This window comes from Xanthobacter sp. (assembly GCF_041911315.1).
Lineage (GTDB): Bacteria > Pseudomonadota > Alphaproteobacteria > Rhizobiales > Xanthobacteraceae > Xanthobacter > Xanthobacter aminoxidans.
Window position 1 is genome coordinate 56,322 of sequence record NZ_JAYRPE010000067.1, and the last position, 50,130, is coordinate 106,451.

At 67.9% G+C, this 50,130-nt stretch carries 43 protein-coding genes and 2 pseudogenes (1 of these 45 cut by a window edge); 26 read left to right on the forward strand and 19 right to left on the reverse strand.

Going from position 1 to position 50,130, the window contains the following annotated elements; genetic code table 11:
- The 4 genes in view from ACE3QW_RS19560 to ACE3QW_RS19575 are tightly spaced (at most 56 nt apart) and all read left to right on the forward strand, a layout consistent with a single transcriptional unit that may run on beyond the window.
- A protein-coding gene (locus ACE3QW_RS19560) for a sugar phosphate isomerase/epimerase family protein (protein ID WP_374253399.1) crosses the window boundary here: on the forward strand, positions 1-583 show its 3' portion. It extends 281 nt beyond the left edge of the window; the window shows 583 of its 864 coding nt (coding positions 282-864); the start codon falls outside the window, past its left edge; the stop codon is at positions 581-583.
- 55 nt (positions 584-638) lie between these two features.
- Entirely contained in the window at positions 639-1,385 is a 747-nt protein-coding gene (locus tag ACE3QW_RS19565) for a TetR/AcrR family transcriptional regulator (RefSeq protein WP_374253401.1), read from the forward strand.
- A gap of 56 nt (positions 1,386-1,441) precedes the next feature.
- Positions 1,442-2,527 carry a phosphotransferase gene (locus ACE3QW_RS19570; protein WP_374253402.1) on the forward strand — a complete coding sequence of 362 codons (1,086 nt, stop codon included), beginning with the start codon at positions 1,442-1,444 and terminating at the stop codon, positions 2,525-2,527.
- Between the two features lie 16 nt (positions 2,528-2,543).
- Positions 2,544-3,890 (forward strand): aspartate aminotransferase family protein, encoded by a 1,347-nt coding sequence (locus ACE3QW_RS19575; protein WP_374253404.1) that lies wholly within the window; start codon positions 2,544-2,546, stop codon positions 3,888-3,890.
- Positions 3,891-3,935: 45 nt separating this feature from the next.
- Here ACE3QW_RS19575 and ACE3QW_RS19580 read toward each other — a convergent pair whose 3' ends face one another.
- A complete protein-coding gene (locus tag ACE3QW_RS19580) occupies positions 3,936-5,270 on the reverse strand; it encodes an aspartate aminotransferase family protein (protein WP_374253406.1) in 1,335 nt (444 codons plus the stop codon).
- A 97-nt stretch (positions 5,271-5,367) separates the two neighbouring features.
- Between ACE3QW_RS19580 and ACE3QW_RS19585 the strand changes: the two genes are divergently transcribed.
- The gene (locus tag ACE3QW_RS19585) at positions 5,368-5,958 is read left to right on the forward strand and encodes a cupin domain-containing protein (RefSeq protein ID WP_374253408.1); all 591 of its coding nucleotides are present in this window, start codon (positions 5,368-5,370) and stop codon (positions 5,956-5,958) included.
- 8 nt (positions 5,959-5,966) lie between these two features.
- Here ACE3QW_RS19585 and ACE3QW_RS19590 read toward each other — a convergent pair whose 3' ends face one another.
- Complete coding sequence (locus tag ACE3QW_RS19590; protein WP_374253410.1) at positions 5,967-6,626, reverse strand: MarC family protein; 660 nt, start codon at positions 6,624-6,626, stop codon at positions 5,967-5,969.
- Between the two features lie 579 nt (positions 6,627-7,205).
- Between ACE3QW_RS19590 and ACE3QW_RS19595 the strand changes: the two genes are divergently transcribed.
- On the forward strand, positions 7,206-8,558 hold the full coding sequence (locus ACE3QW_RS19595) for an MFS transporter (RefSeq protein WP_374253412.1): 1,353 nt from the start codon (positions 7,206-7,208) through the stop codon (positions 8,556-8,558).
- A gap of 74 nt (positions 8,559-8,632) precedes the next feature.
- Positions 8,633-9,436: a 1,6-dihydroxycyclohexa-2,4-diene-1-carboxylate dehydrogenase gene (locus tag ACE3QW_RS19600; RefSeq protein WP_374253414.1), complete on the forward strand. Its 804-nt coding sequence runs from the start codon at positions 8,633-8,635 to the stop codon at positions 9,434-9,436.
- Positions 9,437-9,454: 18 nt separating this feature from the next.
- Here the strand turns inward: ACE3QW_RS19600 and ACE3QW_RS19605 are convergent, their stop codons facing one another.
- Positions 9,455-10,396 carry a LysR family transcriptional regulator gene (locus ACE3QW_RS19605; protein WP_374253416.1) on the reverse strand — a complete coding sequence of 314 codons (942 nt, stop codon included), beginning with the start codon at positions 10,394-10,396 and terminating at the stop codon, positions 9,455-9,457.
- Positions 10,397-10,559: 163 nt separating this feature from the next.
- Here ACE3QW_RS19605 and ACE3QW_RS19610 point away from each other — a divergent pair, with 163 nt between their 5' ends.
- The 10 genes from ACE3QW_RS19610 (at position 10,560) to ACE3QW_RS19655 (ending at position 23,336) form a co-directional block, all read left to right on the forward strand.
- Positions 10,560-11,744: a muconate/chloromuconate family cycloisomerase gene (locus ACE3QW_RS19610; RefSeq protein ID WP_374253418.1), complete on the forward strand. Its 1,185-nt coding sequence runs from the start codon at positions 10,560-10,562 to the stop codon at positions 11,742-11,744.
- A gap of 103 nt (positions 11,745-11,847) precedes the next feature.
- Positions 11,848-13,206 carry a Rieske 2Fe-2S domain-containing protein gene (locus ACE3QW_RS19615; RefSeq protein ID WP_029557564.1) on the forward strand — a complete coding sequence of 453 codons (1,359 nt, stop codon included), beginning with the start codon at positions 11,848-11,850 and terminating at the stop codon, positions 13,204-13,206.
- Positions 13,203-13,691, forward strand: coding sequence for a benzoate 1,2-dioxygenase small subunit (gene benB, locus ACE3QW_RS19620; RefSeq protein ID WP_374253420.1), 489 nt, complete (start codon positions 13,203-13,205; stop codon positions 13,689-13,691). Before ACE3QW_RS19615 ends, benB begins: the two co-directional genes overlap by 4 nt.
- A gap of 32 nt (positions 13,692-13,723) precedes the next feature.
- Complete coding sequence (benC, locus tag ACE3QW_RS19625; RefSeq protein ID WP_374253422.1) at positions 13,724-14,746, forward strand: benzoate 1,2-dioxygenase electron transfer component BenC; 1,023 nt, start codon at positions 13,724-13,726, stop codon at positions 14,744-14,746.
- Between the two features lie 55 nt (positions 14,747-14,801).
- On the forward strand, positions 14,802-16,136 hold the full coding sequence (locus ACE3QW_RS19630) for an MFS transporter (RefSeq protein WP_374253424.1): 1,335 nt from the start codon (positions 14,802-14,804) through the stop codon (positions 16,134-16,136).
- Between the two features lie 112 nt (positions 16,137-16,248).
- A complete protein-coding gene (gene catA, locus ACE3QW_RS19635; protein ID WP_374253426.1) occupies positions 16,249-17,178 on the forward strand; it encodes a catechol 1,2-dioxygenase in 930 nt (309 codons plus the stop codon).
- 57 nt (positions 17,179-17,235) lie between these two features.
- Positions 17,236-18,516, forward strand: a complete 1,281-nt coding sequence (locus ACE3QW_RS19640) for a GTPase (RefSeq protein WP_374253428.1) — start codon at positions 17,236-17,238, stop codon at positions 18,514-18,516.
- Between the two features lie 11 nt (positions 18,517-18,527).
- On the forward strand, positions 18,528-20,135 hold the full coding sequence (locus tag ACE3QW_RS19645) for a GTPase (protein WP_374253430.1): 1,608 nt from the start codon (positions 18,528-18,530) through the stop codon (positions 20,133-20,135).
- 254 nt (positions 20,136-20,389) lie between these two features.
- Positions 20,390-22,345 (forward strand): transketolase, encoded by a 1,956-nt coding sequence (gene tkt, locus ACE3QW_RS19650; RefSeq protein WP_374253467.1) that lies wholly within the window; start codon positions 20,390-20,392, stop codon positions 22,343-22,345.
- Positions 22,346-22,376: 31 nt separating this feature from the next.
- Positions 22,377-23,336 (forward strand): D-2-hydroxyacid dehydrogenase, encoded by a 960-nt coding sequence (locus ACE3QW_RS19655; RefSeq protein WP_250166818.1) that lies wholly within the window; start codon positions 22,377-22,379, stop codon positions 23,334-23,336.
- 203 nt (positions 23,337-23,539) lie between these two features.
- Here the strand turns inward: ACE3QW_RS19655 and ACE3QW_RS19660 are convergent, their stop codons facing one another.
- The 6 genes and pseudogenes from ACE3QW_RS19660 to ACE3QW_RS19685 all read right to left on the reverse strand — a co-directional run bounded on the left by ACE3QW_RS19660 (position 23,540) and on the right by ACE3QW_RS19685 (position 30,349).
- On the reverse strand, positions 23,540-25,480 hold the full coding sequence (locus tag ACE3QW_RS19660) for a TRAP transporter large permease subunit (protein WP_081837838.1): 1,941 nt from the start codon (positions 25,478-25,480) through the stop codon (positions 23,540-23,542).
- A 26-nt stretch (positions 25,481-25,506) separates the two neighbouring features.
- Positions 25,507-26,532, reverse strand: a complete 1,026-nt coding sequence (locus ACE3QW_RS19665) for a TRAP transporter substrate-binding protein (RefSeq protein ID WP_024280057.1) — start codon at positions 26,530-26,532, stop codon at positions 25,507-25,509.
- Positions 26,533-26,588: 56 nt separating this feature from the next.
- A pseudogene (locus ACE3QW_RS19670) lies at positions 26,589-27,482 on the reverse strand (NAD(P)-dependent oxidoreductase); the annotation flags it as partial.
- Positions 27,483-27,536: 54 nt separating this feature from the next.
- Positions 27,537-28,571: a transketolase family protein gene (locus ACE3QW_RS19675; protein ID WP_374253433.1), complete on the reverse strand. Its 1,035-nt coding sequence runs from the start codon at positions 28,569-28,571 to the stop codon at positions 27,537-27,539.
- Positions 28,568-29,407: a transketolase gene (locus ACE3QW_RS19680; RefSeq protein WP_024280060.1), complete on the reverse strand. Its 840-nt coding sequence runs from the start codon at positions 29,405-29,407 to the stop codon at positions 28,568-28,570. The genes ACE3QW_RS19675 and ACE3QW_RS19680 overlap by 4 nt, the downstream gene beginning before the upstream one ends.
- 192 nt (positions 29,408-29,599) lie before the next feature.
- Positions 29,600-30,349: an SDR family NAD(P)-dependent oxidoreductase gene (locus ACE3QW_RS19685; protein ID WP_029557552.1), complete on the reverse strand. Its 750-nt coding sequence runs from the start codon at positions 30,347-30,349 to the stop codon at positions 29,600-29,602.
- Positions 30,350-30,505: 156 nt separating this feature from the next.
- On the opposite strand from ACE3QW_RS19685, the gene ACE3QW_RS19690 reads away from it, so the two are divergent.
- On the forward strand, positions 30,506-31,393 hold the full coding sequence (locus tag ACE3QW_RS19690) for a LysR substrate-binding domain-containing protein (protein ID WP_374253436.1): 888 nt from the start codon (positions 30,506-30,508) through the stop codon (positions 31,391-31,393).
- 88 nt (positions 31,394-31,481) lie between these two features.
- On the opposite strand, the gene ACE3QW_RS19695 is transcribed toward ACE3QW_RS19690, so the two are convergent.
- Positions 31,482-32,273 carry an N-acyl homoserine lactonase family protein gene (locus ACE3QW_RS19695; protein ID WP_374253438.1) on the reverse strand — a complete coding sequence of 264 codons (792 nt, stop codon included), beginning with the start codon at positions 32,271-32,273 and terminating at the stop codon, positions 31,482-31,484.
- 122 nt (positions 32,274-32,395) lie between these two features.
- Between ACE3QW_RS19695 and ACE3QW_RS19700 the strand changes: the two genes are divergently transcribed.
- The 6 genes from ACE3QW_RS19700 (at position 32,396) to ACE3QW_RS19725 (ending at position 38,211) form a co-directional block, all read left to right on the forward strand.
- Complete coding sequence (locus ACE3QW_RS19700; protein WP_156026347.1) at positions 32,396-32,785, forward strand: hypothetical protein; 390 nt, start codon at positions 32,396-32,398, stop codon at positions 32,783-32,785.
- The gene (locus ACE3QW_RS19705) at positions 32,782-33,666 is read left to right on the forward strand and encodes an alpha/beta fold hydrolase (RefSeq protein WP_374253439.1); all 885 of its coding nucleotides are present in this window, start codon (positions 32,782-32,784) and stop codon (positions 33,664-33,666) included. Before ACE3QW_RS19700 ends, ACE3QW_RS19705 begins: the two co-directional genes overlap by 4 nt.
- A gap of 32 nt (positions 33,667-33,698) precedes the next feature.
- Positions 33,699-34,913: an ABC transporter substrate-binding protein gene (locus ACE3QW_RS19710; RefSeq protein ID WP_029557547.1), complete on the forward strand. Its 1,215-nt coding sequence runs from the start codon at positions 33,699-33,701 to the stop codon at positions 34,911-34,913.
- A 53-nt stretch (positions 34,914-34,966) separates the two neighbouring features.
- The gene (locus tag ACE3QW_RS19715; RefSeq protein WP_374253441.1) at positions 34,967-36,439 is read left to right on the forward strand and encodes an aldehyde dehydrogenase; all 1,473 of its coding nucleotides are present in this window, start codon (positions 34,967-34,969) and stop codon (positions 36,437-36,439) included.
- Positions 36,436-37,317: an NAD(P)-dependent oxidoreductase gene (locus ACE3QW_RS19720; protein ID WP_374253443.1), complete on the forward strand. Its 882-nt coding sequence runs from the start codon at positions 36,436-36,438 to the stop codon at positions 37,315-37,317. Before ACE3QW_RS19715 ends, ACE3QW_RS19720 begins: the two co-directional genes overlap by 4 nt.
- A 135-nt stretch (positions 37,318-37,452) precedes the next feature.
- Entirely contained in the window at positions 37,453-38,211 is a 759-nt protein-coding gene (locus tag ACE3QW_RS19725) for an IclR family transcriptional regulator (protein ID WP_374253445.1), read from the forward strand.
- Positions 38,212-38,279: 68 nt separating this feature from the next.
- Here ACE3QW_RS19725 and ACE3QW_RS19730 read toward each other — a convergent pair whose 3' ends face one another.
- Positions 38,280-39,257: a tripartite tricarboxylate transporter substrate binding protein gene (locus ACE3QW_RS19730; protein ID WP_374253446.1), complete on the reverse strand. Its 978-nt coding sequence runs from the start codon at positions 39,255-39,257 to the stop codon at positions 38,280-38,282.
- Positions 39,258-39,459: 202 nt separating this feature from the next.
- Between ACE3QW_RS19730 and tcuA the strand changes: the two genes are divergently transcribed.
- Complete coding sequence (gene tcuA / locus ACE3QW_RS19735) at positions 39,460-40,902, forward strand: FAD-dependent tricarballylate dehydrogenase TcuA (protein WP_051679093.1); 1,443 nt, start codon at positions 39,460-39,462, stop codon at positions 40,900-40,902.
- Between the two features lie 10 nt (positions 40,903-40,912).
- Here the strand turns inward: tcuA and ACE3QW_RS19740 are convergent, their stop codons facing one another.
- Positions 40,913-41,572, reverse strand: a complete 660-nt coding sequence (locus ACE3QW_RS19740) for a GntR family transcriptional regulator (protein WP_374253448.1) — start codon at positions 41,570-41,572, stop codon at positions 40,913-40,915.
- Positions 41,573-41,679: 107 nt separating this feature from the next.
- Between ACE3QW_RS19740 and tcuB the strand changes: the two genes are divergently transcribed.
- Positions 41,680-42,798, forward strand: a complete 1,119-nt coding sequence (gene tcuB, locus ACE3QW_RS19745) for a tricarballylate utilization 4Fe-4S protein TcuB (RefSeq protein WP_374253450.1) — start codon at positions 41,680-41,682, stop codon at positions 42,796-42,798.
- Between the two features lie 133 nt (positions 42,799-42,931).
- On the opposite strand, the gene ACE3QW_RS19750 is transcribed toward tcuB, so the two are convergent.
- The 7 genes and pseudogenes from ACE3QW_RS19750 to ACE3QW_RS19780 form a co-directional block, all read right to left on the reverse strand.
- Positions 42,932-43,705 (reverse strand): enoyl-CoA hydratase, encoded by a 774-nt coding sequence (locus ACE3QW_RS19750; RefSeq protein WP_374253470.1) that lies wholly within the window; start codon positions 43,703-43,705, stop codon positions 42,932-42,934.
- Between the two features lie 11 nt (positions 43,706-43,716).
- On the reverse strand, positions 43,717-44,715 hold the full coding sequence (locus ACE3QW_RS19755) for a TRAP transporter substrate-binding protein (RefSeq protein WP_374253452.1): 999 nt from the start codon (positions 44,713-44,715) through the stop codon (positions 43,717-43,719).
- A 60-nt stretch (positions 44,716-44,775) separates the two neighbouring features.
- A complete protein-coding gene (locus ACE3QW_RS19760) occupies positions 44,776-45,840 on the reverse strand; it encodes a branched-chain amino acid ABC transporter permease (RefSeq protein WP_374253454.1) in 1,065 nt (354 codons plus the stop codon).
- A gap of 3 nt (positions 45,841-45,843) precedes the next feature.
- On the reverse strand, positions 45,844-46,734 hold the full coding sequence (locus ACE3QW_RS19765; RefSeq protein ID WP_374253456.1) for a branched-chain amino acid ABC transporter permease: 891 nt from the start codon (positions 46,732-46,734) through the stop codon (positions 45,844-45,846).
- A gap of 11 nt (positions 46,735-46,745) precedes the next feature.
- On the reverse strand, positions 46,746-48,992 hold the full coding sequence (locus tag ACE3QW_RS19770; protein ID WP_374253458.1) for an ATP-binding cassette domain-containing protein: 2,247 nt from the start codon (positions 48,990-48,992) through the stop codon (positions 46,746-46,748).
- Positions 48,993-49,022: 30 nt separating this feature from the next.
- Entirely contained in the window at positions 49,023-49,826 is an 804-nt protein-coding gene (locus ACE3QW_RS19775; protein ID WP_374253459.1) for an ABC transporter ATP-binding protein, read from the reverse strand.
- Between the two features lie 96 nt (positions 49,827-49,922).
- Positions 49,923-50,130 (reverse strand): annotated as a pseudogene (locus tag ACE3QW_RS19780) (ABC transporter permease); the annotation flags it as partial.

Sequence of the window (50,130 nt, forward strand, 5' to 3'; positions counted from 1 at the left end):
GGCACACGATCTCGGCGCAACGTGCCTCGTCGTGGTGCCCGGCGGCCTCGCCACCGGCGAGAAGGACATCGGCGCGGCCCGCAGCCGGGTGGCGGATGCGCTGGCCGAGCTTCTGCCCCACGCCCGCGCCGCTGGCGTCGCCCTCGGCCTCGAACCCCTGCATCCCATGTTCGCGGCCGATCGCTCGTGCCTCAACACGTTCCGCCATTGCCTCGACCTGGTCGAGGTCATGGGCGCGGGTACCGGCATCGTGGCCGACGTGTACCATTGCTGGTGGGATCCGGACTTCGCGGCGGGCCTGAAGGCAGCCGGCGCCGCGCGCATCCTCACCTTCCACCTGTGCGACTGGCTGGTGCCGACGCGCGATGTCTATCAGGACCGCGGCATGGTGGGCGACGGCGTCATCGACATCGCCTTCTATCGCCGCCTCTTGGACGAACTCGCATACGATGGCCCGTTCGAGATCGAGATCTTCTCGAAGCTCGACTGGTGGACCCGTGATGCCGCCGAAACGACGCGCATCAGCCTGGAACGGTGCGAGCCGTTCGTCGCACCACGCGCCCGCGCGGCAGTTTGCGGTTGACGGAGCCGATGTCGCGCATCCTCATGACATCATGGTCGAAAAGGAAGGCTCGGTCGTGAGCGAGAAGCCCCGCAAGCGCGATTCCATCGGAACGCAGGACAAGATCCTCGCGGCTGCGCAGATGGAGTTTGCCCGGCGGGGTTACGATGGGGCGCGGGTGGACGCCATCATCGCCCGCGCCAAGATCAGCAAGAACCTGCTTTATCATCACTTCAGCTCCAAGGAGGAGCTGTATGTGAAGGTGCTGGAGCGCACCTACGAGGCCATGCGCCGCCGGCAGGAGGAAATCCCCCTCACTGGTCTTGAGCCCGTGGCGGCGATCCGCCGCCTGTGCGACGCGACGTTCCAGACCTTCATCGAGGAGCCCGAGGTCATCGTGATGATGAACTCGGAGAACATCCATCGCGGGCGCCATGTCGCCAAGTCGCCGATTATCCGCCAGCTTTACAGCCGCCTCGCCGGCGCCGTGGATGCCATCCTGCGGGAGGGTGAGCGCAAGGGGGTGTTCCGGCCGGGCGTGGACGCCATCGATCTCTACATCTCCATCTCGGCGATGGGTTATTTCTACATCTCGAACCGTTTCACTTTGTCCATGATCTTTGACCGCGACCTGATGCGCCCGGACTTTCTGGAGCAGCACAGGAAGACCATCATCGACATGACCCTCGCCTATCTCACCGAGGGTGCCCCCAACCCGCCGGCCGACGGCAGCGAGGCGCCGCAAGGGGCTTCGGGGAACGCGATGCCTCAACCCGAAATCGCGGCGCCCGGCCGCAGGAAGCGCGTGATCGCCAAGGTCTGATCGCCCGTCCGCCGACGCAACAGCGCGACACCGCCCCCGAGGAAGCACGACACGACATGCCGCCCCCGCCTTCCACCGCGCCCGATAGCCTTCTCATGGCCGGAGGGCTGGCTACCGCCTTCCGCTCCATTCCGCAGGACGAGGCGGTCGCCGTCCTCACCCGCCACTTCGGCGTGGCGGGGACTTTGACGCGGCTCGATACCGAGAAGGACGATACCTTCCTCGTGAACGGCGCGCGGGGCCGCCACATCGCCAAATTCTCCAATCCGGATGAGGACCCGCGCGAGATCTCGCTGCAAGCCGAACTGCTCGATCACGTGGCCAAGGCCGATCCTCTCCTGCCGGTGCCTCGGGTGGTGCGAACGCTGGGGGGCGACGCGTTCCTGTCGCACGAGGACGGACACGGGCAGGTTCGGCTGGTGCGGGTGCTGACCTATCTCGAGGGCACGCCGCTCGACCGGCTCGAGGCGACCGGAGAAGAGCGCGAGAAGCTGGGGGCCATCCTCGCCCGCCTGCGTCTGGCCATGGCCCGCTTCTCACACCCCCACGACACCCGCGAGATCGCCTGGGACGTGCAGCATCTGCCCAAGCTTGCCTTCCTGGTGGAACGGATGGAGGACAGGGACCGCCGTCGCCAGCTCGAACGCGGGCTCGATCGCTTCATCACGCTGCAAGGCCGGCTCGCGGCCTGCCGCACGCAGGTCCTGCACAATGATTTCAGCCGCTCCAACGTGGTGGTGGATCGCGGACGGCCGCAGTTCATCTCCGGCATCATCGATTTCGGCGACGTCGTGCGCACCGCCATCGTCATCGACCTCTCGACCGCGCTTCTCAATCAGCTCAGCCCGGTGGGATCGGATGGCATGTTCGACGCCGGCCGCGACCTGTTGCGCGGCTACCTCGGCGTGGCCGACTTGACGCCGGACGAACTGAGGCTTCTGCCGCACATGATCATGGCCCGCGTGGTGGCCCGCGCGCTCATCACAACATGGCGGGCGGAACAGTTCCCCGACAACGCGACCTACATCCTGCGCAACACGCACCAGAGCTGGTCGCAGCTGGACCATTTCCTCAGCCGCTCCATCGAGGAGGTCAGCGAGACCTTTCTCAGCGTTCGACCCCGCATTCAGTCCGCCACGTGAAGGAGGCGTTTCCGACATGACCCAGGTGAAGGAACGCAAGACCAACGTCGGGATGGTGAACGGCTTCGATCCGTCCAACATCTCCGCCCTCGATCCCGCGACACGGGACATGGTGGCGCGCCGTCAGGCGCTGCTCGGCCCGGCCTACCGCCTCATGTACGCCCATCCGGTGGAGATCAAGCGCGCGAAAGGCACCCTTCTCTGGGACAGCGCCGGCAACGAATATCTCGACGCCTACAACAACGTCGTGTCCGTCGGCCACTGCCATCCCCGGGTGGTTGAAGCGGTCTACGAGCAGATGCAGACCCTGTGCACGCATACGCGATATCTGCAGGACGGCATTCTGGACTTCGCGGACCAGATCGTGCCGACCTTCGGCGACCCCATCCGCCACATCATGTTCACCTGCACCGGGTCGGAGGCCAACGACCTCGCGCTGCGGATCGCCATGCACCACACCGGGCGCAAGGGCATCGTCATCACATCGGAGGCCTATACCGGCAATTCCTTCCTCACCGCCGGCCTGTCGCCGTCGCTCGGGAAGAAGTCGCCGCTCGGCGAATGGGTGCGGCGGATTCCGGGGCCGGATTCCTACCGCATGAACCGCGCGGAGATCGCGGCGACGCTCATCCGCCAGCTGAAATACGAGATCGAGGAACTGGAGCGGCGGGGCGAGGGGCTGGCCGCCTTCATCGCCGATTCCCTGTTTTCGTCGGACGGCATCTATGCCGATCCGACCGACATTCTCGGACCCATCGCGGAGGTGGTGCGCGCCGCCGGCGGCGTGGTGATCGCCGATGAGGTGCAGGCGGGCTTCGGCCGTTCCGGAGACACGTTCTGGGGCTTCCAGCGCCACGGCCTTCAGCCGGATATCGTCACCATGGGCAAGCCCATGGGCAACGGCTTCCCCGTCGCCGCGGTAGCCGTCGCGCCGCACGTCATCGAGCGTTTTGGCAACGAGATGCGCTATTTCAACACCTTCGGCGGCAATACCGTGGCCATCGCCGCCGCGCGGGCGACCTTCGATGTGCTGAAGTCGGAGGGGTTGCAGGAGAATGCATCCCGCATCGGACAGATGATCCGGGAGGGCATCCGGGAGATCGCCAGATCCGATGATCGGATCGGTGATATCAGGGGCGCCGGCCTCTATATCGGCGTGGAATTCGTGAAGGACCGGTCCACCAAGGAACCGGATTCCGCGACCGCCCTCGCGGTGGTGGACGGGCTGCGCCAGCGCCGGGTGCTGATCTCGGCGACCGGGTATCACGCGAACACGCTGAAGATCCGCCCGCCGCTCGTGTTCTCGGCGGCGGATGCCGATCGTCTCCTCACCACCCTGGCCGAGACCCTGAAGGCCGTTTGATCGGGCCAGCCGCCGCAAGGTCCTTGCGGCGGCTGGGCTTCACCGTCAGGCGGCGGCTTTCAGCGTGTCGGCGATGATCGAGACGATGGTGTCGATCTGCCCCTTCTCGATAATCAGGGGCGGCGACAAGGCGATGATGTCGCCGGTGACGCGGATGAGGAGCCCCTTACGGAAGCACTCGACGAAGACGTCATAGGCCCGCGCACCCGGTGCGCCGTCACGCGGGCGAAGCTCGATGGCGCCGACGAGGCCGAGGTTGCGGATATCCGCCACGTGCGGCAGGCCCTTCAGGGAATGCAGGGCCTCCTGCCAGTAGTCCGCAAGCGCCGCACCGCGGGTCAGGAGCCCTTCCTCGGCATAGATGCCCAGCGTCGCGAGCCCGGCCGCGCACGCCACCGGATGGCCGGAATAGGTGTAGCCGTGGAACAGCTCGATCTGGCTTTCCGGGCCGGTCATGAGGCCATCGTGGACCTTCCGCGAGGCGAAGACGGCGCCCATGGGAATGGCGCCGTTGGTCAGGCCCTTGGCGGTGGTCACGATATCCGGTGTCACGCCGAAATAGTCCGTCGCGAACGGCGTGCCGAGGCGGCCGAAGCCGGTGATGACCTCATCGAAAATCAGCAGGATGCCGTACTTGTCGGCGATGGCCCGCAGGCGCTCCAGATACCCCTTCGGCGGCAGGATGACGCCAGCCGACCCGGCCATGGGCTCGACGATGACCGCCGCGATGGTCTCGGCGCCGTGCAGGGCGACCAGCCGCTCCAGATCCTCGGCCAGTTCGATGCCATGGGCCGGCAGGCCCTTCGAGAAGGCGTTGCGCTCGGTGTCGAGCGTGTGGCGCATATGGTCGGCGGGAATCTGCGGGAAAACCCTGCGGTTGTTGACGAGGCCGCCCACCGAGATGCCGCCGAACCCGACGCCGTGATAGCCCTTCTCACGGCCGATCACGCGGGTGCGCGTGCCCTGACCGATGGCCCTCTGATAGGCGATGGCGATCTTGAGCGCCGTATCCACCGATTCCGAACCCGAGCCCGTAAAGAACACGCGGTCGAGACCGCCCTCCTGCCCGCCCGGCGCGATGGCGGCGAGCTTCTCGGCGAAAGCGAAGACGATGGGATGGCCCATCTGGAAAGTGGGGGCGAAATCGAGTTCGCCCAGCTGGCGCGCGACCGCCTCCGCAATCTCCTTGCGGCCATGGCCGGCATTGACGCACCAAAGCCCGGCGGTACCGTCCAGAACCGTGTTGCCGTCGATATCGGTGTAGTACATGCCCTGCGCGCCCGACAGCAGCCGGGGGGCGGCCTTGAACTGGCGGTTCGCCGTGAACGGCATCCAGAAATTCTCAAGATTGGGCTGGTTGGTCCGGACGTGAAGGGTCATGCCGCTCTCCTCATGGCTGCCTTCACATCGGCCAATCGGCGAGACTGAACAAGTCGTTTTCTGATGTCACCTATCTTATTGATAATATATGCCTCTGATGGCATTATTTTCGATATTCGCAACACCCGAAACGGGGACCTCCGCCATGGACATCGGGGACCGGCTGCGCCAGCTGCGGCTGCTGCACGGCATCTCCCAGCGCGAACTGGCCAAGCGGACGGGCGTGACGAACTCAACCATCTCGCTGATCGAGTCGAACACCTCGAACCCCTCGGTCGGCGCCTTGAAGCGGATTCTGGAGGGCATCCCCATCGGCCTCGCCGAGTTCTTCGCGTTCGAGCCGGAGGCGCCGAAGCAGACATTCTATGCCGCCGAGGAACTCACCGAGATCGGCAAGGGCGCGATTTCCTATCGCCAGGTGGGCGAGCGCCTGTTCGGCCGCAAGCTGCAGATTCTCAAGGAATGCTATCAGCCGGGAGCCGACACCGGCGTCGTCCCGCTGGTCCACGAGGGCGAGGAAGGCGGCATTGTCCTGTCCGGCCGGCTGGAGGTGACGGTCGACGAGGTGCGGCGCATCCTGGGTCCCGGCGACGCCTATTATTTCGAGAGCCGCCGCCCGCACCGCTTCCGTTGCATCGGCCCGCGCCCCTGCGAGGTCATCAGCGCCTGCACCCCGCCGAGCTTTTGACGGCCGCCCTATCCAGCGTGCGCGACCCAGGCCGGGAAGAGGTGGCCCAGCGCGGCGCTCAGCATCTCCATGGCGATGGCGGCCAGCACGATGCCCATCAGGCGCTTGGAAATGCTCAGCGCGGTCGGAGAGAGGACGGAAGAGAGGGCGGGTGCCGCGGCCATGGCGATGCCGAAGAACACCACGTAGCCGATGAGCCCGAGATAGAACCCCGCCGCGCCGCCCGCGGTGGTGCTGGAGCCGGAGAAGATGATGATTGTCGTCATCGTTCCCGGCCCGATGGAAAGGGGAATGCCCAGCGGGTAGACGCCGAGGCTGGAAGCGGAGCTGAAGGTCTTCTTTTCCGCCTCCGTGCCGGCGTGCGCGCTGTGTTCCTCGCCGCTGAGCATGGAGAGCGCGAGGAGCAGCACGATGAGCCCACCCGCCAGCTGGAAGTGGGTGACGTCGATGCCGAACATGCCCAGCACGAACCGTCCGCCCAATGCGCAGACAAGACAGCCGAGCGCCACCGTCGCGTTCAGCACCAGCATGGTGCTGCGCCGCTCGGCCGGCGAGCGGTCCGACGTCAGGCTGAGGAACACCGGGATGATCGTCAGCGGATTCATGATGGCGAAGAGCGCCGCGAACAGCTTGGCGGACAGCGTCAGATCAATACCGGCAAAGTTCACGTCGCAAGCCCCCTGCGGCGGACGAGTCAGGATGCCACCGTCCCTAGGTGTTTAATCCCGGCATGTGGTGGGTTAGCGCGAGCGTGAAACATTCTGGCTCTGAAGTCCATCGTTTGGAAACCGGAACGGAGGATCGTCCCCTCGGAAGGCCGGTTGAGGCGCTCGGCCGATGCCGCAGGAAAGAGACCACGCGGGACAGCTTCGGCGGGAAGCGCCGAACAACCCGCGTTCATGCCAGAAATGTTGCGGCGCAATATTGAATAAAACCCGCAAGACAACCATGCGGTGTCGCACCTGTTACATACTCAATAAGTATCGAAACATACCTAGTTGATCTTAGAGAATGCGCCTCCGCGCGTATATCTTCACACTGCGGCCATACCCGGGCTGGAAGCGCTCACCTCCCTCCCGGAACACTATGGCGGTGCCTCGTCTCCATCCGGGCCCGCACCATGCCACTTCCCGCGTCGGCGGGGCGACGGCATGCCGAGACCGGAAATCCTCCTGTCGCTGACGGCGCCTCGTTCGCGAACGACGCCACGGCGATGAGCAACAAGCAAAACCATTGAGGAAAGCCCGATGCCAAACCGCCTTCCGCTCACGCGGGATGTCAAGGAGATCATCGACGCTGGGTCAATGACCGGTGCCCGGTGGGCCGTGGTCGGACTGTGTTTCGTCATTGCCCTGCTCGACGGCTTCGACACCCAGTCGATTGCCTTCATCGGGCCGGCCATCGCGCAGGATTTCAAGATGAATCCTGCGGACATGACCTGGGTCATCACGGCGAGCATCATCGGCATGGCGATCGGCGCCATCGGGCTCGGCAGCTTCGGCGACCGCTTCGGGCGCCGCAAAGCGATCATGATCGCCATCGCCCTGTTCGGTGCCTTCTCGCTGGCGGGCGCCTATGCGACCTCTCCCACCCAGATCATCGTGCTGCGCTTCCTGATCGGCCTCGGCATGGGCGGGGCGACGCCCTCCGTGCTCGCCCTCACCGGCGAGTACAGCACCGCGCCGAAGCGCGGGCTCATGATTACCGCCGTGCTGCTCGGCCTGCCCGCCGGTGCGATGCTGGGCGGCCTCATCGCAGCGAGCTGGCTGCCCTTGCTCGGCTGGCGGGGCATCTTCCTGCTCGGCGGCGCGCTTCCGCTCGCCTTGCTGGTCGTCATCTACGCCCTCCTGCCGGAATCCCCTGCCTTCCTCGTGTCCCGCAACAAGGCCGGCGACCAGGATCAGGCGCGGCGCCTGCTGGCGCGGATGACCGGCCAGATCGTTCCCGCCGAAGTGCAGATCATCAGCCCGGTCAAGGTGGAGAACGGCGCATCCATCGCAGGCCTGTTCGAGGCGCGCTATCGCAGTGTCACGCTCGCGATTTCCGCGATCTACCTGTTCAACTGGATTGCGTGGTTCCTGCTGCTGCAGTGGCTGCCCACCGCACTGACCACGCTGGGCCTCGAGAAGGCGCAGGCGGCGTATGGCACGGTCACGGTCAACGCCGCGTTCATCGCCATGGCCCTGCCGCTGTCGGCGCTCCTGCCCAAGGTGGATCCGCGCAAGCTCCTGACTGTGATGTTCATGGTCGGCATCGCCGTGGCGATCGGCCTCGGCCTTGCGGGCGACCGGTGGCCGGTCGTCTTCACGTTGATCGCCCTTGCCGGCTTCGGCATCGGCGGCCAGCAGCTCGTGCTGAACTACCTGATCGCCAACGCCTATCCGACGCAGCTGCGGGCCACGGCCACCGGCTGGGGCATCGGCATCGGGCGCTCCGGCGCCATCGTCGGCTCGGCCGTCGGCGGGCAGCTCCTGTCCGGCGCCGGTCCATCGGGATACTTCATGGCGCTGGCGATCCCCCTCGCACTCGCCGCGTTCGCCACCCTCACGGTGCGCCGGACGTCCAGCGAGGGCGCCGCCGTACCTGCCGCCTCGCACTGAGTGCGCTCCCGCGGGGCCTCCAGCGGCCCCGCGGGTCTCCGCCCGAGATCCAGCCGCACAGAAGGGGAAAACCCGTGTCGGACCAGACCACCCGCCCTCAACGCTTCGCAGGCAAGAGCCTTGTCGTCACCGGCGCAGCCCAGGGTGTCGGCAAGCAGGTCGCGCTGGACGCCGCCGCCGAAGGAGGCCGCGTGCTGGTGGTGGACCGTTCGCCCATCGTCGCCGAGGTGGCCGCCGAGATCGAGGCAGCCCATGGCGCGGGCCGCGCCGTGGCGATGGTGGAGGATCTTGAGACCTACGCCGGCAACGACCGGGTGATGGCGCAGGCCGATGCCGCGTTCGGCAAGATCGACGTGCTGGTGACGAATGTGGGCGGCGCCATCTGGATGCGGCCGTTCCAGGAATTCGACGAACGCCAGATCACGGCGGAGATCAGCCGCTCCCTGTTTCCCACCCTGTGGGGCTGCCGCACCGCTTTGCCCTACATGCTGCGCGAGGGGCGCGGGGCGATCGTGAACGTGTCGTCCATCGCCACCAAGGGCATCAACCGCATTCCCTATTCGGCGGCCAAGGGCGGCGTGAATGCCCTCACCGCCTCCCTTTCGTTCGAACTCGCGGGCACGGGCATCCGTGTGAACGCGGTCGCGCCGGGCGGGGTTTCGGCACCGCCGCGCCGCGTGCCGCGCGGCACCGATCCCATCTCCGATCAGGACAAGGCGTGGATGCAGGAGGTGGTGGACCAGACCCTGCGCGCGACCCATCTCGGCCGCTATGGCGAGCTTCAGGAGATCGCCGCCGCGATCCTGTTCCTCGCCTCCGACGAGGCCTCCTACATTACCGGGACCGTGCTGCCCGCGGGCGGCGGCGACCAGGGCTGACAGGCAGCAGGCCCGAGCCTATTCGGCGAAGGACGGCCGCGTCGGCAGATTGTGCTCGGCGCTGAGCCAGGGCGGATTTTCCGCATACATCTCCTTGATGACCTCCTTCACCAGATCGATGTAGGGCGAGGTATCGCCCACCCGGTGATAAAGGATCACGGGAGACGTGGCGCGCTCCCCCTCGAGCAGACGGTAATGCACGTCGCTGCGCATCTGCCGCGCCGATGAGGGGATGACGCACAGACCGGTTTCGGCTGCGACGAGGCCGAGCGCAGTCTGGATTTCGCGCACCTCCTGCACCTCCGCCGGCCGGACATCGTGCCCGTGCAGCAAATTGAGCACCTGGTCGGCATAGCCCGGGCGCGGCTCTTTCGGATAGACGATGAGCTTCTGGCCGGTCAGCGCACTGATGGGCAGGGGCGCGCTGTCCTGGGCCAGCGGCGTATCCTTGGGGATGGCGACGGTCAGGCGCTCCTCGCGCAGAACGATCTCCACCACACCGGAATCGCTATGGTGCAGGCGCCCGAAGCCGATGTCGATGCGCCCTTCCTTCAGGGCCGGTATCTGCTGCACGGACATCATCTCCAGCACCTGGATTTCGATATCCGGCGTCCGGTGGCGCAGCTTGCGCACCAGCGAGGGCAGCCCGCCATAGAGGGTCGACGCCACGAAGCCGATGGACAGCACGCTGTTCTGGTTCAGCCCCACGCGCCGCGTCGCCGCACGCATCTGTTCGACCCGCCCCAGCACCTGCAAGGCCTGCTCGTAGAACAGCCGGCCCGCCTCCGTCAGCCGCACCGGACGGCTGTTGCGGATGAGGAGGGCGACGCCCAGTTCGTCCTCCAGCGCCTGGATCTGACGGCTCAAGGGCGGCTGGGCGATGTTGAGCTGCTCGGCGGCGCGGGTGAAATTGCGCTCCCGCGCAACCCCAACGAAATACCGAAGCTGGCGAAGATCCATCCCACGCCCCCTCCGCGGGCACAATTTTTATGGTCATTTGCGGTATGTTGCGGCGCGGCAAGCTGCCGTTCCATTACATTTTTTCCGACATAATACCCCCTGAGTATAATTGTAAACACAAAAGGTTTTGGACGGCGGCGCCCGTCGTCCGCAAGGTGTCGCCATGAACGCGACCTTTGCACATCCCATCCCGACCTCTGCTCCCGCCCGCGCCGTCATCGAGCGGGTGGAGACGGCGCTGATCGACCTTCCGACCATCCGGCCGCACAAGCTCTCGGTCGCGACCATGAACGGCCAGACGCTGATGCTGGTGCGCGTTCTGTGCAGCGACGGGGTGGTGGGCATCGGCGAGGGAACCACCATCGGCGGCCTCGCCTATGGCGGTGAGAGCCCGGAGAGCATGAAGCTCGCGGTCGATACCTATTTTGCGCCCCTGATGGTGGGCCAGGACCCCACCGCCGTGCGCGCGCTGATGTTGCGCATCGGCAAGATGGTGAAGGACAACCGCTTCGCGAAGAGCGCCGTGGAGACCGCCCTTCTCGACGCGCAGGGCAAGCGGCTGGGCCAGCCGGTGAGTGAACTCCTGGGCGGCCGCCTGCGCTCCCGCCTGCCGGTGGCCTGGACCCTCGCATCAGGCGATACCGCCAAGGACATCGCCGAGGCCGAGAAGATGCTGGAGCTGCGGCGCCACCGCATCTTCAAGCTGAAGATCGGCGCGCGGACGCCGGCGGCCGACGTCGCCCATGTCGCGACCATCAAGCGCGCACTCGGAGACCGCGGCGCGGTGCGGGTGGACGTCAACATGGCCTGGAGCGAGACCGAGGCGGCCTACGGCATGGCCGCCCTCGCCGATGCCGGCTGCGAGCTGGTCGAGCAGCCCGTCGCCACGGCCGCCGGACTGGCGCGGCTGGTGCGCCGCTTCCCGGTGGCGCTGATGGCGGACGAGTCGCTGCAGGGGCCGGAGAGCGCCTTCGAGATCGCGAAAAACGCCGGTGCCGACGTGTTCGCCATCAAGATCGAGCAGAGCGGCGGCCTGTTCCAGGCCCAGCGCGTGGCCGCCATCGCCGATGCGGCAGGCATCGGCCTTTATGGCGGCACCATGCTGGAAGGCGCGGTGGGCACCATCGCCTCGGCCCAGCTGTTCTCCACGTTCGTCAACCTCCAGTGGGGCACCGAGCTGTTCGGGCCGCTGCTGCTGACCGAGGAAATTCTCGCCCCCCCCCTCACCTATGCCGATTTCGAGCTGACCGTGCCTGCCGGGCCGGGCCTCGGGATCGCGCTCGATGAGGATCGCGTGGACTTCTTCACCCGGGGCAGGCCCCGCAAGACCACGAGCGTCGCCGTGTAGGGCGCGCCGCACCCAGTTCAACAATTTGCACGAACGCGCAGCCGACCCGGGGCGAATTCCGCCCCGCCGCCGACGAAGCGCAGCATCTCGAGGGAGGATAGCCATGCCAGCGACTGCCGAAAGGACCCCTGATCTCGATCTCCTGCTCGCGACCGCGGTGCAGGACGACAAGGAGGCCGGCGTCTTCCGCTGCCGCCGCGACATCTTCACCAACGAAGAGCTCTTCGAGCTGGAGATGAAGCATATCTTCGAGAGCAACTGGGTGTATCTGGCCCATGAGAGCCAGATCCCCGAGAACAATGATTACTACACCACCTCCATCGGCCGCCAGCCGGTGGTGGTGACGCGGGACAAGGCGGGCGAACTCCACGCCGTCATCAATGCCTGCGCCCATCGCGGTGCGCTCCTGTGCCGGCGCAAGCATGGCAACAAGGGCAGCTTCACCTGCCCCTTCCACGGCTGGACCTTCTCCAACACCGGCAAGCTGCTCAAGGTGAAGGACGAGAAGACCACCCAGTATCCGCCCCAGTTCGCCAAGAACGGCTCCCACGATCTGAAGCGCGTGCCGCGTTTCGAGAGCTACCGCGGCTTCCTGTTCGGCAGCCTGAAGGAAGATGTGGCCCCCCTTGCCGATTATCTCGGTGAGACCAAGGCCATCATCGACCTGATCGTGGACCAGGCGCCGAACGGCCTTGAAGTGCTGCGGGGAAACTCGTCCTACATCTATGACGGCAACTGGAAGCTCCAGATGGAGAACGGCTGCGACGGCTATCACGTCAGCTCCGTTCACTGGAACTATGCGGCGACCATGGGCCGGCGCAAGGTGGAAGGCACCAAGGCGGTCGACGCCAACGGCTGGAGCCGGTCCGTCGCCGGCGTCTACGGCTTCGACAATGGCCACATCCTGCTGTGGACCAACACGATGAACCCCGAGGTGCGCCCGGTCTATGGCCACCGGGAAGAGATCGCCGCCCGTGTCGGCCAGGAGCGGGCGGACCTCATCGTCAACCAGACGCGCAATCTCTGCCTCTATCCCAACGTGTTCCTGATGGACCAGTTCAGCACGCAGATCCGCGTCGCGCGGCCCATCAGCGTGGACAAGACGGAGATCAGCATCTTCTGCTTCGCCCCCAAGGGCGAAAGCGCCGAGGACCGGGCGCTGCGCATCCGCCAGTACGAGGACTTTTTCAACGTCTCCGGCATGGGCACGTCGGACGACCTTGAGGAGTTCCGCGCCTGCCAGGTCGGCTATGCCGGCATCTCCGCGCTGTGGAACGACCTGTCGCGCGGCGCGCCCCTGTGGATCGAAGGTCCCGACGAGAACGCACTGCGCCTGGGCATTCGCCCGCTCCTGTCCGGCGAACGCAGCGAGGACGAAGGGCTGTTCGTGCGCCAGCACGAATACTGGGCGAAGGTGATGCGCCAGGCCGTATCGCCCCGCGAGACGGGAGTTGCGGCATGACCATCTCCCTCGAAGCCGCCCGCGCCTTCCTCTATCGCGAGGCGCGCCTGCTGGATGACCGCGCCTGGGACGAATGGCTCACCTGTTACGCGCCCGATGTCACCTACTGGATGCCCGCCTGGGATGACGACGACCGGCTCACCGAAGACCCGCAGTCGCAGATCTCACTGATCTACTACCCCGACCGCGACGGGCTGGAAGACCGCATCTTCCGCATCAAGACCGAACGCTCCGGCGCCTCCACGCCGGAGCCGCGCACGAGCCATAACGTGACCAATGTCGAACTGCTGGCCACGCGGCCAGGCGAGGTCGACGTCAGGTACAATTTCCACACCCTCAGCCACCGCTACAAGGTCACGGACCAGTTCTTCGGAACCATGTTCGTCACCCTGCGCGGGGATGAGGGGCAGATCATTATCTCGGCCAAGAAGATCGTTCTGAAGAACGACTACATCCGCCAGGTCATCGACGTCTATCACGTCTGACGGGCATCGATATCCGGCCCAGGGAGGGTTCCATGTCCAGCCATACCATCGCGCTCAATTTCGAGGATGGCGTCACGCGCATCATCGATTGCAAGGCGGGCGAAAAGGTGCTCGACGCGGCGTTCCGCAACAAGATCAACCTGCCCATGGACTGCTCGGACGGGGTCTGCGGAACCTGCAAGTGTCGCGCCGAAAGCGGCGCGTATGATCTGGGCGAGGACTATATCGAGGACGCCCTGACCGCCGACGAGGCCGCGCAGGGGCTGGTGCTGACCTGCCAGATGGTGCCGTCCAGCGACTGCATCATCGCCGTGCCGGTCAGCTCGCTCTCCTGCAAGACGGGGCTTCAGAAATTCGCCGCGACGGTGGCGCAGGTGAGCCTGCACAACGACGCCGCGGTGGTCCTGGAACTGGACGTGGACGGCCCGGCGCCCGCCTTCCTGCCGGGGCAATACGTCAACATCGACGTGCCGGGCACGGGGCTCAGCCGCGCCTATTCCTTCTCCTCCGCGCCGGGCGAGACGCGCATCTCCTTCCTCATCAAGAGGATTCCCGGCGGCCTCATGAGCTCCTGGCTGGCGCGGGCGAAGCCTGGCGACAAGCTCACGCTCAACGGTCCGCTGGGCAGCTTCTATCTGCGCGATACAAGCGCGCCGCTGCTCTTCCTCGCCGGTGGCACGGGCCTCGCGCCCTTCCTCTCCATGCTGGAAGTGCTCACCCGCGCCGGCGCGCAGCAGCAGATCCATCTCGTCTACGGCGTGACACGCGATCTCGATCTCGTGCTGGTGGAGACGCTCGAAGCCTACACCGCGCGCCTGCCGGGGTTCGGCTTCACCACCGTGGTGGCTGACGAAGCTTCGGCCCATCCGCGCAAGGGATGGGTCACCCAGCACATGGCCGACGACATGCTCCGCGCGGCGCCGGACGTCTATCTGTGTGGGCCCCCGCCCATGGTCGATGCCGTACGCCGGCATTTCGAGGCGACGGGCGTGACGCCCAACTGCTTCCACTACGAGAAATTCACGCCCAACGCACCGCTGAAGGAAAGCGCCTAGGGCGCGTGCCAGCGAACAAGATCAAACGTGCAAAAGCACTCCGGGGAGGAAACACATGCGAAACATCGATATCACGGATGCCATCGACAAGGCGCCGTTCGGGCGCTTCCAATGGACGGTGGCCGCGCTCTGCGGGCTGCTGCTGGTGGTGGATGGCTATGACGTCTTCGTGGCCGGCACGGTGCTGCCCGCGCTGATGAAGGAGTGGGGCCTCAGCAAGCCGCAGGCCGGCACCCTTCAGGCCTGGGCGCTGTTCGGCATGATGTTCGGCGCCCTCGTCTTCGGCCCCCTCGCGGACAGGATCGGCCGCAAGAAGGGTATCGCCATCTGCTTCCTCCTGTTCACCACGTCCACCCTGCTTGCCGGCTTTGCCAATTCGCCGACCCAGTTCGGCATCTTCCGGTTCATCGCCGGTCTCGGCTGCGGCGGCCTGATGCCGAACACGGTCGCGCTGATGAACGAATATGCGCCCAAGCGCCTGCGCAGCACCATGGTGGCGGTGATGTTCTCCGGCTATTCGGTGGGCGGCATGGTGGCCGCCGGCTTCGGCATCGGGCTCATCCCGCAGTTCGGCTGGAAGCCCATGTTCTTCATCGCCGCCGTGCCCCTGCTCCTGCTGCCGCTGGTGCTGTGGAAGCTGCCGGAATCCCTCGGCTTCCTCCTCCGTCAGGGCAAGGAAGCCGAAGCCCGCACGATCTGGGCGAAGGTCGCCCCCTCCGCCCGGCTCGATGCCTCCGACAGGCTGGTGTTCACGGAGAGCAAGAGCGCGTCGGCCTCGGTCATCGAGCTGTTCCGCGACCAGCGGGCGGTGAGCACCGTGATGCTGTGGGCCGCCTTCTTCTGCTGCCTGCTGCTGGTCTATCTGCTGTCGTCCTGGCTGCCCAAGGTTCTGCAGGAAGTCGGCTATGCTGAGACTGCCAGCCTCCTGAGCCTCTTCTCGCTCAATTTCGGCGGTATGCTGGGGGCGATCCTCGGCGGACGGCTCGGCGACCGCTTCGGCCTGCCGCGGGTGGTGGTCGGCTTCTTCACCGCAGCCGCCGTGTCCATCGCGCTCATCGGCTTCGGCCTTCCGGCGCCGCTGCTGTTCGTGATGGTCTTCATCGCCGGCGCCACCACCATCGGCACGCAGATCCTGCTCTATGCCAGCGTGGCGCAGCTCTACAACCTGTCGATCCGGTCCACCGGCCTCGGCTGGGCGTCCGGCGTGGGCCGCATCGGCGCCATCGTCGGGCCGACGCTGGGGGGCGTGCTGCTGGCCCAGGAGCTGCCGCTGCAACAGAACTTCCTGATCTTCGCGGTGCCCGCGGCGCTTTCGGCCCTCGCCATGCTGGTGTTCGCGGTGAACGCCGCGCGCCGCACCGGGACGGTCACCGCGGTCGCGACGGCCTAGGGACCCGCTTCCGCGGCCCCTCATCGATCGGGCATGACGACACCTGAACAAGATCAACCGGCGCAAGGGGCGAACGGAAGCCCTCGCCACCAGACACGTGGAGGACACAAGGATGGGTGTGAAGATTTTCAACGGCAAGGATGTGCAGGACTTCCTGCGGGTCATCGCCAACCTGGACGGGACCGGCGGCAACGAGCGGGCGAAGCAGGTGGTGCACCGCATCGTCTCCGATTTGTTCAAGACCATCGAGGATTTCGACCTGACCCCGGACGAGGTCTGGCTCGGCATCAACTACCTCAACAAGCTCGGCTCGGAGGGCGAGGCGGCGCTGCTGGCGGCCGGCATCGGCCTTGAGCACTACATCGACATGCGCCTCGACGCCGAGGATGCCGAGCTGGGCATCACCGGCGGCACGCCGCGCACCATCGAGGGGCCGCTCTATGTGGCCGGCGCCCCCGAGCAGAAGAGCAAGGCGCGCCTCGACAAGAATCCCGATGCCGACGCCGGCCCCCTGCGGATCCACGGCATCGTCACCGGTCCGGACGGCGCGCCTGTGGCGGATGCCCTGGTGGAAGTCTGGCATTCGGATTCCAAGGGCTTCTACTCGCATTTCGACCCCACGGGCCGGCAAAGCGAATTCAACCTGCGCGGCGCGATCCGCACCGGCGGGGACGGGCGCTATGAGGTGCTCACCCGAATGCCGGCCTCCTACGGCTGCCCGCCCTCGGGCGCGACGCAGACCCTGCTGAACCAGCTCAACCGCCACGGTAACCGCCCGGCTCATGTGCACTTCTTCGTCACCACGGATGCCTTCCGCAAGCTGACGACGCAGTTCAACATCGAGGGCGACCCGCTGATCTGGGACGACTTCGCCTTTGCCACCCGTGAAGGTCTCATCCCCCATGTGGTGGAGCGCACCGGCGGCGCGGCGGTCGGCTTCGAGGAGGACGCCTACCGGGACATCGAGTTCAACATCGAACTCACCCCGAAGGTCGCCGGCAAGGACAACCAGATCGTCGAGCGCGCCCGCGCCGCGGCCTGAGCGAAAGAACCGGCGGCAGCGCGAATGCTGCCGCCGGAGACGCACGGGAAGCCACGAATGCCCGAGGACGCCTCTCTTCGACAGCCGCCGACAAACGCCTGCCCGGCGCGGTGGCGCGACGTGCTCCGCGTGCTGCCGCATCGGGACGGCGACCTCGCGCGCCTCGACGAACTGGCGGCGGCGGATGCGCCCGTCGTTACCGTCATCGGCAAGTACAATCACGGCAAGAGCCGGCTCCTCAACGAGCTTATGCGCCGAGACGCCTTCGCCGTGGCCGACCGGCGCCAGACCATCCAGCTGGCCGAGTGCCGGCACGCCGGCGTGCGCTGGCTCGATGCTCCGGGGCTGGATGCGGACGTGGCCGGGGAAGACGACCGGCACGCGCTCCGGGCCGTCTGGCTTGCCTCCGACATTCGCCTGTTCATCCATGCCGCGCGCGAAGGCGAGCTGGACGCCGCGGAACGGGCGCTTGTCGAAACCCTGCGCGCCGACAGCCACCGCACCCGTCGCGAGACGCTGATCGTGGTCACGCAAGCGGACCAGATGGAGGACGACGACGCGCTCGGCCGCGTGGTGTCCGCCATCGCGGATCAGGTGCCGGGCGCCAGCCTTCACGTCGTCTCCTCCACCCGGCATCGCCGGGGACTGGAAGACGCCAAGACCCTCCTCATTCAGCGCAGCGGGATTCCCGAGCTGGAACGCGCTCTGGCGGACGCGCTTGCGCGGGTGCCGGCCGCGCGGGCTCATGAGGCGCGCCTGTTGCGGGGCGAAATCCGCGCGGAACTTGAAACTGTCCGGAACGCCGAGGCCGAGACGCTGGCGTCCCTCCGGCAACAACAGATCGCCCAGCGGCGCGCCTTCGATGACGGGCTTGAGACCCTGCTTGCGGCGATCGGCTGGGACATGGAGGAGGTCGTGTCACGCGCCGGCCCCGACCTCGCGCTGGTGGCGGACACCGGCCGTGAGCGCTACGCCACGACCGCGGCGAAGCTGGAGCGTGCGCGTATCCAGGTGGCCTATTCGAGGGCGTGCATCCGCCTCGACGGCTTCCTCGCGGGCCACGGCGTCTCCGGCCTGCCGCAGGAGCAGCAGACCGCCGCCGGCAGCCTCAACACGGTCATGGTGGCGGTCATGGGCGTCTCGGTGAAATTCCGGGCGGACCTGCGCCGCATGTTCTGCGAGGAAGCTGGGCGGGCGCGGCTGCAGGCGGCCTTCGCCCACTATTTCGAGCTGTCGCGATCGCGGGCGGCGCTGCGGGACAGGATCAACGAAGCCTCCGTCGCACTGGATGCGACTGACCGTGCCCGCGCCGCCCTGCCGCCGGTCGCCGCGCCATGACGGCGGAGACGATGGACCGCAGCGCCCCCTCGCCGGCGCTCCATGCTCCAGCCACACGCGCGGCGCTGTCCGAGGAGCAGCTTTTCATGGCCGAGGTCGAGGCGGTCGCGCTCGGCCTCGAAGATCTTCGACCCGCGCTCGCACGTCTGGACGACTGGCTTTCAAGTCTCGGCGCGGGCCTGGTCGGTGCCCGCCTCTCCACCGCAGCATTGCGGGAGGACAGCGAAATCGCCCGCCGCATCGCGGCGGCGAATGCCGTGATCGACGCCTGCATCTCGGACTGGCCCCGGCAACGCGACGCGCTGCGCCCCGCCGAGGCGCTGGCGCGGAGCCTGGATCAGGCCGTTGTCCTGCTGGTGTTCGGCAAGTTCAATGCGGGCAAGAGTTCGCTCTGCAATCTCATGGCCGACCGCTTCGCGGCCCACGGCTTGGAAGTGAACTCCTTTCATCTCGATGCCGACGGACGCCCGGAGCCGTGCGCCCGCTTCACCGAAGGCGCTACCGAGACCACATCGCGCATCCAGGGCATCCGGCTGGGCCAGCGGCTGGTGCTGCTGGATACGCCCGGCCTCCATTCCGCCACCGGCGAGCACGCGGCGCTCACCCGCCGCTTCGTCGACTGCGCCGACGCTGTGCTGTGGCTCACCAGTTCCTCAACGCCGGGACAGGTGCAGGAACTGGAGGAGCTTGCCGGCGAATTGCGCCGCGCCAAGCCCCTGCTGCCGGTCATCACCCGCAGCGACCGCTATGAAGAAGACGAGATCGACGGCGCGCTGGTGAAGCTCATGCGCAACAAGACGACGGCCGACCGCTGCGGGCAGGAGGCGGACGTGGCGGAGCGTGCGCGCGCCAAGCTCGCGGCGTTGGGGCTGGACATGGCGCTGCTGCGCCCGCCCCTGTCTGTCTCTGTCCATATGGCCCGGGCGGGCGGAGAAAGCCCCGCAGCTATGGCGACGGCGGGCATGGATCGTCTCTATGCCGCCCTGCGGGCCCTCGTTTCGCCGGCGCTGGCCTATCGACGCCGCAAGCCGGCCGAGGTGCGGCTGCGCCATCTGGACGAGACCGTCCTGGGCGGCCTGCAAGCGCTGCTGCGGCCCGCGCTGGAACAGCTGAATGCCGCGCTGGACGACGCGACAGCCCAGCTCGACCGACGGGGGATGCAGATGCAGGAGGACGTTTGGCGCGCCATCGCCCCCCTTCTGCCGGACCTGCTCGACGCCCATGCTCCTGAGCGGGATGCAGCTGGCGTCCGCCGCAGCGTATCGCAGGCGCTGCAATCGGCATGGGGCGAGGCGCGGGACGCCCACTTCCGCGACTATCGGCTCGGCCGCGATGGGCAACCTGCGCCATTCGCACCCACCCCGGACATCGGCTTCGAGGAGATCGTGATCGAGGTGGAGGGGACCCGCCAGTCCGTCGGCGTCGACGCCACGCGCCTGCACGCGGCCCTGGAACGGGAGATCGGGGATTGGGTGGCCGCCGCGGGCGACCACGCACGGGAAGAATGCGCCGCGAGCCTCCGCAAGGTAATGGCAGACGCCGCGCGCCTCGATGCCGTCCTTCGCGCCCACGAGGCGAGCCTTCGCGACATCAGGAGCGACCTGCGCGCACCGGCTTGAGTGGGCCTTGATTCATCCGCGATGAACGCAAGCCCCGGCAAACGCCCGGCGGGCCGGGCGCATCCATGAACCAGCTTCACCAATCGGTGTGTTTTTCGCGTTACCGGCCTTCGGCGGCTTTCGGCATCATCGCGCCCCTAAAAGACCAAGGCACGATGAGGAGACGACCGTTGAGCGCCCAAGCCCCTGCCACCACTGGCGATATTGCCATTTCCGCCCACCATGGAGCCGCCCTTTCGGCAACGCTCCAGCCCATGGCGCATGCCATCCGCTTCCTTGCGGTGGATGCCATTCTCGCGGCGGGCGAAGGACATCAGGGCGTTCCCCTCGGAATGGCCGAGATCGCGACGGTGCTCTACAGCCGTCACCTCAAGTTCGATCCTGCCGACCCCACCTGGCCGGACCGCGACCGGGTGGTGCTCTCCAACGGGCACGGCTCGACCCTGCTCTATTCCCTGCTGCACCTCACCGGCTATCACCACATCTCGCTGGACGCTGTGAAGAGCTTCCGTGAACTTGGCTCAACCTGCGCCGGCCATCCGGAATACGAGCCCGCCGCCGGCATCGAGACCACCACCGGCCCGCTCGGACAGGGCATCGCCAACGCGCTGGGCATGGCCATCGCCGAAGCCCATCTCAACGCGCGCTTCGGCGACGACCTTATCGATCACCGCACCTGGGCCTTCGTCGGCGACGGCTGCCTGCAGGAGGGCGTGGGGCAGGAGGTGATCCAGCTTGCCGGCCACCTCAAGCTCGGCAAGCTCACCTTCTTCTGGGACGACAACGCCATCACCGACGATGGCTCCACCGAGCTGTCCATCTCCGAGAACGTGGCCGAGCGCTTCCGCGTGGCCGGCTGGCATGTGGTGGAGATCGACGGCCACGACATCGAGGCCGTGGACACCGCCATCCGCGCCGCCAAGGCCGATCCCCGTCCCTCCATGATCGCCTGCAAGACGACCATCGCCCGCGGCATCCCGCGCCTCGAGGGCCAGCGCGGCGGCCACTCCGGCAAGCTGTTCCCGGATGATCGCGCCGCCATGGCGGAGCGCTTCGGCTGGACCGGCGGCAGCTTCGACATTCCAGCGGACATCGGCGCCGACTGGCGCGCCACGGGCAAGCCGGGCGCCGAGACGCGGGCCGCTTGGCGCAAGCGGCTCGCCGCCGCCGGCAATGCGGTGCAGGACGAGTTCCAGCGCACCATGTCCGGCATCCTCAGTGAAGGCGCGCGCGAGGCCATCCACGCCTACAAGGCGAAGGCGGCGGCTGAGGAGAAGGCGGATTTCTCCATCGCCACGTCGGGCGACATCGCGGCGGCGCTCTATGAGGCGCTGCCCGACATCATGACCGCCTGTGCGGATCTGGAGGCGCCCACCAACCACAAGCGCCAGCTTTCCGCCTTCACGGCGAAGGACCGGGCCGGCCGCTACATCCATTGCGGCGTGCGCGAGCATGCCATGGGCTCGCTGGCCAACGGCATGGCGGCCCACGGCGGCATCATCCCGCTCGCCGTCACCTACCTGCCCTTCTCGGATTATGAGCGGCCCGCCTTGCGCATGGCGGCGCTCATGGGGCTGCCAGTGAAGTTCGTGTTCAGCCACGATTCCATCGGCATCGGCAAGAACGGGCCGACCCACCAGCCGGTGGAGATCATCGCCTCGCTGCGGGCCATGCCCAACATGACGGTGCTGCGCCCCTGCGACGCCATCGAGGCGGCCGAAGCGTGGGAGATCGCGCTGGAGCACCGCACCGGCCCGGTGGCGCTCATCTTCGCGCGCCAGTCCCTGCCGGCCCTGCGTCGCGATGGCGGCGCGGAGAACCGCTCGGTCCGCGGTGCTTACGTGCTTCAGGAGGCAGAGGGTGGCCCGCGCCGCGTCACGCTCATCTCTACCGGCTCAGAAGTGCAGATCGCCGTGGAGGCCCGTGCCCTGCTCCAGGCGCAGGGCATTCCCACCGCCGTCGTCTCCATGCCCTGCTGGAGCCTGTTCGAAGCTCAGGATGCCGTCTATCGCAAGGCGGTGCTGGGCGAAGGCACGGTGCGCGTCGCCGTGGAAGCGGCGGTGAAGTTCGGCTGGGAGCGCTGGATCGGCGAGGACGGCGGCTTCGTGGGCATGACCGGCTTTGGAGCCTCCGGCCCGGCGGATGCGTTGTATCGGCATTTCGGCATCACCGCAGAGGCCGTCGCCGAGGCCGCCCGCGTGCGCCTCTGAGCCCGTCGCGACAATCAGAAAGAACAACACCATGCACAAGATCGTCGTTCTCGACCGCGACACCATCGCGCCCGAGGTTCAGGTCCGCCGCCCGTCCTTCCCCCACGAATGGGTGGAACATGCCCGCACCAGCGCAGGCGAGGTGATCGAACGGGCGAAGGATGCCACCATCATCATCAACAACAAGGTGGATCTGCGGGCCGACACGCTGGCCCAGCTGCCCAACCTCAAGCTTATCGCCATCGCCGCCACCGGCACCGATTGCGTGGACAAGAAGGCGGCGGCCGCGCAGGGCATCCCCACGGTGAACATCCGCGGCTATGCCAAGGCCACCGTGCCGGAGCACACCTTCGCGCTGCTGCTCTCCCTCGCCCGCTCCATCGTGCCCTACCGGGCCGAGGTGCTGGAGGGCGCGTGGCAGGCGGCGCAGCAATTCTGCTTCTTCACCAATCCCATCGTGGACCTGGCGGGCCGGCGGCTCGGCATCGTCGGCGCCGGTGTGCTGGGCTCGCAGGTGGCCGGCATCGCGCGGGCCTTCGGCATGGACGTGGTGTTCTACGATCCCATGGCGAAGCCGGGCACGGCGGGCGTTGTAAGCCTCGACGAGCTGATCGAGACCTCCCACGCCATCACCCTGCACTGCCCGCTCACCGACGAGACGCGCGGCATGCTCGACATGGCCGCCTTCCGGCGCATGAAGAACCGGCCGATCATCATTAACACCGCGCGCGGCGGGCTGATCGTGGAGGAAGACCTGGAGGTCGCCCTCGACGAGGGGCTGGTGAGCGCTGCCGGCCTCGATGTCACCCTGCCGGAGCCCCCCGCCCCCGACAGCGCCTTCATGCGGCTCGCACGGCGGCGCAACGTCATCTGCACCCCGCACATCGCCTGGGCCTCGCTGGAGGCGCAGCAGGCGCTGGCCGATCAGCTCATCGACAATATCGAGAACTTCGTGGCCGGCCGCCCCTCCAACGTGGTTTCGCCGGACTGAGGCGGCTCGCAACGTTTCAGTCTCGCGCGATGCGCCGGCCGGAACCCGTTCCGGCCGGCGTTTTCTTGTGCCCGCGCGGACAGGACAAAAAAAGGCCCACCGGCGGACCGGCGGGCCTTCAGGCTAGGGAGCTTGTAACCCCGAGGCGGGGCCCGGTCTGCGCCGGGCGCCCTCCTCAGGGCAGGAAACTCAAGGCAAGAAACTCAGGGCAGGAAGCCGATGGAGATCCACGGCACGGCAGCCACCACCGCCAGTCCGATGAGCAGCACCAGCATGTAGCCGACGATGGGTTTCATGCCCTCGTCCGGGTTCACGTTGCCAATGGCGGTCGCGCAGTAGTAGCCGACGCCGAAGGGCGGCGCGAAGAGGCCGATGCCCATGGCGAGGATGACCACCATGGCATAGTGCACCTCGTGGATGCCCATCTGCCGCGCGATCGGGAACAGCAGCGGCCCGAACAGCACGATGGACGGGATGCCCTCCAGCACCGAGCCGAGGATGATGAAGGCGAGGATGGAGACCACCATGAAGGTGGCCGCGCCGCCCGGCAGGCCGGACATCACATGGGCGAGGGCCTGCGAAAAGCCGGACTGGGTGAGCGCCCAGGCCATGCCCGTCGCCGCGCCGATGATGAGCAGGATCGCGCCGGAGAGCGCGGCCGTGCTGATCATCATCGGGATGACCCGGCTCCACTCGAACTGCCGGTAGACGAGCAGGCCTACCACCACGGAATAGATGATGCCGATGGTGGAGACCTCGGTCGCCGTGGCGATGCCCTCCATCACCGCGCCGCGGATGACGAACGGCAGGGCGATGGCCGGCAGCGCGATGCCAGCGGACCACAGGATGTCCTTGGCCGAGACGCGCTTGACGTTGGAGAGGTCGTCGTTGCGGTAGCGGTAGCGCACCAGGAGGCACAGCGCGAGGCCGAGCACCAGAGCGGGCAGAAGTCCGCCGGTGAACAGCGCCGCGATGGACACCCCCGTGACCGAGCCGATGGTGAGCAGCACGAGGGACGGCGGGATCGTCTCCGTCTGCGCGCCGGTGGCGGCGAGCAGGGCCACGAGATCGCCCTTCTTGGCGCCGCGCTTCACCATTTCCGGGAACAGCACCGGCGTCACCGCCGCCATGTCCGCCGCCTTCGAGCCGGAAATGCCCGAGACGAGATACATGGCGCCGATCAGCACGTAGGAGAGGCCGCCGCGCACATGCCCCAAGAGGCTGGCGAGGAAGCCCACCAGCGCCCGCGCCATGCCGGTCATCTCGATGAGCAGGCCGAGGAACACGAACAGCGGCACCGACAGCAGGATGAGGTGGCTCATGCCCTCGTCCATGCGCCCCACCACCACCGCGAGCGGCGTCGTGGTCGTGAAAGTGAGGTAGCCCACCGTCGCGAGGCCGAACGAGAAGGCGATGGGCACGCCGGCGAACACCGACGCCGCCACAAGGCCGACGAGGAAGATCAGCAGGTTGTAGTTGCCCAGCGTCTTCAGCCAGGGCGAGGCCACATGGCCGAGACCCACCGCCAGCAGGAGGCAGACGCACACCACGGCCACCTGCTTTGGATTGGCCGCGCGCAGCACTTTCAGGAAGCTCACCAGCGCCATGAGGCCAATGCCGATGGGCAATGCGGCCGCCTTCCACGTGTTGGGCACGTCGAGGGCCGGCAGCGTGACGAACATCTCGTCTTCGGCATACTCGATGGCGGGATGCAGCACCGCCACGAGGAACACCAGGGGCGCGGCGAGGGCCAGCGTCTCCAGCACCGATCTCACGCGCGGCGAGGCCATGCTCACCAGCGCGGTCATGCGCATGTGGCTATCGCGCTGGAGCGCCAGCACGGCGCCGAACATGGCGAGCCAGATGAAGAGGACGGACGCAAGCTCGTCCGACCACACGATGGGGCTGTGCAGCGCATAGCGCTTCACCACACCCACGAAGAGCACGGTGATCTCCGCCAGCACGAGAGCAGCGGCGAGATATTCCACCACGCGGCAGATGGCGGTTTCCACACCGAATACGGCGCGGCGCCAGCCGGTGGGAAGCGCCGGGGGCGGCGCTTCCTCTGTGGCGTAGGCTTCGTGCAGCGCGTGGCTCTCGTCCAGAGCGTGGGCTTCCCCCAGCGCGTGTTTCGGCGGCGGCATGGAGTGGGATACGTGCTGGGACATGTTCACCCCCCGAGCTTGCCGACGGCGGCCTCGAGCAGGCCCCACGCTTCATCGCCATACTTGGCCTTCCACTCGCCGTAGAAGGGGGTGGAGGCCAGCGCCTTGCGGAACTGCTCGCGGTCCACGTCGATGAAGGTGATGCCCTTGGCGGTGAGGTCCGCGCGCAGGCTCTGGTTGAGCGAGGCGATGTCGGCGCGCTGGTCCACGGCGGACTTGTCCAGTTCGCGGGTGACGACGGCGCGGACGTCCTCAGGCAGCGTGCCCCAGGCGCGGCGGTTGCCGAGGATGACGTAGCCGTCCCACACGTGGCCGGTCATGGAGCAGGACTTCTGCACCTCGTAGAGACGGGTGGAAGCGATGATGGCGAGCGGGTTCTCCTGGCCCTCGACCACCTTGGTCTGGAGCGCGGAATAAAGCTCGTTGAAGTTGATGGGCGTGGCACCGGCGTTCAGCGACTTGAACACCGAGGTCAGCATGGGCGCGGGCGGGACGCGGATCTTGAAGCCGTTCAGATCCTGCGGGGTGCGGATCTCGCGGGTGGACGAGGTGATCTGGCGGAAGCCGTTGTCCCAGAACTTGGCGGGAGCGACGAGGCCGGTCTTCTCGATCTGCGTCCGGATGTACTTGCCGAGATCGCCGTCCACCGCCTTCCACACGGTCGCGTAGTCCGGGAAGGCGAAGCCGGTGTTGACGATGCCGGAGACGGGAACCAGCGTCGCGAGGATCGAGGTGGAGAGGTTGAAGAACTCCACGCCGCCCGAACGCACCTGGGCGAGAAGGTCGGTGTCGGAGCCGAGCTGGTTGGCCGGGAACAGCTTGATCTCGACGCGGCCGGAGGTCGCCTCGCGGATGCGGTCGAGGGCTTCCTGCGCGCGCTTGTTCACCGGGTGGGTGGGGTCCTGGCCGGTGGCGTACTTGTAGGTGAATTCGGCGGCCTCGCCCCGGCGGGTGAGGATGCTGAACAGCGGCAGCGCGGCGCCTGCGGCCAGCACATGACGGCGGGTCAGGCCGGTTTTGGTCGGTGTCATGGTGTTTTCTCCCTAGTGTGCCGCTTTCGGCGGCTTGGTCGTTTGGAAAGAGGGGACTAGGCCCGGCCCTGGAGGGCGCGGTAGGCGTCGATGACCTTGCTGTCGTCCTTTGTGCCCTTGCCCTGGCCGGAGACGGCGAGGAACATCTGGTGGGCGGTTGCGGCCAGCGGCAGCGCGGTCTTCGCACCGGCACCGGCTTCCAGCACGATGCCGAGATCCTTCACGAAGATGTCCACCGCGCTGGTCACGCGCGGTTCGCTCTCCAGCATGCGCGGGCCGCGGTCCCGCAGCATCCAGCTGGAGGCGGCGGAGCCGGAGACGATGTCGAGCATGGCGTTCATGTCGAGGCCGAGCGTCTCGGCCAGCGACAGGGCCTCGCCGGCGACCGCCAGATGCACGCCGCACAGGAGCTGGTTCACCGCCTTTGCGGTGGCGCCCTGCCCGGCCTTGTCGCCCAGCAGGACGACCTTGGAGCCCATGGCGTCCAGCACCGGCTTCACCTGCGTGAACAGGTCGGAGGGTGCCGCCACCATGATGGTGAGGCTGCCCGCCTCGGCCCCGACCACACCGCCAGAGACCGGGGCGTCGACGAGGCGACGGCCTTCCGCCTCCACGCGCTTGGCAAGGGCCGCGACGGCGGCCGGCGGACAGGTGGCCATCAGGATGACCGTGCCGCCTTCAGGCAGATGCGCCAATGCGCCCGCGCCGAACAGGATGTCCTCGGCCTGGGTGGCATTCACCACCATCAGCACCGCGGCATCCTGGCCGGCGAAGGCGTCTGCGAGGCTGGCCGCGGCCGCGCCCCCGGCGGCGGCGAGTTTCGCCCCGGCTTCGGGCCGGATGTCGAAACCCGTCACGGCGAAGCCAGCGCGGGCGAGGTTGACCGCCATCGGCAGGCCCATGGAGCCGAGCCCCACAAAGCCGATCTTCTTCATCTTTTCCTCCCGCTCGGCCCGCCCCTCTTGCCGGGGGCTGGAGCCGTATGGATGACGTGAACCCTTCGACTACTTGAGCCAGCCCTTCACCTGCGCGCAGAGCGCATCGGTGGAGATGCCGTAGCGATCGTGCAGGGTCGGCAGCGCGCCGGCCGCCAGAAACTCGTCGGGCAGACCGATCATGCGGAACGCGGGGTGGACACCCGCGCGCATCAGAAGCCCCGCCACCGCCTCGCCAAGGCCGCCGATGATGGTGTGGTTCTCAACCACCACCACGAGGCGGCCGGGCTTGGCACAGGCCTCCAGGATGGTCGCGGTGTCGAGCGGCTTGATGGTTGGCACATGCAGCACGCCCACGTCCACGCGGTCCGCCTCGAGCGCCTTGGCAGCTTCCAGCGCGCGCATGGTCATGATGCCGGACGAGACGAACAGCACCTCGTAGCCGTCGCGCAGCATCTTCGCCTTGCCCAGCTCGAAGGTGTAGCCGTACTCGTCGAGCACGAGCGGCACCTGGCCGCGCAGCAGGCGCATGTAGACCGGGCCCTTGTGGGCGACGATGGCCGGCACCGCCTGCTCGATCTCGTGCGCGTCGCACGGGTCGATCACGGTCATGTTCGGAATGGCGCGCATGAGCGCCAGATCCTCGGCCGCCTGATGCGAGGGGCCGTAGCCGGAGGTGAGGCCCGGCAGGGCGCAGACGATCTTCACGTTGCGGTCTTCTTCCGCGATCGTCTGGTGGATGAAGTCATAGGCCCGGCGCGAAGCGAACACCGCATAGGTGGTGGCGAAGGGCGTGAAGCCTTCCGCCGCAAGGCCGGAGGCCGCGCCGAACAGGAGCTGCTCGGCCATTCCCATCTGGTAGTAGCGATCCGGGAAGGCCTGCTGGAAGATGTGCAGGTCCGTATACTTGCCGAGATCCGCCGTCATGCCGACGATGGAGGGATCGTTCTGTGCGGCCGTCACCAGCGCGTGGCCGAAGGGGGCCGGCTTGGTGCGCTGCCCTTCGCCCGCGATGGACGCGATCATGGCGGAGGTGGTCAGGCGCGGCTTGGCAGGCGCGTCCGTCTTGGCGGCGGGAGCGGGGTGAGCCGAAGCGGGTTTCATGCGGGCTTCCTCTCGTCGAGGGCGGCCAGGGCCAGCTGCCACTCATGGGCATCCACACGGATGAAATGGTTCTTGTCGCGCGCCTCGAGGAAGGGGATGCCCTTGCCCATGAGCGTGTCGGCGATGATCATGCTGGGCCGGCCGCCATTGGCGGTCTTGGCGGCATCGAAGGCGGCGCGCACGGCGTCGAGGTCGTTGCCGTCCACCCGCTGCACGAACCAGTTGAACGCCGCGAGCTTCTCCGGCAGCGGCTCGAAGCCGAGCATGGAGGTGGAGGGGCCGTCCGCCTGCTGGTTGTTCACGTCGACGATGGCGATGAGGTTGTCGAGCTTGTAGTGCGCGGCCGACATGATGGCCTCCCACACCGAGCCCTCGTCCAGCTCGCCGTCGGAGAACAGGGTGTAGACCCGGCTGTCCGAACCCTTGCGCTTGAGGCCGAGGCACTTGCCCACCGCGATGGACAGGCCCAGGCCGAGCGAGCCGCCGGACATTTCCATGCCGGGGGTGTAGGCGGCCATGCCCGACATGGGCAGGCGGCTGTCGTCGAAGCCGTAGGTCTCCAGCTCGTCCTCGGGGACGATGCCGGCCTCGATCAGCGCCGCATAGAGCGCGATCGCATAATGGCCGTTGGAGAGCAGGAAGCGGTCGCGCCCCTCCCATTCGGGGTTCTGGGGCTCGTAGCGCATGGCGTGGAAATAGGCGGTGGCCAGCACATCGGCGATGTCGAGGGCCTGGGCGATATAGCCCTGCCCCTGCACCTCGCCCATGCGGATGGCATGACGCCGGATGTTCCAGGCGCGCCGCTCCAGCGAGACGTTTGAAGGTGAAATGGTCATGTCCCTGTTCCTGTAGAGGAGCGCCCGCGCCGGGACGGCCCCGATCGCCCTGCGACCAGCCGTCCCCAACGCGCTGTGGCGGACCGGGATTGGAGCATTTTCAAGCGAAGCGGATTCCGGTTCGCGTGAAGAAAAGGCGTAGCGCCAAATGCCTAGGGTATTTCCGGCGGACCGGAGTTCGCCGGGAATGCCTTAGTGGATCAGCATGCCGCCGTTGACGTCGATCACCGCGCCGGTGACGTAGGCGGACAGGTCGCTGGCGAGGAAGAGATAGATGCCGGCCACGTCGCTCGCATCGCCGAGGCGGTTGAGCGGAATGCCCTTCAGGATGTCCTTGCGCATCTCGTCGGTCAGCTTGCCGCCCGTGATGTCGGTCTGGATCAGGCCGGGGGTGACGCAGTTCACGCGGATGCCGTCCACGCCGAACTCGCGGGCCATCGCCTTGGCGAGGCCGAGCACGCCCGCCTTCGCGGACGAATAGTGCGGGCCACCGAAGATGCCGCCGCCGCGCTGCGCGGACACCGACGACATGCAGGCGATGGAGCCGGACTTGCGCTCACGCATGTGGGGGATGAACACCTGGCTGAGGAACAGGACGCCCTTGCAGTTGATGTCCTGGATGCGATCCCAGCTCGCCTCGTCGATGTCGAGGGTCTTCACCGGCTGGGTCACGCCGGCATTGTTGACGAGGATGTCCACATGGCCGAACGCCGCGATCACCGCATCGGCGGCCGCCTGGCACGAGGCCTTGTTGGCGACGTCGCAGCCGACGCCGATATGCTGGGGGCCGAGCTCGGCGGCGGCGGCCTTGGCGGCGGCCTCGTCGATGTCGAGAATGGCGATGCGCGCGCCATGGGCGGCGAACAGCTTCGCCGTGGCAAGACCAATGCCGCGGGCGCTGGCGGCGCCGGAAATGGCGGCGGTCTTGTTCTGAAGCAACATGGTTTCCTCCACGAGGGGCCTCTTTTTGTATGAATGATACTGGCTCCTCTTTCCCCGGCTGAAAAACGCAAAAATTGCGCGAATGGATGAACCATGTTCATCTAAAGCCGTGGGCCGTCCGGACTGCCGTGGCGGCCGCTGTCATGAGGGCTCATCATGAAGCGCCTTCCCCTGTCCGCCTTGCAGGCTTTCGAGTCGGCCGCGCGCCGCGGCTCGTTCCGCGTCGCCGGGGAGGAGCTGGGCATTTCGCCCAGCGCCATCAGCCACGCCGTGCGCAAGCTGGAGGACCTGATGGGCGCCGCCCTGTTCGAGCGGGAAGGCCGGGCGGTGCGGCTCAATCCCGCCGGCGAGGCGCTGATGCGCCATGTGGCGGCGGGATTCGACGAGATGCGGCAGGGCATCGAGATGGTCGGCGCCCGCTCGGTGAACCTGCTGCGCCTGCATTGCGCGCCGTCACTGGCGGCGCAATGGCTGCTCCCCCGGTTGCGCACGCTGCTGGCCAAGCAGCCGGGGCTGGAGGTGCGGCTCGCGGCCGGCGTGGACTACCCGCGCTTCGAGCATGACGAGTTCGACGCCGACATCTGCTATGGCCCGCCGCGGCAGGAAGGGCTGATCGTCGTGCCCCTCGGCGAGGAGACGGTGACGCCCCTGTGCGCGCCGGAAATGGCCGCCCGCATTTCAGGACCGCTGGACCTGCTCGAACACGACCTCATCGAGAGCGACAACAAGCGCGTGCGCTGGAACCACTGGTTCGAATCCAACGGCGTGGCCCCGCCCGGCCCGCGCGGCTCGCGCTTCGACCGCTCCTTCATGGCCATCGCGGCGGCGGTGGACGGGCTCGGGATCGCGCTGGAATCCACCCGCCTTGCCGAGCGCGAGATCGCGCGGGGGCAATTGGTGGCGCCGCTCGCCGGCAAGGCGAACGACGTCACTTATGTCGGACACTATCTGGTCTTCCCCCGCGCCGCGAAAGCACGCCGGGCGGTGCGCATGTTCGCCAGCTGGATCACGCAGGAACTCGATTTGCCCACGCCCCGCATCTGAGAGCGCAGGCGACGGCAACCGTGGCGTCGCGCGATGTCCGGACATCGCCCGAACATCGTTTCGCAATACAGATACGAGCTGTCCGACCTCAGGCAATCCTCGGGAGATGCAGCGCGAGGGTTTCTCCCGCGCTGCCTTCCACTGCCGGATAGAGCACGCGGACCCGTGGATCGTGGCCGGGCACGATCATCTCCTCCCGGCCCTCTGCCAGCACGCGCGCGCCCCCCCAACCGGCGGCCATGTCGCCGAGGTTGAAGACGATCGGGAAGGGCAGGCCTTCCTGCATGTTGGCGTAGAAGTGGCTGGCATCGCTGGCGAGGACGAGGGGGCCGCGCGCGGTCTCCACACGCACCATCTGCAATCCGTCCGTGTGGCCGCCCACATGGTGGACACTGACGCCGGGCGCCACCTCCCCGTCGCCGGCGTGGAAGCGCACCCGGCCCGCATAGAGGGCGCGCACCATCTTCACCACGTCCTCCACATCGAAGGCGTGGCGCATGCAGGCCACGCACATATGCCGCCCCGTGGCGAAGCCCATCTCCCGTTCCTGCAGGTGGAAGGTGGCGTTCGGGAAGAGATCGAGGTTGCCGGCGTGGTCGTAGTGGAGGTGGGTGATGATGACGTCCCCGACGTCCGCCGGATCGCAGCCGAGATCGGCATAGGCCGTCGCGACATCGCGCAGGATGCGCCGCCCCCGCGCCGGTGTGCCGACCTTCGCAAAGCCGGTGTCCACGGCGATCAGGCGGCTGCCGCTGCGCAGAAGCCAGACGTAGAAGTCGAGCGGCATCGGCGTGTCATGCGGGTCTCCCGCGCCGATGAAGTTCATGCCGCGCGTGCGCTGCTGGTCGCCGTAGCGCAGGGCGTAGACCTCCCACTCCATCGTTACCTCCCTGTGACCCGCTCTCGTTCAAGCCACTTGCCAGCGGTCTACCCCTCTGTATATTCGACTTCGAAAAAAGAACAGATGTTCTGTCTAGAAGAACGATAGTCGGGAGGAAGCCGGTGGACTCAGAAGACGACGTGGTGGCGCGGCTCCTCCGCCTGCCCGACCTGCTCGAACGCGCGCCGGCCCTTCAGGAGCGCGGCCGCTTCCTCTCGGTTGACTGGCTCGTGGGCATCCCCAGCCGGCCCTTTCGAGTCCGGATCGAGCAGGGACGCATCGTCCGCATGGACGAGGCGCCGAAGGTGATGGCGAACTGGCGTTTCGCCTATCGCGCGCGCCCCGAGGCGTGGATGGAGTTCTGGCAGCCCATGCCGAAGGCGGGCTGGCACGACCTTCTGGCCCTCACCAAGCGGGGAGCGGCGACGCTGGAGGGCGACCTCCACCCCTTCATCGCCAACCTTCAGTATTTCAAGGACCTTCTGGCGCTGCCGCGGGAGGTGCGGGCATGAGCACGACCGTTCCCGCGCGCATCGAGCCCCAAATCGAGCCGATGATCGGCCGCTATGTGACCTTCCCCATCGAAGGCCGGCCGCATCGCGTCTATTTCGAAGAAGCCGGCAGCGGCATCCCGCTCGTCTGCCTGCACACCGCAGGCTCGGACGGACGCCAGTGGCGCCACCTTCTGACCGATCCCGAGATCACGCAGCACTTCCGCGTCATCGCCTTCGATCTGCCGTACCACGGCAAGTCCAATCCGCCCGAGGACTGGGACGGCACCGAATATCGCCTCACCACGGCGGCCTACACCGCCACCATCCGCGCCTTCTGCGGCGCGCTGGGTCTGGCCCGGCCGGTGGTGATGGGTTGCTCCATCGGCGGGCGCATCGTGCTCAACCTCGCCATTGATCACGCCGCGGAGTTTTCCGCGCTGATCGGCCTCGAGGCGGCGGATTTCCAGCAGCCCTGGTACGACACGGAATGGCTCAACCGGCCCGATGTCCACGGCGGCGAAGCCTGCGCGGCGCTGGTCTCCGGCCTGATGTCGCCCGACCTCCCCCCTGCGCGGCGCATGGAAACGCTGTGGCACTACAAGCAGAGCGGGCCGGGCGTGTTCAAGGGCGACCTGTATTTCTACCGCGTCGATGGCGACCTGCGCGGTCGCACCGCCGCCATCGACACCAAGGTCTGCCCGCTCTACCTGCTCACGGGCGAATACGACTATTCCTGCTCGCCCGACGACACGCTCCGCACCGCCCGCTCCATCTCCGGGGCGCAGGTGACGGTGATGGAGCGTCTCGGCCACTTCCCCATGAGCGAGAACCCCGAGCAGTTCCGCCGCTACATCGCGCCCGTGCTGGACGACGTCCGGCGGCGCGCCAGCCAACCATAACCCAAGAAAGAAAACCGAGGAGGAAACCCAGAATGAAGACAACGAAGAGGCTCGCCGCGGCCGCCCTTGGCATGGCCCTCGCCACCGCCCCCGTCGCGGTACGGGCCGCCGATGACGTGATCCGCATCGGCATCCTGAACGACCAGTCCGGCGTGTTCGCCGACAACGGCGGGCGCGGTTCTGTTATCGCCGCCAAGCTGGCGGCGGAAGACTTCGCCAACGAAGTGATCGGCCAGCGCATCGAGATCATCGATGCCGACCACCAGAACAAGGCGGACATCGCCTCAGCCACCGCCCGCAAGTGGTTCGATACCCAGGGCGTGGATCTGATCGCGGACGGCGCGGCCTCCTCGGCCGGCTTCGCGATCCTGGAGGCGGCCAAGGAGCGCAAGAAGATCTTCATCGTGAACGGCCCGGCCTCGTCGGACTTCACGGGCAAGGCCTGCTCGCCCTACTCCTTCCACTTCACCTACGACACCTATGCGCTGGCCAAGATCACCAGCCAGGCCATCACCAAGGCCGGCGGCAAAAGCTGGTATTTCATCACGGCGGACTACGCCTTCGGCCACGCGCTCCAGCGCGACGCCACCAAGTTCATCGAGGCGGCGGGGGGCAAGGTGGTCGGCCAGGCGGCGCATCCGCTCGGCACCAACGACTTCTCCTCCTTCCTCCTTCAGGCGCAGGCCTCGAAGGCGAACGTGGTGGGCCTCGCCACCTCGGGCCGCGACGTGCAGACCGCCATCAAGCAGGCGGGCGAATTCGGCATCGTCGAGGGCGGGCAGCAGCTCGCCGGCCTCCTCGTCTTCATCACCGACGTGAAGGCGCTGGGCGTGAAGGCCGCGCAGGGCCTGAAGGTGACCACCTCCTTCTACTGGGACCTCACCGACGAGACCCGCGCCTGGACCAAGCGCTTCCAGGCCCAGATGGGCGGGCGTGTCCCCTCCATGATCCATGCCGGCGTCTATAGCGGCGTGAAGCACTATCTGGCGGCGGTGAAGGCGCTCGGCACCAAGGACGGCGAGAAGGTCGCGGCCAAGATGCACGAGATGAAGGTGAACGACATGTACAACAAGGATGTCGTGATCCGTGCCGATGGCCGCGTGCTGCACGACATGTACCTGATGCAGGTGAAGACGCCGGCGGAGTCGAAGTACGAGTTCGACTATTACAAGACGGTCGAGCGCTTCCCCGGCTCCGAATCCTTCCGCCCCCTGAGCGAGAGCGAGTGCCCGCTCGTCAAGCGCTGATCCGCCTTGCCGCGCCCGCGCACGACGCGGGCCGGCTCCCCTGCGAGGATCTCATGAGCCCATTGCCTTTCTTCGTCTCCGGAAAGCCCGTCACGGGCACCGGCCCCACCTTCGTCTCCCGCAACCCGGCGACCGGCGAGGTGAACTACGAACTCTCCGCCGCCTCCGCCGCCGATGTGGACGCCGCCGTCGCCTCGGCGCAGCAGGCCGTGCGGTCCGCCGCGTGGCGCAACATGCGGCCCCACGAACGCGCCCGCATCATCGCCCGCATCGCCGATGGCATGGCCGCCAACGCCGATGAGCTTGCCGCCATCCAGATGCGCGAGAACGGCAAGGTCATCGCCGAGTGCCGCACCCAGGTGGCGAGCGCCATCGCCACCTTCCGCTACTTCGCGGCGGTCTGCGAGACGCTCGGCTCCGAGGTGACGCCGGCGCGCGGCGACTACCTGTCCATGACGGTCTACGAGCCCATGGGCGTCATCGCCGCCATCACCCCCTGGAATTCGCCGCTCACCATGGAGGCCCAGAAGGTGGCCCCGGCGCTCGCCGCCGGCAACGCCATCATCGTGAAGCCATCCGAGGTGACGCCCACGGCCGCCATTCTCGTCGCCCGCATCGCCGCGGAAGCGGGCCTGCCCCCCGGCATCCTCAATGTGGTGACCGGCCTCGGCGGCGATACCGGCGTCGCGCTGGTGCAGCATCCGGGCGTGCGCATGGTCTCGTTCACCGGCGGCACCGGCACCGGGCGCGCCATCGGCCGCATCTGCGCCGACCGGCTCATTCCCGCCGCGCTGGAACTCGGCGGCAAGTCGCCGAACATCGTGTTCGAGGACGCCGATCTCGACGCGGCGGTGGCCGGCGTCATGGGCGGCATCTTCGAAGGCTCCGGCCAGTCCTGCGTCGCCGGCTCGCGCCTGTTCGTGCAGAAGTCCGTCTACAACGCCTTCGTCGATCGCCTGAAGGCGAAGACCGAGGCGCTGGCGGTGGGAATGCCGACAGAGCCGGCCTCGAAGATGGGGCCCCTCGCCTCCTTCCCCCACCGCGACCGGGTGGAAAGCATGGTGGACATCGCCCGCAAGGAGGGCGGCGACATCATCGCCGGCGGCCGCCGGCCCGAACCGGCTGCGCTCGCCAACGGCGCCTTCTATCTGCCCACCCTCATCGGCGGGCTGACCAATGCGGCGCGGGTGGCACAGGAAGAGATCTTCGGCCCCGTGCTGGTGATCCTGCCCTTCTCCGACGAGGCGGACCTCGTCGCCCAGGCAAACGACAGCGTCTACGGCCTCGCCTGCGGCATCTGGACGGCCGACTACCGCCGCGCATGGCGCATCGCGCGGGCCATCGAGGCCGGCACCGTCTGGATCAACACCTACAAGCAGCTCTCCGTGGCGACGCCGTTCGGCGGCTTCAAGGAAAGCGGCATCGGCCGCGAGAAGGGCATCTCGGGCGTCCGCCTCTACCAGCAGGCGAAGGGCATCTATTGGGACATGGGCAAGCTGGTGCCCGAGGAAGGCATGGGACAATGAGCGGCAGCGTCGGTTTCATCGGGCTCGGCGTCATGGGCGAGCCCATGTGCCGCAACCTCGCACAGAAGAGCGGGAGGCCGGTCATCGGCTTCGACCGGGCCGACGCGCCGCTGGAGCGGCTCGCCGCTTTCGGGGTGACCCGCGCGGCCAGCCTCTCCGCGCTGTCCGAGGCGTGCGACGTGATCTTCATGGCCCTCCCGAGCGGCGCCCATGTGGAGGCCGTGACACTCGGCGCGGACGGCCTTCTCGCCCATGCCCGTCCGGGGCAGGTGATCGTAGACCTCGGCACCTCGCCGGTGGAGCTGACGCGGGACATCGCGGCGAAGTTCGTCGCGGCCGGCGCGCAATATGCGGATGCGCCCATCGCGCGCACCCGTCAGGCGGCCGAGGAAGGCACGCTCTCCATCATGGTGGGCGCGGACCAGCCGACGTTCGACGTCGTCCGCCCGCTGCTCGCCACCTTCGCCAGCGACATCACCCATTGCGGGCCGATCGGGGCGGGGCAGATCGTCAAGATCCTCAACAACATGGTGCTGGTGGAGACGGTGGTGGCGCTGAGCGAGGCGATGGCCACGGCCACGCGCGCCGGGGTCGACGGCAAGCTGCTGTTCGAGACCCTGATGAAGGGATCGGCCGACAGCTTCGCCCTGCGCAACCACGGCATGAAGGCGGTGGTGGCGGAGACCTTCCCGGAGCGCGCCTTCTCCACCACCTATGCCCGCAAGGACATCGGCTACGCACTGTCCCTCGCCCAGTCCGTGGGGCTGCGGCTGCAAGGCGCGGAACTCGCCGACCAGCTGCTGGAGAAGACGCAGGCCGAAGGATTCGGCGATCTCTACTGGCCAGTGGTCAGCCGCATCGTCGCCAAATCGAACTGAGGCCCGAGCCGGGGCCGAGACCAGACCGCTCCCTGCGGGCAGCCTCGCACCGCAGGAAGCGTTCCAATTGCCGGCCGCTTCTGCGATCATCCATCGCCCGTTCGGCTCAGGTCGGCGGGCGTACTGGAGATGCGTGTGTCCGAGTCCAAGACCCTCAGTGCGCCTGACGGCGGCGGCGTCGCCGCCGTGGAGCGGGCGCTTACTATCGTCGGCGCGCTGGAGCGCGCGAACGGTCCCGTCAGCCTGGCGGATCTCTCCCGCCTGACGGGGTTCTACAAAAGCACCATCCTCCGCCTCATGGCCTCGCTGGAAGGCAACGGCTACGTCACGCGCCTGCGCGATGGCGGGTATGACCTCGGGCCGGCCGCCTTCCGCCTCGGCATCGCCTATGAGCGGCGCAACGGGCTGCGCGGCCATGTGATGCCGGTTCTGCAGGATCTGGTGGAGCGCGGGACCGAAAGCTCGTCCTTCCATGTCCGGCAGGATGCCGACCACCGCCTGTGCCTGTTCCGGGTGGATTCGCGCCATGCGACCCTCGACAGGGTGGCGGCGGGCGATGTCTATCCCATACGGGTCGGCGCCGGCGGGCATGTCCTGCTGGCCTTCGACGGTGAACCGGGGCCGCGCTACGACGCGATCCGCACCGAAGGATTGGCGGTGTCCCTGGGCGAACGCGATCCCGCCTGCGCGGCGGTTGCCGCGCCCGTATTCGGCCCCGCGGGGCTGTTCGGCACGCTCTCCTTGTCAGGCCCACGCGAGCGCTTTTCGCCGGAGCAGGTCGCCATCATGCGCGCCGAGCTTCTGCCGCAGGCGGAGCGGCTGACGCGCACGCTCGGTGGCACCTGGCCCCATTTCCAGCGTCCCACCGGAAAGGTCGAGCGCGGCGCCGCCTGAGGGACGGCGACACCGCGCCCGACACCCGCATCCCGGCCCGCGCCGAACGCGAACCGGGACAGGGAGCCCTACTTGAGCGAAGCGCCGGAGGCCTTCACCGCGGCGGCCCACTTGCCGCTCTCCTCCTTCATGAAGGTCGCGAATTCGGCCGGCGTGCTGTTGACCACGTCGCCGCCGAGCTGCTCGATGCGGCGGCGCATGTCCGGCTCCGCGACGATCTTCGACACGTCGGCGTAGATCTTCTCCACCAGCTCCGGCTTGATCTTCGCCGGCGCCAGCAAGCCGAACCAGGTGGCGGCCTCGAAGTCCTTCACGCCGGCCTCGGCGAAGGTCGGCACCTGCGGCAGCGCGCCGAGGCGACGGTTGTGGGCGACGGCGATCGCCTTCACCTTGCCGCTCTCGATGAGCGGAATGACGGCAGTGGCGGTGGCGAGCATCATCTGCACCTGCCCGCCCATGAGATCGGTGAGGGCCGGCGCATCGCCCTTGTAGGGCACGTGGGTGATGCCGCTCTTGGTCGCGACCTTGAACAGCTCGCCGGAGAGATGCTGCGCGGTGCCGATGCCCGGGGAGGCGTAGTTCACCTTGTCCCCCTCCTTGGCCAGCCAGGCGAGGAACTCGGCCATGTTGGAAGCCGGCACCTGCGGGCTCACCACCAGAACCAGCGGCACCTTGGTGATGAGGGTGATGGGCGCGAAGTCCTTCAGCGCGTCGAAGGTCAGGCCGGGATAGAGGTGCCCCGAAATCGTGTGGGCGGAGGTCGTCATGTACAGCAGGTAGCCGTCCCCCGGCGCCTGCGCCACGGTCCGGGCGGCGATGGTGGTGCCGGCACCCGCGCGATTGTCCACCACGACCGCCTGGCCCCACGCCCCGGTGAGCTTTTCGGCCACGGCACGGGCCACGACGTCAGTGGCGCCGCCGGCGGCATAGGGCACGATCATCGTCACCGGCCGTGTCGGGTAGGTCTCCGCCGATGCGGGGCCGGCGAGGGCGATGCAACTCGCGAGGCAGCCGGCGACGGCAGCCATCATGCTTCGGAACGACATGTTTCCTCCTGAGCCGCTCTGTGCGGCCTTTTTGTTCTGTTAGACAGAATAGTTATTCTTTTTTATAACCGTCGCGAATTCGGGCCGGTACGTCAAGGGGTCGCTTGACGTGGACGGGAAACGCGCGCAGAAATCTGCGCACGACTGTATACAATAGAATGCAGCCATGAGCGGTCGTATGGCGAGACGGGTGGAGGAGCGGATGACGCGAGAGGGAGCCGAGGCGCAGACGGCAGCTGAAGCCTCCGCCGTGCTGGGCCGGCGCTGGGATGTGCTGGTGGTGGGCGGGGGCAACGCGGCCCTCTGCGCCGCCATCGCCGCGCGGCGGGACGGCGCGTCGGTTCTGGTGCTGGAGATGGCCCCGCGCTTCTATCGCGGCGGCAACACGCGCCACACCCGCAACATGCGCTGCGCCCACGACACCGCCACCGACACCCTGACCGGCCCCTACACCGAGGATGAGTTCTGGGACGACCTGAAGCGCGTCACCCAGGGCCATACGGACGAGGAACTGGCCCGCTTCATGATCGCCCAGTCCAAGGACATGCTGGGCTGGATCACCGAGCAGGGCGTGCGGTTCCAGCCCTCGCTCGGCGGCACGCTGAGCCTCGGGCGCACCAATTCCTTCTTCCTCGGCGGTGGCCGCTCCATGCTGAACGCCCTCTACCAGACCGCCGAGCGGCTGGGGGTGGAGGTGCTGTACGACGCCGAGGTGGTGGACCTCGACATCGCCGACGGCTTCTTCCTCGGCGCCCAGGTGAAGCATGGCGGGCAGCGCCACATGGTGCGCGCGGGGGCTCTGGTGGCGGCCGCCGGCGGGTTCGAGGCCAACATCGACTGGCTGAAGGAATATTGGGGGCCGCCGGCGGAGAACTTCCTCATCCGCGGCACGCCCTACAACCGCGGCACCATGCTGCGGATGCTGCTGGACAAGGGCGTGAAGCCGGTGGGCGATCCCACCCAGTGCCACGCGGTGGCCATCGATGCGCGCGCCCCCAAGTTCGACGGCGGCATCATCACCCGGCTCGACTGCGTGGTGTTCGGCATCGTGATGAACAACAAGGCCGAACGCTTCTACGACGAGGGCGAGGACTTCTGGCCCAAGCGCTACGCTATCTGGGGCCGGCTCGTCGCCCAGCAGCCGGACCAGATCGCCTACATCGTGTTCGACGCCAAGTCGCTCACCTCCTTCATGCCCTCGCTCTACCCGCCCATCAGCGCGGCCACGCCGGAGGAACTGGCGGGCAAGCTCGGGCTCGATCCGCAGGCCTTCGCCGCCACCGTCGCGAACTTCAATGCGTCCATCGTGCCCGGCGGCAGCTTCGACCACACCGTGCTGGACGACTGCCGCACGGAAGGCCTTACCCCGCCCAAGACCCACTGGGCGCGGCCGATCGATACCGCGCCGTTCTATGCCTATCCGGTGCGCCCCGGCATCACCTTCACCTATCTCGGCGTGCGCGTGGACCGCGAGGCGCGGATGCAGATGGCGGACGGCTCAGCGGCGGCCAACATGTTCGCCGCGGGCGAGATCATGGCCGGCAACGTGCTCGGCCGCGGCTATGCGGCCGGCATCGGCATGACAATCGGCAGCGTGTTCGGCCGCTGCGCCGGCACCGGAGCGGCCCGCAGTGTGCGCAACTAGCCAGACCGCTTCAGTCGAGCTGCAACAGCGACAGCCGCGCCTCCTGCGCGCGCTGGATGTGCAGCCGCGCCGCACGCTCGGCCGCGTCCGGATCTCGGGCGGCGATGGCGGCGACGATGGCGGCATGTTCGCTCACCGCCAGCGGCCCGCGCTCGGCCAGCTGGAAGGTGGTGCCCGGCAGCAGGGCCAGGGCATCGCTCAGCTCATCCAGCATCCGCACGAGGTAGCGGTTGTGGGCGGCGTCCACGATGGCCGAATGGAAGCGGCGGTTCAGCTCCGCCAGCCGGCCCGCATCACCGAACGCCGTCTCGAAGGCGGACGAGAGGCGATCGAGCATGGCGATTTCGCTCGGTGCGGCATGCTGGGCGGCGAAGCGGGCGGCCGAGCCCTCCAGCACCTCGCGCATGGCGTAGAGTTCGAGCGTCTGGGGACGGGAGATGGTGGCCACCACGAGCCCGGCCGGCGTCGCCTCGATCAGCCCGCGCGCGGTGAGCCGCGCCAGCGCCTCGCGCACCGGCGTGCGGCTGACGCCCAGCGCCCGCGCCACCTGCTCCTCGCGCACGCGCTCGCCGCGCCTGAGGGCACCGGCCCGGATATCCTCCTTCAGGCGCTCGTAGACGCGCTGTGCGCGGGAGAGGCCATCGTCTCCTCCAGCCGTCGCGTCCGCCATTGCGCTCCTCCCCGCTTTCCGGCGCGCTCCGCGCGCTGGTCCCTCAAGGGAGTACGGCTGTGCGCAGCTGTATGCAAGACAACTCACACAACAAGGAAGAATTCCAGATGAACGCGCACAGCTCGCCGCTGGAAGAAGCGGCCCGGCTCATGACGGTCTGCAATTCGTGCCGCTATTGCGAGGGCCTGTGCGCCGTGTTTCCGGCCATGGAGATGCGTCGCGCGTTTTCGACCGGGGATCTCAACTACCTGTCCAACCTCTGCCACTCCTGCGGCGCGTGCTATTTCGACTGCCAGTTCTCGCCGCCGCACGAGTTCAATGTGAACGTGCCGCGCACGCTCGCCGAAGTGCGCAACGATTCCTACGCCCATTATGCCTGGCCGCGCCCGCTGGCCGGCCTGTTCCGGCGCAACGGACTCGTCATCGCCCTCATCACGGCGGCATCGGTGGCCGCCTTCCTCGGCGGCTTCATGGCCTTCAATGATCCAGCCGTGATGTTCGGCGCCCATGCGGGGCCGGGCGCCTTCTTCCGCCTCATGCCGCACAATGCCATGGTGGCGCTGTTCGGCGGCGTGTTCATCTATGCCCTTCTGGCCCTGTTCATGGGGCTGCGCGCCTTCTGGCGGGACATGGAGAACGGCAAGCCCCTGCCGCCCGATGCGCCGTCCCTCTGGCAGGCCATGAAGGACGCGGGCCAGCTGCGCTATCTCGATGGCGGCGGCGTCGGCTGCATGAATGCGGACGAGAAGCCCACCGACAACCGCAGGCTGTTTCACCATTTCACCTTCTACGGCTTCGCTTTGTGCTTCGCCGCGACCTCGGTGGCGACGCTCTATCACTACCTGCTCGGCCGCATGTCGCCCTACCCGTGGTGGGATCTGCCGGTGGTGCTCGGCACCCTCGGCGGCATCGGCCTCGTGATCGGACCGGCCGGCCTGTTCATGGCCAAGAAGGCGCGCGATCCCATAATGATGGACGACACGCGCCGGGGCATGGACGCGGCCTTCCTCGCCATGCTCTTCGGCACCGCGCTCACCGGCCTTGCGCTTCTTGTGGTGCGTGCGACGCCGGCCATGGGAACCATGCTGGCCATTCACCTCGGCTTCGTGTTCGGCTTCTTCCTGACCATGCCCTACGGCAAGTTCGTCCACGGCCTCTACCGCTTCGCCGCGCTGGTGCGCTACGCGAAGGAGCGGCAGCAGGAAGCCCACGCCACTGGGGAGTGAAGCGGCTCGGCGGCGGGGGCGCACGCCCTCCCCCGCCCACTGGATGCGAAGCATGCGATCGGCGTTGCGATGGCAGACCTTGGCGCCACCTCATCGCCGATCGGGGCAACCTCGATGAAGTCGCACGCGCCCACTATCCATCGCGAAACTGCGGCGGGCGCTTCTCCACGAATGCGGCCATGCCCTCCTTCTGATCCTGGGTGGCGAAGAGGGCGTGGAAGGTCCGGCGCTCGAACAGGAGCCCCTCGGACAGCGAGGTCTCGAAGGCACGGTTGACGGCCTCCTTGATCGCCATCGTGCTAATGCGGGATTTGGTGGCGATCCCCTCCGCCACGGCCTGGGCTTCGGCGAGCAGCGCCGATGCCGGGACGATGCGTGAAACAAGGCCCAGGCGCTCCGCCTCCGCGGCGTCCATCATCCGGCCGGTGAGACACAGATCCATGGTCTTTGCCTTGCCGATGGCGCGCGCGAGGCGCTGGGTGCCGCCGGCACCGGGCATCACGCCGATCTTCACCTCCGGCAAGGCGAACCGCGCCGTTTCGGCCGCGATGACGATGTCGCACATCATCATGATCTCGCAGCCCCCGCCGAGGGCATAGCCGGCCACAGCGGCGACCAGAGGCTTGCGCAGGTGCGCGATCGCATCCCAGGAGGCGAGGAAGTCCTCAAGGAAGGTCTCGGGATAGCTGCGCCCCGCCGCCTCCTTGATATCCGCTCCGGCGGCGAAGGCGCGGTCCGAGCCGGTGAGAACCACGCAGCCGATGCCGGGATCGGCGCCGAACCCGGCGAGGGCGCGCACAATCTCGCCCACCATCGCCGCGTTCAGGGCATTGAGCGCGTCCGGCCGATCCAGCGTGATCCAGCCCACCCGGCCGGCGACGCGGGTCTGAATGAAGTCGTATGCCATCGGTTTGCCCATCACTTGCGGTCCGCCCCGATCTGCGCGCGGAAGTCCCGCCAGGTGTCGGGGAACCGCTCGGAGAAGCTGGCGGCCACGGGCGCGACGGCCTCCCGCCAGGGCTTGAGATCGGTCACGGTGACGATGGCGGCGCCTTTGGCGGCCATGTCCTTGAGGATCGCCGCGTCGTCCGCCTCCATGCGCGCCCAGCCTTCGGTGATGTTGGCGCGGGCCGCCGCGAGCAGCACGTCGCGATCGGCGGTGGAGAGGCGATCGATCGCGTCCTTCCGCGCCACCAGCACGTAGGTGATCATCATCAGCCCCGGCGCGTGGGTGGCCTTGGGGGCGGCCATGCCGAGCTGCGAGGTCCAGGCGCCGGGCGAGGTGAAGACCCCGTCGAGGGCGCCGCGCTCGAATGCGGGCTTCATCTCGGGGATGGGCAGCACCACCGGGTCCGCCGAGAGGCGGCGCATGATGTCCTCGTAGGTGCCGGCCCCGGCCACGCGGATCTTCAGTCCCTTGAGGTCCGCCGGGGTCGCGACGCGCTTGTCGCGGAAGACGAAGAGCTGGTCCGCGCCCCGCATCAGACCGATCACCCACAGGTCCTGCTTCTGCGCGAGGGTGTCGAGGAGGTCCACCACCCCGCGGCGCGCCGCCGGCTGGGTCATGGCGGTGTCGTCGAGCGCGAAGGGCAGGTTGACGAAGCCGAAGCGCGGATCGAGGCGCTCCAGATTGGCCGCATTGACGAAGGTGAGTTCCGCCTTTCCGGCCTTCAATGCCTCGATGGAGGCGAACCCCGGATAGATGGTGCCGCCCGGATTGGCGGCGATCGTCAGCCGGCCCGAACTCGTCCGGGCCACATCCTCCGCCATGGCCGTGAAGTAGGGCACGCGCGGATGATTGGTCGGGATGTCGAAGACGAGCCTCAGCTCCTCCGCCGTGGCGACGGCGGGAAGCGCAACGAGGGGCGCGAGCGTCATCATCGCCGCCCCGACAAGGCGGCCGACAGTCGTGGTCATGGGTGTGTTCCTCCGGTCTTTGCGCGCGTTGGTGCGCGTCGTTCATCCGCGGGTCGGATTTCAGTAAGGCAGCGGCCAGCGGCGCAGGCGGTCCTTCGCCTTGACGGCGAGGCGGGCGAGGCCGTTCGGCTCAATGATGAGGAAGGCGACGATGAGCGCCCCGAAGATCATCAGCTCCAGATTGGCCAGAACATCCGGCTTCAGGGCCTCGCCGAACACCGTCGCGGCGTTGGCGATGGCCACGGGCAAGAGCACGATGAAGGCCGCGCCCAGGAAGGAGCCGAGGATGGAGCCGAGGCCGCCGATGATGACCATGAACAGGATCTGGAACGAGCGATGCAGCGAGAAGGCCTCGATCTCCACGTTGCCGAGATAGAGGAACGCCCACAGCGCGCCGGCCACCCCGCAATAGAAGCCGGAGACCGCGAACGCGGTGAGCTTGGCGCGGGTGGTGTCGACCCCCGTCAGTTCCGCGGCCGTCTCGTGGTCCCGCACCGCCATCAGGGCGCGGCCGGCGGAGGAGCGGATGAAGTTCTTCGCCACGACGGCAAGGGCGACGACCGTCACGAAGGCGACGAGGTAGCGGGACGGCACCGACGAGAAGCCGAAGCCGAATAAAAAGAGCGTCGGGGTGGAGACGACGCCGGAGGGGGTGTTCAGCACCAGCCACGGAATGTGGGTGCAGATCCATTCGATGAAGAACTGGGCGGCGAGCGTCGCTACCGCCACGTAGAAGCCGCGGATGCGCAGGCTCAACAGGCCGAAGGCGAGCCCCACGGCGCCCGCCACCATCCCCGCCAGCACGAAGGAAACCGGGAACGGCAGCCACGGCAGGCGGATGACGAGGTTCACCGCCGCATAGCCCCCGACCGCCATGAAGGCGCCGGAGCCCAGCGAGAGCTGGCCCGCATAGCCGGTGAGGATGTTGAGCCCGATCGCCGCGAGCGACAGGATGAGACAGGGCAGAAGGATGGAGCCGAGCCAGTACGGCCCGGCCACGAACGGCACCACGAGCGCCCCCGCGGCCACCAGGGACACCACAGACCAGCGGTCGAGGGCCACGGGGAAGATGGCCTGCTCCTCGCTGTAGGAGGTCTTCAGCGCGCCGGCGTCACGGTGGAACATGTGTCAGACCCTCGCAATGCGCGCCGCGCCGAACAGGCCGGCGGGGCGGATGAGCAGGACGGCGATGGCGAGTGCGTACGGAAACCAGTTCTCGATGCCGCCACCGACGAAGGGCCCGAGATAGATCTCGGCGAGCTTCTCGCTGACCCCGATGACGAGCCCCGCCACGATGGCGCCGGCGATGGAGTTGAAGCCGCCGAGGATCATCACCGGCAGCGCCTTGAGCGCCACCAGCGTCAGCGCGAACTGCACGCCGAGCCGCGCGCCCCAGACGAGGCCCGCGACGAGCGCGATGAAGCCAGCGGCGCCCCACACCACGGCCCAGATGAAGCCGAGCGGCACGCCCGCCACCTGTGCCGCCTGGGTGTCGTCGGCCACCGCCCGCAGCGCGCGCCCGACCTTGGTGTAGGAAAAGAAGGCGGACAGCACCGCCACCAGCACCGCGGCCATGAGCGCCGCGGAGAGGTCGAACTGCGAGATGAGGATGCCGCCGATCTCGATGGGCTCGTCGGAGATGCCGAGGTCGAGCCCGCGCACCTTGGTGCCCCAGATGAGCTGGGCGAAGCCCTCCAGGAAGATGGAGAGGCCGATGGTGGCCATGAACAGGATCATGTGGTCCTGCCCGACAAGGGGACGCAGTACCGTGCGCTCGATGGCTACCGCCAGCGCCAGCATGGCGGCGAGCGCGAGGAGGAAGGCGACCCACATGGGCAGGCCGAACTCCAGGAAGCCGACGAAGGTGAGCGCGGCGAACAGCACCATGGCGCCCTGGGCGAAGTTGAACACGCCCGAGGCCTTGAAGATGAGCACGAAGCCCAAGGCGACCAGCGTGTACATCACGCCGGACAGGAGGCCGCCCACCACCACTTCGAGAAAGAAGGAAAAGTCGCCCATGATGTTCTCCCTCACGCGGCTTCGCCGAGGGCGGCGGAGCCGAGATAGGCGGCGATGACTTGGGGATCGGCACGAACCACGTCGGGCGTGCCATCGGCGATCTTGCGGCCGTAATTGAGGACCGCGACGCGGTCGGACAGGCCCATCACCACACCGATGTCGTGCTCGATGATGAGGATGGTGGTGCCGAAGCTCTCGTTGACCCGGCGGATGAAGCCGCACATGTCGCGCTTCTCCTCGTGGGTCATGCCCGCCATGGGCTCGTCGAGCAGCAGGAGCCTCGGCTCGGTGGCGAGCGCGCGGGCCAGTTCCACCCGCTTCTGGATACCGTAGGGCAGGCTGGCCACCGGCGCCTTGCGCAGGTGCTCCAGCTCCAGGAAGGCGAGGATGCGCTCCGCCGCCTCCCGCTCGCGCCGCTCTTCCGCCGACGTGGAGGGCAGGCGCAGAACCTTGCCGAGCAGCGAGCCCTCGAAGCGCGCAGCGCGGCCTACCAGAACGTTGTCGATCACGTTCATGCCCTTGAACAGGGAAACGTGCTGGAAGGTGCGGCCGATGCCCGAGCGTGCGGCAAAGGCCGGGCGCATGCGGGCGCGTTCCTTGCCGGCGAAGGTGATGGTTCCCGAGCGCGGGTGGTAGACGCCGTTGATGACGTTCAGCAGCGAGGTCTTCCCCGCCCCGTTCGGCCCGATGATGGAGAGGATTTCTCCTTCATGGATGGCGAGGGACATGTCGGTGAGCGCCTTCACCCCGCCGAAGGCGACGGCGACGCCGCTGACCTGCATGAGCACGGGTCCGCGCGAGCGGGCTTCGCGCTCACTCGGCCTTGCCTGCGTCTCGCGTCCAACTGGCGCGAACGGGGCGTCGCGCACCTCGCCTTCCAGCGTCAGCTCCTGCGGACCGAAGCCATCGGCGGCCAGTTCAAAGGCGCGGATGGCAAGGGACGTTCCAGGGAATTCCGCAGCCAGCCGTGCATTCACCCGCTCCACCGCGGCCGATGCGTGGCCCCGGGCGGCGGCGGTGTCCTCCGCGTCAGCAGCAGACGGCGCGAGCGCGATCCGGGCGCTGAGGCCGCCGGGAACGCGGGTGACGCGGGCGCGATCAATGACGGCGTCGCCCCGAAGCACGGCTTCCACGGACCTCAGCAGATGGGCATCGTCGGCCGGGGCACCGGCGCGGGACTGGGGGCTGCCGTCGTCGGCGAGGGCAAGGTCCGCGTCGAGCGGCACACCGTAGGCCGCGAGGCGGCGGACGGTGGTCGGGTCCAGGATGCCGGAGGAGACAAACGCCAGACGACAGGCGCCGACACCGAGGGTGTTGCGCAACGGCGCTCCGAAGGCGAGACCGGTGCCCGGCAGACCCTTCTCACTCGCCCGCGCGAGGGCGCGCACCAGCGGCCCGCCTGCGGACAGGCGAACGCCGGCATCCCTCACCAGAAGCTCGAACACGCGCGCCGGCGCGGCCAGCACGGTGGGCGCCACCTCCCTCAGATCGTTGGGGAAACTCGCCGGCCCCTCCACGCAATGGACAGAGCAGCCCGAGAGCAGCGGCTGCACCAGGCTGCCGGCGGCGTCGGCAATACCCGAGACGGGCAGAAACGCCATGAGCCGGTCAGCGGGAGACAGCAGCAGCCGGGACATGGCCGCCGCGCCGGCGTCGAGGAGGCGCCGGTGGGTGAGCGCCAGCGGGCGGGGCGGCCCGTCCAAGCCGGCGGTGTGGAGAATGAGAGCGGTTCGGTTCCCTTCGACCGTGGCGGCCCGCCAGGCGTACCAGGCCACGGCCTCGTCCTGCGCGGCCTCCGGCGATGGCGCGCATTCGTCGAGACGCAGCACGATGGCGGGCGAGCAGCTCGCGGCCCGCCACGCGCGGGCGGCCTCCTCATTCTCGCAGAGGACGAGGGCAGGCTCGGCCGCAGGCGCGCCGAAGCGGCGTAGGAAGTCCGGGCCCACCGGCATCACCGCGGCGCCGAGGCCCTGCGCGGCGAGAGTGGCGGCATAAAGCTCCGGCCGGTTCTCGCCCACGATCACCAGCAGGCCTTGGCCGGCGAGGCCGGCGCCATCCAGCAGGCGGGCGATGGCGGCGGTTCGGGCGAGATAGTCGGCGAAGGTCCAGGTACGCCAGATGCCGCCGACCTTGTGGCGCAAGGCCGGGCGCGCGGCATGGCGCCGGGCGGCGGCGATCAGGGCGCTGGGCAGCGTGTCCGCAGCGCAAGGATCGGCCCGTTCCGCGGCGCTGGAGGCATGGTCGAAGGCGCGGTTCATGGCAGGAGGAATCCCTTCGTCCATGGAGGATCAGGAGAGCCAGCGCGGGCGACGGCGGGCGGCAAGGCTCGCCCCATCCGCTTCGGCGGAGGCATCGAGCCCGAGATAGGAGGCGCGGATTTCGGGATCGGCGGCGAGCGCGCGCGCCGGTCCCTCACGCACCACCCGGCCGCCTTCCACGAGATAGCCATAGGTGGCGTAGCGCAGCGCCACGGCGGCGTTCTGCTCGGCGAGGAGGAAGGTCACCCCGGCTTCGGCATTCAGCCGCTGCATGATGGAGAAGATCTCCTCCACCAGCAGCGGCGCGAGGCCCATGGAGGGCTCGTCGAGCAGGATCATGCGCGGCCGGGCCATGAGGGCGCGGCCGATGACACACATCTGCTGCTCGCCGCCGGAGAGGAGGCCGGCCGGCTGATGCCGCCGCTCCTTCAGGCGGGGGAAGGTGGCGTAGACGCGTTCGAGACTCTCGGCGACCGCGCCGTCGCTGCGGGAGTAGGCGCCGACCTTCAGATTGTCCTCGACCGACAGGGTGGAGAAGGCATGGCGGCCCTCCATCACCAGGGAAAGGCCACGGCGGGCGAGGTCGGACGGGTCGAGCCCGTCGATGCGCGCACCGTCATAGTGGATGGCGCCTTTCGTCACCTCGCCGCGCTCGGAACGCAGGAGGTTGGCGATGGCCTTCATGGTGGTGGTCTTGCCCGCCCCGTTGGCGCCCAGCAGGGCGACGATGCCGCCCCGCGGGACGCTGAGCGTGAGGCCGCGCAGCACGAGGGCCAGACGGGAATACATCACCTCGATGCCGGCGACGGACAGCAAGGGGCCTTGCGCGCTCATGGCGTGCTTCTCCCAAGGGGTGGCTCCGGCACCGGGCGGGCTTGGCAGCCCGGCGCGCGGCAGGTCACGGATCAGGGCTGAACGGGGCCTGCGAGGTCAGTTCGTCTCGCCGGCGCAGTCGCGGGGCGTGATGCCCTTTTCCTTGGCGAACTGGGCGGCGGACGCCTCGATGAGCGGCCGGACCATGGACTGGTCGGACTTGATCCAGTCGGAGATCATCACCCACTTGGCGCCGTCCCATTGCTGGAAGCGGATGGCGCCGTCGCCCTCGTGGTCGGCGCAGGTGACCTTGATCTCCGGCATC

Coding starts and splice junctions, on each gene's coding strand:
- ACE3QW_RS19570 (WP_374253402.1), top strand. CDS start 1,442: ATGCCGCCCCCGCCTTCCACCGCGCCCGATAGCCTTCTCATGGCCGGA.
- ACE3QW_RS19575 (WP_374253404.1), top strand. CDS start 2,544: ATGACCCAGGTGAAGGAACGCAAGACCAACGTCGGGATGGTGAACGGC.
- ACE3QW_RS19580 (WP_374253406.1), bottom strand. CDS start 5,270: ATGACCCTTCACGTCCGGACCAACCAGCCCAATCTTGAGAATTTCTGG.
- ACE3QW_RS19585 (WP_374253408.1), top strand. CDS start 5,368: ATGGCATTATTTTCGATATTCGCAACACCCGAAACGGGGACCTCCGCC.
- ACE3QW_RS19595 (WP_374253412.1), top strand. CDS start 7,206: ATGCCAAACCGCCTTCCGCTCACGCGGGATGTCAAGGAGATCATCGAC.
- ACE3QW_RS19605 (WP_374253416.1), bottom strand. CDS start 10,396: ATGGATCTTCGCCAGCTTCGGTATTTCGTTGGGGTTGCGCGGGAGCGC.
- ACE3QW_RS19610 (WP_374253418.1), top strand. CDS start 10,560: ATGAACGCGACCTTTGCACATCCCATCCCGACCTCTGCTCCCGCCCGC.
- ACE3QW_RS19615 (WP_029557564.1), top strand. CDS start 11,848: ATGCCAGCGACTGCCGAAAGGACCCCTGATCTCGATCTCCTGCTCGCG.
- benB (WP_374253420.1), top strand. CDS start 13,203: ATGACCATCTCCCTCGAAGCCGCCCGCGCCTTCCTCTATCGCGAGGCG.
- benC (WP_374253422.1), top strand. CDS start 13,724: ATGTCCAGCCATACCATCGCGCTCAATTTCGAGGATGGCGTCACGCGC.
- ACE3QW_RS19630 (WP_374253424.1), top strand. CDS start 14,802: ATGCGAAACATCGATATCACGGATGCCATCGACAAGGCGCCGTTCGGG.
- catA (WP_374253426.1), top strand. CDS start 16,249: ATGGGTGTGAAGATTTTCAACGGCAAGGATGTGCAGGACTTCCTGCGG.
- ACE3QW_RS19640 (WP_374253428.1), top strand. CDS start 17,236: ATGCCCGAGGACGCCTCTCTTCGACAGCCGCCGACAAACGCCTGCCCG.
- ACE3QW_RS19645 (WP_374253430.1), top strand. CDS start 18,528: ATGGACCGCAGCGCCCCCTCGCCGGCGCTCCATGCTCCAGCCACACGC.
- tkt (WP_374253467.1), top strand. CDS start 20,390: ATGGCGCATGCCATCCGCTTCCTTGCGGTGGATGCCATTCTCGCGGCG.
- ACE3QW_RS19655 (WP_250166818.1), top strand. CDS start 22,377: ATGCACAAGATCGTCGTTCTCGACCGCGACACCATCGCGCCCGAGGTT.
- ACE3QW_RS19660 (WP_081837838.1), bottom strand. CDS start 25,480: ATGCCGCCGCCGAAACACGCGCTGGGGGAAGCCCACGCTCTGGACGAG.
- ACE3QW_RS19665 (WP_024280057.1), bottom strand. CDS start 26,532: ATGACACCGACCAAAACCGGCCTGACCCGCCGTCATGTGCTGGCCGCA.
- ACE3QW_RS19675 (WP_374253433.1), bottom strand. CDS start 28,571: ATGAAACCCGCTTCGGCTCACCCCGCTCCCGCCGCCAAGACGGACGCG.
- ACE3QW_RS19680 (WP_024280060.1), bottom strand. CDS start 29,407: ATGACCATTTCACCTTCAAACGTCTCGCTGGAGCGGCGCGCCTGGAAC.
- ACE3QW_RS19685 (WP_029557552.1), bottom strand. CDS start 30,349: ATGTTGCTTCAGAACAAGACCGCCGCCATTTCCGGCGCCGCCAGCGCC.
- ACE3QW_RS19690 (WP_374253436.1), top strand. CDS start 30,506: ATGAAGCGCCTTCCCCTGTCCGCCTTGCAGGCTTTCGAGTCGGCCGCG.
- ACE3QW_RS19695 (WP_374253438.1), bottom strand. CDS start 32,273: ATGGAGTGGGAGGTCTACGCCCTGCGCTACGGCGACCAGCAGCGCACG.
- ACE3QW_RS19705 (WP_374253439.1), top strand. CDS start 32,782: ATGAGCACGACCGTTCCCGCGCGCATCGAGCCCCAAATCGAGCCGATG.
- ACE3QW_RS19710 (WP_029557547.1), top strand. CDS start 33,699: ATGAAGACAACGAAGAGGCTCGCCGCGGCCGCCCTTGGCATGGCCCTC.
- ACE3QW_RS19715 (WP_374253441.1), top strand. CDS start 34,967: ATGAGCCCATTGCCTTTCTTCGTCTCCGGAAAGCCCGTCACGGGCACC.
- ACE3QW_RS19720 (WP_374253443.1), top strand. CDS start 36,436: ATGAGCGGCAGCGTCGGTTTCATCGGGCTCGGCGTCATGGGCGAGCCC.
- ACE3QW_RS19730 (WP_374253446.1), bottom strand. CDS start 39,257: ATGTCGTTCCGAAGCATGATGGCTGCCGTCGCCGGCTGCCTCGCGAGT.
- tcuA (WP_051679093.1), top strand. CDS start 39,460: ATGACGCGAGAGGGAGCCGAGGCGCAGACGGCAGCTGAAGCCTCCGCC.
- ACE3QW_RS19740 (WP_374253448.1), bottom strand. CDS start 41,572: ATGGCGGACGCGACGGCTGGAGGAGACGATGGCCTCTCCCGCGCACAG.
- tcuB (WP_374253450.1), top strand. CDS start 41,680: ATGAACGCGCACAGCTCGCCGCTGGAAGAAGCGGCCCGGCTCATGACG.
- ACE3QW_RS19750 (WP_374253470.1), bottom strand. CDS start 43,705: ATGGCATACGACTTCATTCAGACCCGCGTCGCCGGCCGGGTGGGCTGG.
- ACE3QW_RS19755 (WP_374253452.1), bottom strand. CDS start 44,715: ATGACCACGACTGTCGGCCGCCTTGTCGGGGCGGCGATGATGACGCTC.
- ACE3QW_RS19760 (WP_374253454.1), bottom strand. CDS start 45,840: ATGTTCCACCGTGACGCCGGCGCGCTGAAGACCTCCTACAGCGAGGAG.
- ACE3QW_RS19765 (WP_374253456.1), bottom strand. CDS start 46,734: ATGGGCGACTTTTCCTTCTTTCTCGAAGTGGTGGTGGGCGGCCTCCTG.
- ACE3QW_RS19770 (WP_374253458.1), bottom strand. CDS start 48,992: ATGAACCGCGCCTTCGACCATGCCTCCAGCGCCGCGGAACGGGCCGAT.
- ACE3QW_RS19775 (WP_374253459.1), bottom strand. CDS start 49,826: ATGAGCGCGCAAGGCCCCTTGCTGTCCGTCGCCGGCATCGAGGTGATG.